The following is a 57671-nucleotide window of genomic DNA, read 5'->3' as shown; positions in this document are numbered from 1 at the left end:
TTCAATATCGCCCTGACGGCGTGCGCGCACGAGAAGCGTTCCAGGTTCGTCGGATGCATCAACAATGCTCAAAAACGATTCAGAAAGGCAAATCCACATGAGAAACCCCATGGTGTGTTTGTCCCCGGCGATGCATCGAAGCCTCGCCCCGAGACGCAAGAATTAGATTGGTGTCTTGGGAGATCGGCGCTTACGCGCCCAAATCGTCCAAGACCGACATCGCGAGGTTGACCCCGAGTTGAGCCAGTTCGGCGACATCGGTATCGCCAAGCTCAACGATCCCAAGAAGCAGACTTTTCGCGGTGCGGTGCGCGGAAACCGCACGCGAGAGGCAATCAAGGACGCCGATCACGTTTTCTGAACGCGCATGCTCGCGGCACTCGGCAAGCGCGTCACAGAGGGTTCTGCACCCCAAACGCGCAAGGTCCGCCACGTCGTCGGCCGCATCCACGAGTGCTTCAATTCGAGAGAAATGAATCGATAACAGGTCTGCGCTGACCATGGCAGTCTGCAACGAGCTGTCGCTCCCGAGCAGGATGCGCGTGACGATTGAATCTTGATTGAGGGATTGCGCTGCGTGCATTGCTTGCTCCGGGTTGGTTTGGTGCTGCGATGGAATGAATTTTTGCACCCCATTAAATACGGAGTCAAGTTATTTTTTGCACCCCATTTAATCGTGCTAAAATTTCACCCCATGACGACGAAACCGAAACCACCCCCTCCGAGAGGACGCGGGCGACCCGTGGTCGATCCCGACTCCGCTCTCGTATCCAGCTCCCTACGGCTTACCCGTTTGGACTGGGATACGTTCAAGTCGCTCGGCGGCGCAAAATGGTTGCGCGAATTCTTGAGCCAGCATCGCGCCAAGCAACAGCGGCGCAGCAGCATTGAAGAGTAATAGAGTGGCGCGCCATGCGCCGAGCAGAAACACGAAGGGCCGCCAGTAACATCGGCGGCCCTTTCTCTTTGGCAATTCATCTACCCGGCGATCCGAGCATGTTGCCGTTACTGCACTGCAGGATGGCCGCGTGTACGTCGGGGCTTCAACCAACGTTGGAAATCGCTGGGTGCAGCACAGGACTACGGGGCGCTACGGACGGCATCACAATCCAGCCCTTCAGGAATCGTTCAACCGTCATGGCATCGACGCGCACCGCTTCGAAGTCGTTGAGCGGCTTGAACGCGACTCCGGGCGGCATGCACACGCCCATCCGCAAGAGCGGTCAGCCCGCCGGCCGCAACGTGATCGTGAAGCTCCTCGGCGTTTTGCCGTCTGTATCGCGCGGCATTGGGTCCGCACTCTGAACGGCCTTGAGCGCGGAAGCGTCCCATTGGGAATTGCCGCTGCTGCGCTGGACCCTCGAGGAAAGCAAAGTGCCGTCAGGTCCGCAGTTGACCACGATCACCGTTTCGAGCCCCTGTGAGTCTCCGTCCCATTCGATGTACGGGCGCACGCGTTGATGAACCTTATCCGAGTAGTTCGAGCTTGCTGAATCTTGCTCGCTGTTCGGCGATGGCGTGGAGCGCACAATTGGCGGCTCAGGTTGCGTCGGCGCGGATTGGGCAGCTTGCGCAGGAGTAGCGCTCTCACCACCATACTTTGCTTCGTCGGCGCTTGCGGTGTCCTGCGGCGCTTGTACCGAAGCCATGCAGGCGGACTTTTGGCGATAAAAGGTGATCTGCATATTCTCAGCCGGAACCTGCATTTCGGTCCTCATGATGTCGCCGTGCTCGTCAGTGGAGTCCTGCGTGGTGTATTGGTCTCTGTTGTAGGAGACCAGCTTAATCACTTGCGCAGGGCTGCTTTCATCGATACAGTCATTCGCGCCGTTTTCGGCGGCCCACCATCCGGAGTTCTTCGAGTCTGTTTCGGCCAGCTTGCCGGTTGCGACGATTGGCGCAACAGCTTGCGGCTGCGAAGTGCCCTGCGCTCCCGCATAACCTGAAGACTGGTTGCAGCCAGCAAGCGCAACTGCTGCGGAGATTGCCGCTACTGCTGTGAGAATAATCTTTTTCATGGTCTACCGTTGTTATCGGAGAGTTGTATTTTTCGATCCCATGCGCCGCGGACAGCATAGTCTCATGGAATTTCTAGAAGGTGCTATTGGACGGTCCCCGGCGCGGGATGCACATAGCCATGATTAGCGGCGACACGGTGCGCCAGACGGCTTGCTTCCGTCACCTTGATGCCGAAGCTGCGGGCGCGGTTCGCGTGACGCTGGAGGCCCTCATACGCCTCGCAGATTTCTCGCTCTGCCTCATGCTTAGTCAGAAACATCGGCGTCGTTGCGAGGAGCCCGGCGAATTTCAATGGTCCGAAGTTGTACTCGCCACCGAAAGGGTGCTCATACCCCAAGCCAACCATCTGCTCAAATGAGAGGTTGCGGCCGGCGTCCGCGCGATGGCCCCAGCCAAGGATGTCCAGCTTCTGCTTCGTAGTCAGGGTCGCATCCACTTCGGCGCAGACCTTAAAAAAATCTTCAGCAGCAGCCAAAATCGATTCGCGGGCGCGGTAACGGCGCGCAACGATGCAATGAAAAGCCTCAACGAGAAACGCCGTGTTGACCGGGAATCCAGCGGCGGCCACTTCCTGCGGGTGGCGTTCCTGCTTGCGTACTTCACGCTCGTCGCGGGCGCACTCAGAAATCACAGAGATCGCGGTGTCGATCTGGCGGCGGGCGTCGAAAAGACGGCGGACGATGGATTTTTGCTGCATGTCAAATTCCTTGTTTTCGTGAGGACTGGGGAGCCCGAAACAAGGGGCGACGCTTAGAACGGGATCGAATCCGAGTCTTCGTCAGGGGCCTGCAGAGATTCCACAACCAGCCGGGCGAACCGGACTATTTTTTGGCGTGTGACGAGTCCGTCATGCGCATGAACAGCGCCAACGCATCAAAGCACAGCGGGACGTGCTTCGCTTCAATTTCAGCCTTGGCGCGCAAGGCGAGCGCAAGTTCTTCGTCGCTCATGGGGACTGCCGTAGTCTCTTCGACGGCATCAATCGCGCGCCGCATCATTTCCGCCTCGGAAGAACTCGCCACATAACCAATGCGCACCATTGAGAGGAAGATCGACACGGCGACCGGGCGCGGGCTAGGCGCTTGCGATTCGGCCGATTTCTTGCGCCAGGCGTTCATCACCGCCGCCGTCTGTTCCGGCGTCAGGTAGTCGGCCATCGACTTGAATGCGCTGCTGCTGCGGAATTTCAGTTCATGGCTTGCAAGCGAGAGCGCATTGACGCGTCCCATGCGCTCGGCATGCTCAGAAAGGATTTCGCGATCCTCCTCGGCGCTCGAACTTAAGTTGAGCAGAACCTTGCGCGCGAACGTCTTGATCTTGCGGTGCGGAAGTCCCGTGAGGGCTGCGATCTCAATGGTATTTAGGCGCACGCGGTCGCCCTCCGCGTTGTATACATCGTCGTGATGCCAGAACGCCTCTTTGTCGCGCTTTGAAAACAGTTTGTGGAATGTGTCTTTCGATTCGTATTTGCTCACGCTTACCGTCCTATACCTTTAGTTATGCGAAACTTATTAGTGTTGCGACCGGACCCTGTAGATCGCTGGTTATTGCTGTGCCTGTTCAGGCTTAGCGGCTTCGACCTTGACGCCGTGCTTCGCGAGAATGCCGGCCACGGCCTCGCGAATCAGAATCGAAACGGGCGTTCCGATTTGCGCCGAGACAACGCGCAGCCTGGTATGTGTCGCCTTGTCCAAGCGAACCATCAATGTCCTTTTCATCGAGTGACTCATGCTTACCTACCTTGTATTGATGTGTGTACGGCCCGAATAGTAGCGAAGATTCGCTTGCGTATATCCTGACATCACCATTGAATTTCACAATCACTTTTGAGTCTGCATGATAGGCAGAATACGCATTGCTTACGACTGGGGAGCCATCGCCGATTAGTCGGCGGTGAAGTGGTCGCGGTATTCCTTGGCGTGCTTCTCGTTCTCCGACTTCGACCACTCCGGAACATACTTGCCGCTCGCAATAAGAGCCTCGTAGCGCGGCGCAATCAGTTTCATGAGGGCATTGAACCGCGATGCGTAGAACAGCATCGTGAAATCGCGGTTATAGCTTTTCGGGTTCGGCTCCTCGTAGCAGAAGCGCATGCCCTCAGTGGTCGGACGCCAGCAGCGTTTCATTACCGTGGCACCGTCCGTCTTGCGCGTCTTCGAAGACGGGCGCGAGTGGCGCGTAATCAAGCCCTCCTCATGCAGCAGCTTGAAGAACTTCGTGACCGGCAGGCAGCTACCGCGCAACTTTAGGTAATGCGTTGCCGTGCCCTCACCGACGTACGTGTCATTGGTCGGAGCGGGCAGCATGTCAGTCGGGACGTCGTTCGCGCGCAGCAGCTTGTGGATGCCGTTGCGGTGCTCCTCCTGCGTCAGGCCGTATGACTTCGAGCCAGCGAGCATGTCAAGCACGATGATTGCCTTCGACACGCGGGCAACCGTCTTGTCTTCGATTGACTTAGGCTCGGGCGTCGGCGCGGGAGCGGGCAGCGAGCGCGCGGCAAGCTCTTTTTCCAACTCATGGAGGCGTGCGATGCAGGCGTGGCGCAGCTTCGTGCTATAGCCGTACACCAACGTTTCGGCGTGGTGCTTGTCCAGCATGAACCCGGCAAGGCGCCCCTGAGTGTCGCGCGACCATGAAAACGCAGAGCCGATAAGCTGAACCAACGTTGGTTTAGCTTTTACGTTTTGCTCCGAGAACAGCTCTTCGAAAATCCTGTCTGCGTTTGCCGACTTGTAGCGACCGGGGCACTTCTCTGGAAGGATGCCCTTGAGTTCCTGTTCGAAATACAGGTCCATCAGGGTCACCTTGATATCGCGCATCACGTGCTGGTGCGACTTGCTCACACCAATCGACTCGGCGACCTCCACGATTTGCGCGCTGGTCATCATCAGCGGCTTGGTCAATTCATTCGACGCGCCGACGCGCGCCACGGCATTACCAGGTACAACAGACATACGAAACTCCATAAACGTCAGTCAAAAAATCTTTGGCCGAGCCGTATTTGAAGTTTCCTCAAGTGGTCGCCCGCGGAATGCGATGCGTTAGCGACACTGTATATCGGTCTTTGGGTAGACACAACACCAAAACGCCGAAAACCTACGACGGGCGGGGATCTCAGCGATTCTATCCAACCACTTTCCTATATCGAACCGTGCTTTTTGATAGACTAAATAAAGTTGAAAATAAACTCGGGTCGTTGTGTTTTTCGACCGATCTTTGGCACTCTTCTCCCGTCAGTACCTGGCAAGCTCAAAGTCCGGAACACGTCACCGTGAACCGGGCTTCTTTTTTGTCTACTGATCTTAGTTTTGCTAATCTCGCAGAAAAGAGATCGGCGCGGCGCTGCGTCATGACGCTTACGCCAGCCATTGCAGCGCGATCTGCGGTAGCAGTGAGCAAGCTGTTCACCTGAACACCTTCCTCTTTTTTCCGTACTGGTTTGACCCATTGCCGTGCGCCGGATGCGACATCGACCAATCCTGTGCGCTCGCCACGATAGCGGCCGGCTAGAACTGCTCTGCGCCCTTCTCGCGGATGCGGACCTCGCCTTCGTTGAGCATCGCGGCGAGCGTCTCCTGCACGTCCGGATGTGCCCACAACGCGGAGAATGCGTCCACGCGATACCGGATCGTCGGCTCAGGCGACATCGAATTTTCCTCTTCGACGGCGAACTGCTTACCTAGGTCGGTCAGTGCCCAGTAGGACTTAGGCGGGCGTCCCGGCTTACCGCTCTCGCGCCAGCGCTTGGCGATCACGCCAGCGGCGGACAGCACCTTGTTTGCGGCGGCAGCGGTCAGGCCGACGCCATGGAGTGCCAGCGCGTCGGTCAGGCTGCATGTCTGTGCGTTCGTGTTGCTCATGTGCTTTTACTCCAATCGTGATTTGCGGTCCTATGCCGACCCGGTTGTTTCTGGCTATGCCGAGATACTAGGCGATGCTCGCCAGCGGCACAGCCACCAGCGTGACGAGCGCGTAGGCGGTTAATCGAATCCGCGTGCAGCGGTGCGGACTGGCAAACGCGCCAACATTTCGAGAATATCTTCCTTCGTGACGATCAATTCGCACAGCTTGCTAGGCGGCTTGCCGTCATCGACGTTTTGCGTCATTACATCGACGTGGACGTAAGTGCCATCGCTGAACTTGGTTGCGCTATAGGGGAACTGAAGCCAGCGACCCGAAACCTAGCACGCGACTTTGCGATCAAATAGGTTAGTGAGGCGGTAATACTCGGGCGACTGAGGTACGTGCTTCGGGGCCGCTTTGTTCGTGCTCACACTCTTTCTCCTGTTTGGTTGTCGGCGGCCACGTGGGCCGCCGTAGATGAAATTTATTCGTGGTAGCCGTTCGAACTTGCGTGGTTCTCGAACTTGCTGAATTTTCCGTGCCATGTCAGGCGAACCGTGTCAATCGGGCCGTTACGCTGCTTCAGGCAAATGATTTCCGCCGTGCCCTTATCCGGGGAATCTTGCACATAAACCTCGTCGCGATAGATAGCCAGGATCACGTCCGCATCCTGTTCGATGGCCCCGGACTCGCGCAAGTCGCTCATGATGGGACGCTTGTTCGGGCGCTGCTCCAGGCCGCGATTCAACTGCGACAATGCGATCACCGGAACATCGAGTTCCTTCGCCAGACTCTTAAGCGAGCGTGAGATTTCCGAGATTTCGGTTGCACGGTTCTCGCCGCCCGTACCGCTCATCAATTGCAGGTAGTCGATAATGATGGCCCCCAACTTGCCGTGCTGGCGTTGCAGGCGACGCGCACGCGAACGCAGTTCCATCGAGTTCAAGCCGCCCGTTTCGTCAATGAAGATTTGCGCCTCATTCAGCTTTTGCGTCGCGTGCATAACCTTCACCCAGTCCTCGTCAATTAGGCGCCCCGTACGCAGGCGCTGCTGATCCAGGCGACCAATCGATCCGAGCATGCGGCTCATCAGTTGTTCACCGGGCATTTCCATGGAGAACACTGCGACCGGCAATCCCTGGTCTACGGCGATATGCTCGCCGATGTTCATGGAGAAGGCTGTTTTACCCATCGAAGGACGACCGGCAACGATAATCAACTCGCCGCCGTGAAGGCCGGTGAGCATGCGGTCAAGGTCAACGAAGCCCGTCGGCGTACCAGTAATGTCGCTCTGATTCGGGTTGTGGTAAAGATCATCCACGCGCTGAAGAACATTCGCGAGATACACCACACCCTCAACGAAACCCTGCGTGCCGCGCGCACCAGCCTCGCCGAGCGCGAAGAACTTCGCCTCTGCCTCATCGCGAATCTGCGAGACCTCTTTGCCGCCCGTTTTGAAAATCTGCTCTGTGATTTCGTCGCATGCCGTCACCATGCGGCGCAGCACGGCACGGTCGCGCACGATCTCCGCATAGCGAACGATGTTGGCTGCGCTCGGCATGTTCTGAGCAATCGAATTCAGGTACGCAAGGCCGCCGACCTCATCAGCCTTTCCGGATGCGGTCAGGAACTCATAGACCGTGATAACGTCAGCGGGCTTGTTGGCTGCAATCAGCTTGGTAACGTGCCCGTAAATGATGCGATGGTCATATCGGTATAGATCACCCTCAACGAGTGTTCCCGCGATCTTATCGAACGCTGAATTGTCCAGGAGCAAGCCGCCAAGCACCGATTGCTCGGCCTCTACAGAGTGCGGTGGAACCTTGTTCGAATCGTTTTTCATATCAGTATTTGCCACGGCACGACTCCCAATCAAAAATCACGCGCTTACCCACCTCGCGCAAGCGGTCTGCAATACGATCACCAAGCACAGCATCCAGATTCGGTTTGTTGTAGTTGGTCGCGAGAATGGTCGGCATGTGGTTGCTGTAGCGAGCGTTCAGAATGTCGGTCATGATCGTCTGTTCGAACTCGGTCCCGCGCTGCACTCCAATCTCGTCAATCACCAGTAGCCCTACCGTCGTCAGGTTGCGGACCACGTCTGACTCGCTTTCACTCGAATCGCGACGCCACGTGGCGCTAACCCTTTGTACGATCCTCGGAACCTCCATGTACATCGGCGAGTGCTTTTCGATCACCGCGTTGATGGCGGCCACGCACAGGTGCGATTTGCCAGTCCCTACCTTGCCGTGCATCGCCAGCCAGAACGGCTCTTTACTGCTCGGGTCAAGGCGCGAATCGAGCGCCTCAACGAAATTGCGTACCGCCGTCAATGCAGCGCGCTTTCCTTCGGTATCCGTCACGTAGTTGTCGAACGTGCAGCCGTCAAAGCGCGACGGGATGCACGCGTAACTGCGGCGCTGCTTCGCCATGCGAGCACTCACCTCAGCCCTCTCCGACTCCTCCCGCGCCCATACTTCCTGTGCGCGCTCCTCGGCGCATGTCGGGCAGCCCGTCCAATGCACGAAACTCGACAACGCAATGCCTTCCGACCCAAACTCGCCGTGCTTGATGCACACGGCGATCTTCTTTTGACTCATATTACGCAGTCCTTTATATTCAATGTGGACCCATCCCGTGGTCCGCTGCTTCTTGCTACGCCTTCACTTCGCCGGCCGCGTCGATCTTCTTCATGTGCTCGGTCAAAATCTCGCGCACGTAATCGTAAATCGATTTGTCAGCCATCGCGGCGCGGACGCGGATGCCGCGGACCGCGCTCTTCGGCAGCGTGATTTGAGACTTTACGAAGGCGCCGCCTACCATGGCCTTGCCGCCAACAGGCGACCAGTTAAAACAGCCATCACCCATGTTTTCCGCGATCAGCGCGCGTTCGATCGAGTCGATTTCATCCGCCCCTGCGAGGACATGAACGCGGAACACGAATGCCGATTCTTCGAACTCATTCCAATCGGCTTGCAGCCTTTTGTTATGGTGTGAGCCGCGCTTAAGCATATTCATGTGACCCGCGAAGCGGTTTGCCAGGCAAACAGTCTTACCGACGTAAATGCGTCCGTTTGCCGTGTTCTCGATCACGTACACGCCGGGCGCGCTCGGAAATGGAATCTCTTTCATTGCTATGCCTTCGCTTCACCGACAGCAGCGGCATGCTTCGCCAAAAACTCAGCGACGGCTTGGCGCAGAACATTGGCGGCAGACATACCAAGGTTCGCTCCGAGCACGCGCACCTGGCGCACAGTTTCCTTCGGCACATCAACCTGCAAACGCTGCAAATCCCCTTCCATGTGAACTCCTGTTTATCCATTTAATGAAGTGGAGCGGATCGTAGCGAGCGACGAACCACACGCCAAATCGGAAATTCCAATCGCAAAAAAATCTGAATGAGGGGAAGAATGCAAACTCAGCGATTTAAGCCGTCGACACCCCTCATGGCTACTACCCCCTTGGCTAACCAGCTATAGGCCGTTCCGCGCATGCGGCGCAGCCTGACAACACTATCCGCGCCCGTCAGACTCGCGCTCCTATTCCATCGAGTAGTCCTGCTCGGCCAGGTTGTTGTAGCGGCTCGGCTTGGCAGTCGTCACCGGCACGCGCTCACCCTTCAAGCGCTGGCATGTCGCCTTTAGGTACGCCTTCGGGTCGGCGGGCTGCTCGGATACACCGGCCTGCACAGCCTGCAGCACGATAGCCTCATCGTATTGGGCGACCAACTTGCCGATGAATGGCCCGGCTTGCGCCTTGTCCGTGCCAGCAGCCATCAGCAACGACCTACCCCCGTGCCAGATTTGTTCCTTCGTGGTCGGCATGCGTCCGTCGGTCGGCTGAGAATCACCTTTGCCAAACAGATCCTGCGACGCGCCAGCGTCCGTTACGTCAGTAACGGAATTAATACCCGAAGGAGAAGAAGAAGATGAACGTCCGCGCGCACAGGGACCAAAGCCCTCACCAATGTCTTCACCAAAGGGGGGGTTAGGTGATGGCTTTGATGCGCCCTTTGATGCGCCCTTTGATGCTGCACCTTCGCCGTCACCAATGCCCGCAGCAGACCCGCGAACGATGCGGACATATTCGTCACGCACGAGGCGGGACGAGTACCACAGCGGGCCATCCTGCTCTTCGATCAGCGTCACTGGGTCGCCATCCTTGCGGCCCGAGCGCGGCACGTACACGAACGCTTCGACGTTCTCGCTAGCGTCAGCGCCCTTCAGAACGCCCTTCTGAACGAGGCTTTTCAGCATCTTGACTGTGGTGTTTGCAGCCTGCGCGAGTTCCTTCAGCGTCCAGCGAACGAAGCCATATTCATCCTGATCGTGGAGCACGCACAGCACGCGGACCCACACGCCCTGTTCGGCGTCCGTGCAGCGGCGCAAATTGCCGTTTGAAAGCCAGTCGCCGGGATAAAACTGAAACGAGGGGCGCTTCATTACAGAGCCTCGGCGGTCGTCACGGTCGCGGCCTTCGGCTGCGGGGCAGCGGTTCCGTGCAGCTCGATGAAAGCCACGCGCGCTGCGTGGGCCTCTGCAGGCGTGTTGTACAGACCCGGGACGTGCTTGCGCTTGCCGATGGCGAGCATTACCTGCGCGAGCCAGCGACCGTCAGCCGCAGGATAGACGCCGACGAAGCCGCTGGCGCTCGGGCGTGTCGCGCTGGGTTTGCGTTTGTGGTTGGATACTGCGAGGTTCGTGTTAGTCACGATGCCTTCCCATAGATTCCGGAAGGCCGAGAGGGGCCGCGCGATGGTATTCCTATTGACTCATAGGCAGAAAATAACTACCATCCGTGCAGAGATAGATACATGACTCCCTAGCCATTATCGTCCCTGTTTTGCCCCACCCGGCCCTACCGAGTGGTTAATGCGCCCCGGGCTCCTGCAAGAGTTTCGGGGCGTTCTCATTTCTGGGCCCCATTATGCAGTGGATGGCTCCTACTATGCAATATCAAAATCGCTGAAAGCCCCGCCCAGTAAGGCTTTCTCTGACTTTCCGGCAGAATTAATTGGCGCATCCGCAAGCAGATTCCCTTATCGAACGAGACTTTTAGGTGGGCATGATTTTCTGTAAGATTTATAATTTACATAATTAATAGGGTTTACACCTATCGTGATTACCACGATTAATTCTGCGCATTACGCAGAATAAGGATTGGTATTGCGCGATAGGCAGATTGATCGCACAATTGAGGATCGGAAGGGCAGAGGCCGCGCGTGCGGTTATCTGCCCTTTTTCGTTAACTCGGATCGAACACATGAGCGAAAACCCAATTTTTTCAGCCTTTTTTGAAGACTTCAAGCCAGCCCGCCAGCGCGAGCGTGCAGCCCTAACCATCTATCGCGCGCTGGAAGCCCGCAACGAGGCCGCAATGCAGGATGTTGGCGGCGGCAGCGCCAGCACTCAGGCGGCACCGCGCGCACCACGTCGCGCACCGGTACGCAAGCCCGCAAAATCAGGAGACGAGGACGGCGACGGCGATGGTCCTGCGCGGCGGCGCGTTCAACCGCTGTTTTACGATCTTAATGACGTTGCCGATGCGCTGTCACTTTCGACGCGCGGCGTGCAGCGGCTAGTTCAAGAGGGAAACTTCCCGAAGCCCCGGGCGCTCAGTACGCGCCGTATTGCATGGCTTGTGCGGGATGTCGAGGCGTGGGCGGAATCGCGTGAGGTCGCAGACATGCTGCCACCGGCTAACGCGGGCCAGCGTCGCGCTGCATAGCTGGCGATAGCCGGGGTGCCCTACTCAGGATTCACAGCCAAGCCTTTAAGGTGCACCTCGACAAGCCGTTCGAGTTCAGCGTCTAGCTTACCGAGCCACTCCACTCGCTCGGCGTCGAACTTGTATAGCTGGTAAATCCCACTCACGCCGGGCAGCATATGCCCGATGATCGCCTCGCCAATTTCATGCGGACAGCCTAGTTGCGCGAGCAACGTGCGCGCCGACCGCCTAAGATCGTGAGGCCCCCAATGCGTGACCGTCAGCCTGGTGCGCGTCCAGTTGTCCCGTATCTTGCAGTACGGTTGCCGGAAGAAAACCGACTCGCTCACCATCTTTTGCTGCGTATGGCCGGAACCCTTCTCAGACGGGAAAAGAAACCCCTTGCCGTGCGCGGCCATCCTCCTCCTGACGATCTTCTCGGCGCGACCAATGAGCGGCACGCGCAGGTCCATAGCGTTCGCGTGGCGGGCGTTCTTCGTCTTCGATTTCGGGATAGTCCACACGAGTCCTATGGGTGTGTCTGCTACCTCTGCGCCGGTCATTGCCATGATCTCGGCACCACGGCATCCCGTCCACAGGTAGAGGGTCAACGAGTCTTCGACTAGCCGACTGAAGTTCGGCAGCCACGTCACCAATTCGCCCAACTCGCTCCCGCTCAAAACGCGCTTTGCGGTCCCGATCTTCTCGCCTGCGATTTTCTTACCCTGACTTTTGAGTTTGCCCCGTAGGATATCTCTCCAGTGATTTGGAGTCGTATCGGGCAGGCGGCCAGCGTCGAGTGCCATGCTCCAAGCCGCCCCGATTTCGGCCTTCAGCTTGGCCGCCTGCACGGGTATGTCCGAGTGGCTGCTTATCAGGTCGAAAGCATCGCGGCGCGTCAGCGATGCCGCATCCTTAGCCGAAAACTTCCCGGGGATCATCTTCGCGAACATGCGACGCACTTCAGCCGCGCCCTTCGCCGCGCGATTCACATTGATATGTCCATGCACGTAGTCGCGCAGCACGTCGGCGACCGTCGGCGAGCCCTTGAGCTTGGCTGCGTCATCCGAGGCCGCCACGCGTGCCGTACGTCGTTCGGCGGCTGGGTCCGCGCCACCGTCCCGAGCCGCGCGCAGCTTCTCCCATGCGGCCACCGCGGCAGCGACGCTCATGGCAGGCCACTCGCCGATCTTCGTCTGGCCGAGTCGCCCGTCGGGGGTGCGGTAGCGATACGTCCAAGTCTTGCGACTGGCGCTCGCGATAAGCCGCAGGCCAGGCGATCCATCAATTAGAATGTGCTGCCCGGCAGGCAACAATTTTGCCGTTCGTGGGTCGAAGCCTTTCATGATTTTGGTATAGGTTTTCCCGGCGAAGCCCCATGCCGAGCCGGTATAGGTTTACGATACCACGGTCGAAATTCCCATACTGGGAAGTGGAATGTACTGGCGCGCTGTGTCACTTTCTGACGCGAACAAAACCCAATGCAGAACCGCCAGAACCAATAGGAGTAAGGCATTGCAGGTAGCAACCCCAAGCCCAGCACGGGATAGCGAGACCACCCATACTCCCATGATGCAACAGTATTTGCGCATCAAGGCCGAGCACCCGAACACGCTGCTGTTCTACCGGATGGGCGACTTCTACGAGCTGTTCTACGAAGACGCCGTCAAGGCGGCACGCCTGCTCGACGTGACGCTGACCCAGCGCGGCGCATCGAACGGGGTGCCGATCAAGATGGCGGGCGTGCCCTACCATGCGGTCGAGCAATATCTCGCCAAGCTCGTGAAGCTCGGCGAATCGGCCGCGATTTGTGAACAGATCGGCGATCCGGCCACCTCGAAGGGACCCGTCGAGCGCAAGGTCGTGCGCGTCGTCACGCCGGGGACGCTGACCGATGCCGCGCTGCTTTCAGACAAGGCGGATAACTATCTGCTCGCAGTCTGCGGGACGGCTGCAAGCACCCCGGCGAAACGCGGCCAGACGCCGAAGCTCGGGCTCGCGTGGGTCAATCTGGCGAGCGGCGCCCTGCGCCTGACCGAAGCGTCGCCGGGGGAACTCTCGGGGCTGCTCGAACGGATCCGCCCGGCTGAAACGCTGCTCGCCGACGCGGGCACCGAGGATGGGCTGAGCCTTCCCGCCAGCGCGGGCGCGGTGACTCGCGTGCCGCTCTGGCATTTCGATACGGCATCGGGACGCGAGCGGCTGTGCAAGCAGATGGAGGTGGCGAGCCTCGACGGCTTCTCGGCGCAAACACTGTCGGTCGCCTGCGGCGCGGCCGGTGCGCTGCTGTTGTATGCGGCCGCTACCCAGGGTCAGCAGCTGCGCCATATTCGTAGTCTCAAGGTCGAATACGAATCGGAATATATCGGGCTCGACCCCGCCACACGCCGCAACCTCGAACTGACCGAAACGCTGCGAGGCACCGACTCGCCCACGCTCGGTTCATTGCTCGACACTTGCCGCACGACCATGGGCACGCGGCTGCTGCGCTACTGGCTGCACCATGCGCCGCGCGACTCCGCCGTTCCGCGGGCACGGCACCAGGCGATCGGCACCCTGCTCGACGGCGATCTCGACGGCCTGCGCCAGGCACTCGGTGCGATCGCCGACGTCGAACGGATCACCGGCCGCCTCGCCCTGCTTTCCGCTCGCCCCCGCGACCTCGCGAGCCTGCGCGACACGCTCGCCTCGCTCCCCGCCCTGCGCGAGCGCCTCGCCCCGCTGTCGGCCCAGGCGCCCCTGCTCGCCAGCCTCGACGGCATGCTCGAGCCGCCGCCCGACGCCGCCGACCTGCTCACACGCGCGATCGCTCCCGAGCCCGCTGTCATGATCCGCGATGGTGGCGTGATCGCCCGCGGCTACGATGCGGATCTCGATGAACTCCGCGATATCTCCGAGAACTGCGGACAGTTTCTGATCGATCTTGAGACACGTGAGCGCACACGCACGGGCATCGGCAACCTCCGCGTGGAATACAACAAGGTTCACGGCTTCTATATCGAAGTCACCCGCGGGCAGACTGACAAAGTACCCGACGACTATCGCCGCCGTCAGACGCTCAAGAACGCCGAACGCTACATCACGCCCGAACTCAAGGCCTTCGAAGACAAGGCCCTCTCGGCGCAGGAACGCGCGCTCGCTCGCGAGAAGTCACTGTACGACGCGTTGCTCCAGCACATGCTCGAACACCTCACGGTCTGCCAGGCAGTTGCCTCCGCGCTTGCCCAGATCGATGTGCTCGCGGCCCTGGCCGAACGTGCACGCACACTCGGTTGGGTCGCGCCGGAGTTCGTCACGGATGAATGCATCGACATCGAACAGGGGCGTCACCCGGTCGTCGAGGCCCAGGTCGAGCGATTTATTCCGAACGACTGCCGCCTCTCCGACGCGCGCAAGCTGTTGCTGATCACAGGCCCGAACATGGGGGGCAAGTCGACCTTCATGCGCCAGACCGCGCTCGTCGCGCTGCTTGCCTACATCGGCAGCTACGTGCCGGCGCAACGTGCGCACTTCGGCCCGATCGATCGCATCTTCACGCGCATCGGCGCGGCCGACGACCTTGCTGGCGGCCGCTCGACCTTCATGGTCGAGATGACCGAGGCCGCCGCGATTCTCAACGACGCAAGCGAACGCAGTCTCGTCCTGATGGACGAGATCGGCCGCGGCACCTCGACCTTCGACGGGCTTGCGCTGGCCTGGGCGATCGCACGGCATCTGCTCACGCATACGCGCTGCTACACCTTGTTCGCCACCCACTATTTCGAGCTGACTCAGTTGCCTGAAGAGTTTGCGCATGCGGCAAACGTCCATCTGTCGGCGGTCGAACATGGCAAGGGCATCGTCTTCCTGCACGCAGTCGACGAGGGACCGGCGAGCCAAAGCTACGGGCTCCAGGTCGCCCAGCTTGCGGGCGTGCCCGCCGCGGTGATCCGGGCGGCACGCAAGCACCTCGCGGTGCTCGAGCAGCAATCGCTCGCCCATGCGACGCCGCAATTCGATCTGTTCGCTCCGCCGCACGAAATTGTCGAGGAGAGGCTCGCTGCCGAACCCGCAATGCCCCTCGCCGAACATCCCGCGATTGCCAGGCTGCGCGATATCAACCCCGACGACCTGCGGCCACGCGAGGCGATGGACCTGCTCTATGAATTGCGCTCGCTCGCGCTGGGCCGGCCGCACCAGGACTGAAGAACAGCTCCCCTAGACGGAAAACAACGGAAAAGGCGCGATGATGAGACAGATGCTGGCCAAGCTTGCACTGCTGTCGCTCGGACTCGCGGGAACCCACGCGCACGCGGCGAGCCCGCCTTTCAGTTTCGCGGTCATCGGCAATGGCCCCTTCAGCAGCGCGGAAGAGCCGACTGCGCGGCGGCTGCTCGATGCGATCGGCAAGAGCCGCGACGTGCCGCGCTTTATCATCAACACCGGCAACCTCAAGGCCCCCGCCGAAGCGTGTGATGACACGCTGCTGCTGGGCCGGCTCGCGCTGCTCGACAGCTCGCCGCTGCCCTTGTTCTATGTGCCCGGCGAAAACGAATGGATGGCCTGCCAGTTCGGCCCGAACGGCGGCTATGACCCGCGCGAGCGGCTCGACTTCATCCGCGATCACTTCTACGGCGACGACCAGTCGCTCGGCGTGAACCGTCTGCCGCTCGCGCGGCAGAGCGCCAGCCCGCGTTTTCGGCAGTACCGCGAAAACATGCGCTGGCAGTCGGCCGATGTCGTGTTCATCACGCTCAACGTGCCGGGGGACAACAATCACTTCCTGAATCAGGGGGGGCGTAACGGCGAGTTCGAAGAGCGCTCGGTTGCGAATATCGAATGGATCGAGCGCGCGGGCGCCTATGCGCGCCGCACGCACGCGCGTGCCATCGTGATTGCGTTCGAGGGCGATCCGCAATTCGAGGCCGGCCCGCGCCGCGACCCGCTGTTCGGATGGTTGCGCTTCGACCGGCAGGCCGCGCGCGACGGATATGCGGAACTCAAGCAGGCGCTGCTCAAGCTCACGCAACATTTCGAAGGTCCGGTGCTGCTGATCGACGGCGGCATCAGTCCGCTCGCGGCCGGTTACCGGATCGATGAGCCGCTGCGGGACGAACACGGCGCACGCGTGGCGAACTTCGCCCGACTCGAAGTCTCGGGATCACCGCATCTGATGCAATGGATCCGCGTAAGCGTCGAACCCGAACGCAAGGAACTGTTTCGGATCAGCGTACAGAAAGTGCGTGCGAGCGGGCCCGCTCCTTCCGCACCCTCCGCGCAGCCACCCGCCGTCATGCCCGACTCGCAGGGCCAGTCCGGTATGCCCGGAATGCCGGCCGCATCGAGCCCGCCGCTCACGCCGGGTACATCCGGCATCGAGGCGCCCAGGATGCTGCCCCTTCCCCCGGTCGATCACACGCCTTCGGATTGAGCTCCTACCCTGACTGAAGGCCGAGGCTTCTCGCGGACACTGATGAACGAACGGCCCGGCGGTCGCCCGCCGGGCCGTTCAGCCGTACTGCGTCATCAGGCCGTTCTACACACGCTTGCCCTCAATGCAGGATGCGTGGCGGCTCGTCGCCATCGTCTTCGTCATCCTCGTCGTCGACCACATGCAAGCCGTCGACGCCATGCGCATGTTCGTGCTCGAGTTCATCGGCGGTCGCTTCGCGCACCTCGGTGACCTTGAGCGCGAACCGCAAGGCCATGCCGGCGAGCGGATGATTGCCATCGAGCACGACCTTGTCTTCGGCGAGTTCGGTGACCGTATAGATCAGTGAATCGAGCTCGTCGTCGCTCTCCTCGGGCGTGCCTTCAAACTGCATGCCGATTTCGAGTGGCTCGGGAAAGCGGCCGCGCTCCTCGATTTTCACAAGCTCGGGATCGTACTCGCCGAATGCATCGTCGGGCTCGAGCTGGATCTGCGTTTCATAGCCGGTCTCATGGCCGTCCAGCACTTCCTCGATCTTGGGGAACGTGCCATCATAACCGCCGTGCAAATAGACCATCGGCTCGTCGCTCTGTTCGATCAGATTGCCCTGTGCATCCGATAACGTGTAAGAGACTGATACGACGGTGTTCTTGACGATCTTCATTCGTTCCTCCGGAAACCTTTTCCTATTATACGATGCCAGTGCGGCCCTCCGACACGTCAATACCTCCTGTGCAGCCGCCTTTGGGCAGCCTCGACGCCGCCGAATTCATGCGCCGCTACTGGCAGCGCAAACCCCTGCTGATCCGTCAGGCCGTACCTGATGCGGGCGCGCTGATTGGCCGCGACACCCTGTTCGACATCGCCGCGCGCGACGATGTCGACAGCCGGCTCATCATGCAGCGCCGCGGCAAATGGTCGCTCGATCACGGGCCGTTCGAGCGCGACGCCCTACCTTCATTGCGCAGCAAGCAATGGTCCCTGCTCGTGCAAGGCGTCAATCTCCATCATGACGCCACGCATGCGCTGATGAACCGGTTTCGCTTCATACCCGACGCTCGGCTCGACGACGCGATGTTCAGCTACGCGAGCGACGGGGGAGGCGTCGGTCCGCATTTCGACTCGTATGACGTGTTCCTGTTGCAGACGCACGGCAGGCGCCGCTGGCGCGTCAGCGCCCAGCGCGATCTGAGCCTGCGCGACGGGCTGCCGCTCAAGATTCTAGACCGCTTCGAGGCGACCGACGAATGGGTGCTCGAGCCCGGCGACATGTTGTACCTGCCGCCGCATATCGCGCACGACGGCGTCGCGCTCGGCGAATGCATGACCTGTTCGATCGGCTTTCGCGCGCCGCTCGCGGGCGAGATGATCGGGCAGTTTTTCTACGATCTCGCCGAACGATCGGGCGAAATGCGGGGGGCGGCACGCCGTTTGCGGGACCCCGGTCGTAAGCCGACACTCCATCCGGCACGTCTACCGGAAGACATGGTCGAGACAACGGAAAACTGGCTCAATTCGGTCAGCTGGAACCGCGAAGACATCGCCCGATTCGTAGGGCGCTATCTGAGCGAGCCCAAGCCGACCGTGGTGTTCGACGGACCGGCACGGCTTCTCGATGAGGCCGCCTTCCTGGCCCGTGCACGGCGCAGTGGCGTGACCGTCGACCCGCGCACCTTGCTGCTTTACGACAGCCGTTGTTTTTACATCAACGGAGAGGCTGGCAAGCTCGCGCGCGACACGCGCGAAACCCTTGTGGGGCTTGCCGATCAGCGGATTTTGATAGGGAAAGACTTTGTAACACTCTCGGAGACCTCATCGGTGACATTACTGCTTTACGAATGGTATTGTGCAGGTTGGATCCGAGTAGGCTGAGCGTAGGCTCATGGTGAGCTAAGAGTAGGCCTGATGCTTCAGGTGAATCTCACGGTAATCGCAGGCATTTCTTAAAAAAGCAAATGATGCCGTAGAGGAAGGCTGTCCAGTGGCAAGATTTATCGACTCTGGATACGAAAATGCATATAATTTCGGGCCAAGCCGTGGGTAAGTGGGGCACATAGGCGTGCCCCGATGCCGACGGCCAAGGTCAGTGTTGGGCACATAAACATTACCGGTAACATTCGCGCTGTTGCTTACCTTTATCCATAAAAGGACGTGATCATGAAGAAATCCCTCCTCCTCGCTTCCCTGATGGCTGCACTGGCTCTGGCTGCTTGCGGCAAGTCGAGCGATCAGAGCGCCGCTCCGGCAAGCGACGCGGCTGCTGCATCCGCACCGGCTGCCGACGCAGCTTCGGCTCCGGCTGCTGCTGCTTCGGATGCCGCACCGGCTGCTGCTGACGCAGGCTCGGCACCGGCTGCTGCTTCGGATGCGGGCGCTGCTGCTTCCGATGCCGCTTCGGCTGCTGCTCCCGCTTCGGCTGCCAGCAACTAAGCTCTCGAGCTTGAAAAAAAACCGGCCTCCGGGCCGGTTTTTTTTCGTCTGCGTTTCCGTATGTATTTTACAGACAGCATTCTTGATGGAATTGCTTGTCTAATACGCTCATCATTGCACGGTCGGGTTTCCAGGTTTTCGGCTTTGCAGGCGTTCTTTTCGCTGTCCCTTTACCTGTGATTCCCGGGGACGGCTCGCCGACGCCCTACATTGCTTAGCAATTTATAACCATTGCTTTTATCAAAATAAGTCGCGTGACTTCTACAACGCGCCGATCATCCTTACACGCCCATCCCTGCATTTGGACCTGCCGCGCTGTCTGGCGCCCTCCTATAACACCCGCCAGCCGAAACCCTCCGCCTGCGTCGCGACACCGATCTCGTCGGGCACGCAACCGGCCACGGCCGCAAGCGCGGCCTGCGCAAGCACGGCAGTGTTGTTTTGCTGACTGAGATGGGCGGCGATCAGATGCTTGAGGTGCGAGCGTTCGATTTGCCCTAGCAAGGCCGCTGCAGCGTCATTGGCCAAGTGGCCAAGGTCACCGGCAATGCGCGCCTTCAGGGATGCCGGATAACGGCTTGCCGCAAGCATCTGGCGATCGTGATTGCATTCGAGGATCAGTGCGTCGCAACCGCCCAGCACGGCCGTGATGTGAGGGGTCGCGCAGCCCGTGTCGGTCAATACGCCGAGCCGGCGGTCACCATCGGAAAATACAAACTGGAGCGGCTCACGCGCATCGTGCGGAACCGTATAGGGATGGACTTCGATATCTCCGAGCGCAAGCGCCTCACCGCCCCAGAGGATGCGCAGATCGACCCGGCCGTCGTCGGCGCCGCTCGCCAGTGCGGTGCCCCAGCTCATGAAGACCGGCAGATTCGCCTTCTTTGCCAGCACCAATGAACTGCCGACATGGTCGGTGTGTTCGTGCGTCACGATCAGCGCGTCGAGATCGGCGAATTCAAGCCCGACCCGAAGCAGGCGGCGCTGCAGTTCACGCACGGAGAAGCCGCAGTCGAGCAGCACACGTGTCGTACTCGCGCCTTCGGATACCTCGACTACAAGCGCGTTGCCTTCACTGCCGCTGCCCAGGCTCGTAAAACGCATCGGATCGGTCCGACGGCGCACGATCGGATGTCGCGCGCCGTGCTCAAATCATGCTCAGTTGAGTGCCGCGCCCAACGTGGAAACCAGGCGCTTGGCGTCGGCGGAGGTATCGATGTTGCCGCTCGCATCGACGACGCTGACCTGGGTCTGACTGTCGCTCTTCGGACGCACATTGACCACGAGCTTCTTCGGCGGAGCCGAACTCGTCAGAAGCTTGCCGAACAAACCTTCCTTCTTGACGTCCTGCGTGTCGTCGATATACCGCACGTAGTAAAGGCCCTTGCTCTTGTCGCTGTTGTCTACCGCGAAACTGCTGCGGTCGAGTGCGACGCCGATGCGCAGCCAAGCGCGATCGAAGGGCTCGGAAAGATCAAGCGCGGGCGCGCCGTCGGCAACCGTCGCCACCTTTGCATCGCCGACACGCGCATTGGCCTGGAGCATCATGGCCTGCGTATTCGACAAGCCGAACTTCTGAATCATTCGATTCAGAAACGCCTGCTCGAGGTTCGGATCACGCGGGCGCGACACCCAGCGCGAGGTCTCCTTCTGCTGCCCGATCATCACTTCCTCGAGCGCACTATGCGAGATCGTGATTTCGGTCGAACCGTCCGAGCCATGTTCGACGACGGTCCGGAACTTGTCGAGCGTGCCCGACGAATAGATGCCGTCGAACAGCTTGCCGATTGAACTGCGGAACCAGTCGTTACCAATCTTTGCACGGTTCTCGGCCCAGTTGGTTTCCATCAGACCCTGGGCAGGCTGGTCGGTCTGCAGGACGAAGCCATTTTCCTGCCAGAACGCCTTGAGTTCGGGCCAGAGTTCTTCAGGCGTACGGCCATCGACGACCAGGCGGCGAATATCGCCATCCCGTTCGATATGCATGCCGAGCGGATCCTGCGCGGTCGGCACGCCGAGCGTCGCCGAACCGTTCGCCGTCTGCGTAAACATCGGCGCGCCGCCGAGTCCGATCGAGGTCGCGGGCACCGAGAAATGATCGTCAAGGTGGGCCTTGGAGAGATCCGAAGGTACCGTCAGCGTCGGTGCGCTCGTCGCGCTCTTGTAGTCGACCTTGTCGGGCGCGAGCCACTCGCTGAGCGTGTCGCAACCAGCGAGGGAACCCAGCACAAGTACGGTGGCAACCGTGCGCAGGGCAATGGTGGAACTGGCAGACTGTGTCATGAGGTCCTTCGAATATCGAATAGCGCGGCCATCGCGACAGAAGCCGAGGGGCGCGCGCGCGTTCATTGCGCCGCTCTTACAGGCCGGCCCCGCGCATGGCCACTCGCACCACGTCGTGGAACGGCGGGGCCAGCGGCGTCAGCGGCAAGCGAATGCCGCCTTCGATCTTACCCATCTGCTGCAGGACCCATTTCGTCGGGATAGGATTCGATTCGACGAACAATTGGCGATGCAGTCCAAGCAGTCGCAGATGGATATCGCGTGCGGTATGAGCATCGCCCGCAAGCGCGGCCCGGCACAACTCGGCCATCGCGCGCGGCGCGACGTTGGCCGTGACGGAGATATTGCCGTGCCCTCCCATCAACATCAGTGCGATCGCCGTCGGATCGTCACCGCTGTAGATCGAAAAACCCGCGGGCGCATCCTTGATCAGATGAATCCCACGGTCCAGGTTTCCGGTCGCGTCCTTGACACCGACGATGTTGGGCACTTCCGCCAGACGCAGAATCGTATCGTTGCTCATGTCCGCCACCGTGCGGCCCGGCACGTTGTACAGGATCAGCGGTAGGCCGCCTTCTTCGGCAATTGCCGAAAAATGGCGGAACATGCCTTCCTGCGTCGGCTTGTTGTAGTACGGTACGACCTGTAACGATGCATCGGCGCCGACTTCGCGAGCATACCGCGTGAGCGCGATCGCCTCGGCCGTCGAGTTGCCACCCGAACCGGCGATCACCGGAATGCGGCCCGCCACGTGATCGACCGCTGCCTTGATCAGCAGACGGTGCTCGTCCACGGTCACGGTTGCCGATTCACCGCTCGTGCCCACGATCACGAGGGAATCCGTCCCTTCGGCAATATGCCAGTCGATCAGTTTGCGCAGGGCGGGCAGATCGAGCGAGCCATCCTCACGCATCGGGGTGACAATCGCGACAATGCTGCCACGGATGGTTGCGCCACGCGCGGCCGAGTCAGTTGCGGTAATCATGCAAAACGCCAATAAATTCGGTAATTAGGAATTGTAGCGGATAAGCGAACCGCTACCTCAGTTATACGCCAGCCCCATTGCCTCTCGGACATCACGCATCGTTTCCTGCGCGTATTTGCGGGCCTTGTCGCAGCCGTCGGCGGCGATCGCCCGCAGCAGCGAAGGATCGTCCATATACTTCTGTGCACGTTCGAGCATCGGCTGCTGTTCGCGAAGAATGCCGTCGATGACGGGCTGCTTGCATTCAAGACAACCAATGCCCGCGGTGCGGCAGCCATTGGCCGCCCATTCGCGCGTCGCATCGTCGGAATACACTTGATGCAGTTCCCAGACCGGGCATTTGTCGGGGTCGCCCGGATCGGTCCGACGCACGCGCGCGGGGTCGGTCGGCATGGTCCTGACTTTCTTCGTGATCGATTCGCGATCCTCGCGCAGGCCGATCGTATTGCCATACGATTTCGACATTTTCTGGCCGTCGAGACCCGGCATTTTCGATGCCTCGGTCAACATCGCCTGCGGCTCGACCAGGATGATCTTGCGTGCACCTTCGAGATAGCCGAACAGCCGCTCGCGGTCGCTGAGCGACAGACTTTGCGATTCCTGCAGCAGCGCCCTCGCCTGCTCGAGCGCTTCGTCGATTCCTTCCTGCTGGTAGGTGTTGCGCAACTCGAGATAGAGCTTGGCACGCTTGCCGCCGAGTTTCTTCGCGGCCTCGAGCGCCTTCTCCTCGAAATCGAGCTCACGTCCATACAGATAGTTGAAACGCCGCGCGATTTCACGCGTCATCTCGACGTGCGGCACCTGGTCTTCTCCGACCGGCACCAGCGAGCCGCGATACAGCAGAATGTCAGCCGCCATCAGCACCGGATAGCCAAGAAAGCCATAGGTATGCAGATCGCGCTCCTTGATCTTCTCGATCTGCTCCTTGTAGGTCGGCACACGCTCGAGCCAGCCGAGCGGCGTGCTCATGCCCAGCAGCAGCGCGAGTTCCGCATGCTCGGGAACGCGGCTCTGGATAAACAGGGTCGCCTGCGCGGGGTCGATGCCCGAGGCAAGCCAGTCGATCAGCACTTCCCAAACGTTCTTTTCAATCACTTCCGGCGTTTCGTAGTGCGTCGTCAGCGCGTGCCAGTCGACCACGCTGAAAAAGCATGGATACTCGGATTGCAGCCGGACCCAGTTCTTCAGCACACCGTGATAGTGGCCCAGGTGCAGCGAGCCGGTCGGGCGCATGCCGGAAAAAATACGAGCGGGGAACATGAATATTAGGTAACGAGAGCGAACAAGGGATTGAGGAGGGCTTGGATCACGCTCACACCGACATGAGTGAGGGGACGCAGCCAGAACGTCGAAAGCAGGCCCGTCGCAACCAACGCCATGACAATGAAAAATCCGTACGGCTCGACGCGCGACAGCGCATAGCCCTGCTTCGGGGGGAGCAGCGAGGTCAGCACGCGCCCCCCGTCGAGCGGCGGCAGCGGAAACAGGTTCAGCGCGCACAGTACGAGATTGACCCAGATACCGGCGGCGGCCATCTTCACGAAGAACGGCTCGGTGACCTGCATCATCTGCAGGGTCAGCGCGACCACGCCCCACAACAGCGCCTGGACGAAATTGCATCCTGGCCCCGCGATCGAGACGAGCAGGCTGTCCCAGCGCGGATTGCGCAGCGCGCCGAAGTTGACCGGCACCGGCTTCGCATAGCCGAACAGAAACGCGCCGTTCGTCAGGAAATACAGGACGAGCGGCATCGCGATCGTACCCACGGGATCGATGTGACGCGCGGGGTTCACCGACACCCGGCCCAGCATGTAGGCGGTGTTGTCGCCGCGCAGGCGCGCGACATAGCCGTGAGCAGCCTCGTGCAACGTGATCGCGAACAACACGGGAAGCGCGTTGACGGCAATATTTTGAATCAGAGTGTCATCCATGGCGCGCTATTGTAACAAGCAGGAAAGCCGTGCCCAGTCGGCCGGATGGCCGATCGAAAACAGCGGGACACGGGCAGTCGTCGAACAGGGTGGGAAGTCAAGCGGTCGCACCCAGTCCGAACGGTTCGAGCGAGCCGCGACCGGCGCGGATCAATTCGGGTTCGGTGCCCGTCAGATCGATCACGGTCGACGGTTCGCGCGGACAGGCGCCCCCGTCGATCACAAGATCGATCTGCTTTTCGAGACGCGAGCGTATTTCCTCGGGATCGTTGAGCGGGTCGACGTCGGGCGGCAGGATCAACGTCGAGGCGATCACTGGCTGACCGAGTTCCGCAAGTAACGTGCGCACGATCTCGTGGTCGGGCACACGCAGGCCGATCGTCTTGCGCGAGGGATGCGAAAGTCGTCGGGGCACTTCCTTGGTCGCGACCAGTACGAATACATAAGGTCCGGGCGTGACCGAGCGGATCATGCGGAACTGTCGGTTGTCGACAATCGCGAAATTCGCGAGCTCGGACAGATCGCGCACGAGCAGAGACAGATGCTGACGCTCGTCGATTCCGCGAATCCGACGCAGCCGGTCGACCGCATCGCGATCGTCGAGATGGCAGGCGAGCGCATAGCTCGAGTCCGTCGGCAGCGCGATCACACCGCCGCCCGACAGCACCTGCGCGGCCTGCTTGATGAGGCGTGACTGCGGGTTATCGGGATGGATGCGAAAGTACTGGGACATTCACTGCCAATCTTGCCAGACAGGCGTCAGGTCTTCCGGCAGCATGGGCAGCGAGCCCAGCTCGGTACGACCCTCGCCGGGCGCATGGAAATCGGAGCCCCGCGAGGCGCGAAAACCATAGCGGCGCGCGACGTCGGCGTATTCGCGATATTGATCGGGCGTGTGACTACCGGTCACGACCTCGATCGCGCGGCCGCCCAGATCGCGAAACGCGCTGAACAGTTCGTCAAATTCGAGCGAAGTGTATTTGTACCGTCCGGGATGGGCGAGGACCGCGACGCCTCCCGCGCCGTGGATCCACGATACCGCCTGGTCCAGCGCCGCCCAGCGGTGGGGCACATAACCGGGCCGGCCTTCGGCGAGATAGCGGGCGAACACGTCGGAGGTCGATTCCGCATAGCCGTTCTCGACGAGATAGCGTGCGAAGTGCGTCCGCGAAAGCAGTGCCGGATTGCTTGCATACTTGAGCGCGCCTTCATAGGCGCCCGGCACGCCAATTTCGGCGAGACGCTCGGCAATCAGCCTGCCGCGGCCGTCGCGGCCGCCGCGTGTGGCCGCCAGCCCCGATGCCAGAGCGGCATTCTCGGGATCGATGGCCAGGCCGACCATGTGCACCGTGCGATTGGCCCACGTCACCGAGATCTCGACACCCGCGACGTAACGCAGCCCCAGCGCCTCGGCGGCGGTGCGCGCCTCGCCCTGCCCGCCCAGTTCATCGTGGTCGGTCATCGCCCACAGCGCGACGCCGCCCGCCTTCGCACGAAGAGCGACTTCGGCCGGCGCCAGCACGCCGTCAGAGAAATTCGAATGGCAATGAAGGTCTGCATTGATCATAGATCGATTTTAACGCGGCGCTTCCGATCGCGTTGCCTTTTACGTTTTCTTTTACGGCGAGGGCATGCTTTTTGACGCGGCGTTCATTGCGTTGCTTTCAAACTCGTTTTGCCCGCAAAACGCCGCGATTAGCGCCGCGACCCGCTCGGGCTGATCATGGTGGAGCATATGCCCCGCCTCGTCGACGATCGCCTCCTGCCAGTCCGGAAAGGCGCTGAAGCGGTGCCGGAACTCATCGAGCGGAACATCGCCGCGAATCGACGCAAGCGTCGGTGAATCTTTCGCCTCGACGTGGAGGACCGGTGCGCTCACTTTCGACCAGATGCCCATGACTTCGTCGACCAGATAGGGCAAGGGGCCGCGCAGCTTGTGAGCCGGATCGGCCAGCAGTTCATGGCGGCCGGCCGCCGTCGGGCGCGACCAGTTCGCGGCAAGAAAGGCAGCGCGATCCGCGCGCAGGCGCGGATTGGTCTTGGCCAGCCGCGCCGCGACCGCCTCCAGGCTCGCATAGTCGCGCAACGTCGGCGGCGTCTGAATGTCGTCGAGCCACTGCGCATAGCGTGCGGCCGCCCGGCCCGGAGCCGAATGCCGCAGGCCGAACCCTTCGAGATCGACGACCCGGCGCACCCGGCCCGGCCGCACACCCGCATAGATGCACACGATGTTGGCCCCCATGCTGTGGCCCACCAGATTCACCTGTTCGCCGGGCGCATAGTGGTCGAGCAAGGCCTCGAGGTCGACGAGATAGTCGGGGAACCAGTAGTTGCCGCCGCCCGCTGCCTGGACCGGCCAGTCGGTCAGGCCGAAGCCGCGCGCGTCGGGCGCGAATATCTGCCAGTCGTCGGCGAGTTCGTCGGCGATGAACTGGAACGAAGCACCGACATCCATCCAACCGTGCAGCATGAACAACTTGGGAGCATCCGGCCGGCCCCAGCGGCGCACGTGAACGCGCAGGCCGCGCAGCGAAACGAATTCGGAGGTAGAAGCAATCATGGCGGACACGTCAAAAAAGAATGACCGTTCGATTATAAACCGAGTGCCGCGAGTTCAGATTCGTCGAACCCTGCCGCCCGTCGTGCCTCGAAATTGAACGGCCCCTTGAGCTTCGGTGCGCGGTAACGCTCGACCAGCGAGGGATAGATCGCATTGGGGTCCAGCTGGCGCTGTGCGCACAAATACCGGTACCAACGATTGCCGACCGCGACGTGGCCGATCTCGTCGCGCAGGATGATATCGAGGATGGCCGCCGCCGCCTCGTCGCCGGCCTGCGCGAGCCGTGCACGCATCGGGGGTGCGGCGTCCAGACCGCGCGCTTCGAGCGTACGCGGCACGAGTGCCATTCTCGCGAGCACATCGCCGCGCGTTTTCTCGACCATTTCCCAAAGTCCGTCGTGCGCGGGAAAATCACCATACCGATGACCGAGCGTCGCCAGATGCGCTGTCAGCAGGCTGTAGTGATAGGCCTCCTCCGCCGCGACCCTCAGCCATTCGTGATAGTAGGCGGCAGGCATCCCCTCGAAGCGCCAGACGGCGTCGAGCGCGAGATTGATCGCATTGAACTCGATATGCGCAAGCGCGTGCAGGAGCACGACCCGGCCGATCACGGTATGAACCGATCGCTTGACCAGATGCTTCGGTGCAACCAGCACGGGAGCGTCGGGGCGCCCCGGCAAATCCGGCGGCTCCACGATCGATCGCAAGGGATCGATGTGCGGCCCGCCGGTCCGGGATCTCTCGAGCGCAAGATCGCCCTCTTCCCCGACCGCTTGTCGAAGTGCCAGCGTCGCCGCGACCTTGCGCTCGGGATCGCGCTCGAGCAAGGCGGCAAGCGCGAGTGAACGCGCGCAATCCGGATCGGATGCAGTAGTAAAAATGAATTTCATGGGGTCGAGCATACAATAACGGCTTTCGAGCGCGAGCCGGCCTGACGGTCAGATTCGCGCATGTCGCGGCGCCCCTCGGCAAACGGGAGAAAAAGTGGCAATTTACAAGCTTGGCGAACATGCGCCCACCATCGACGAGACGGCCTTTGTCGCGGATACGGCGACCGTGATCGGCAAGGCAGTGCTCGCGAAGAACACGAGTGTCTGGTTCGGTGCCGTGATTCGCGGCGACAACGAGATGATCACTGTCGGCGAGAACAGCAATGTCCAGGAAGGCGCGGTCCTGCATACCGACCCGGGCTTTCCCCTGGCCATAGAAGAGAACGTGACGATCGGGCATCAGGCGATGCTGCACGGCTGTACCGTGCGTGCGGGCGCGCTGATCGGTATTCAGGCCGTGGTCCTGAATGGCGCGGTAATCGGCCGCAACTGTCTGGTCGGCGCGGGGGCGATCGTCACGGAAAACAAGATTTTTCCGGACAATTCGCTGATTCTCGGCGCCCCGGCCAAAGTCGTGCGCACGCTGAGCGAAGATGACGTCGCACGGCTGCGACGCAATGCGAGCGCGTACGTCGAACGGCGCCAACTCTTCAAGACGGCACTCACGCGCATCGGGTGAAGCGGCGCTTCCCCTGCCCGGCGTACCGGCACACTGGATAGACAAAGGTAAATGTGGTGAACGACCAGCTTCAGAAATTCATGTTCAACGCGGCGCCCGTGCGCGGCGAGATCGTCCTGTTGCAGAACACGTGGCAAGAGGTGCTCACGCGTCGCAAATATCCGGCGCCGATTCGTGCAGTGCTCGGCGAAATGATGGCGGCCGCGGCCCTGCTTTCCGCGAACCTGAAGTTCGATGGCGCACTGGTCATGCAGATCATGGGCGACGGTCCCGTGCGGATGCTGGTCGTCGAGTGCAATTCGGACCTCACGTTGCGTGCGACCGCGAAGTTCGATGGCACGATCGATGCCGATGCGACACTGGCCTCGCTCGTCAACGGCAAGGGGCGCGGTCGCTGTGCGATCACGCTCGATCCGCATGAGAAAAAGCCGGGCCAGCAACCCTACCAGGGCGTGGTGCCGCTCAACGACGACCACGGCAACCCCCTGAGCTCGATTGCCGACGTGCTCGAACAATACATGCGCGACTCCGAACAGCTCGAGACGCGCATGTGGCTTGCCGCCGACGATGCGAAGGCGGCCGGCATGCTGCTCCAGAAGCTCCCCGGCGACGGCGGCATCGTCCCACATCCAGGCGAACACGATGCGGACACCTGGGACCGTGTCTGCCATCTCGGCTCGACGCTCACGCAGGACGAACTGCTCCATGCCGATGCCGAGACGCTGATGAAACGCCTGTTCTGGCAGGAAAACCTGCGCCGCTTCGAGCCGGCCCGCGCGCGATTCCGCTGCAGCTGCTCGCGCGAGAAAGTCGGCCGGATGCTGCGCATGCTGGGCCATGAGGAAGTCGAAGGCATCCTCGAGGAACGCGGCCATGTGGAGATACACTGCGAGTTCTGCAATCAGCGATACGAGTTCGATCCGGTCGACGCCGCGCAACTTTTCCTGGCAGGACCACTCTCAGAGACAATGAACCCCGGATCGGGCCGCACGCACTGAGCACGCCGTATCTTGCAAGACGGGAGCGCCCCGGCCCAGCGCATGGCATCCTGCGCGCCGTGTCTTGTGCGTTACGTCTTGTGCGTTACGTCTGCGCTTGATATTGCGTGCGTTGTTTCAGTACCTGGATCGAGTTGCCCAGCATGATGCGTATTTCCTCTTTCCGTCCGGCGTTCCTAGCGGGCTTCGGCGCATGGGTGCTCGCCGGCTGTGCCGTGCCACCGACGCCGAGCGCGGACCAGACGAGCATCGTCAGTCGACTGCCGAGCGACTATGCGTACACGGTGCCCGTACAGGCTGCACCGCCTCCAGCGGTCATTCAAACCCCGGCCCCGACGCCAGCGCTCACCGAACAGGAACGCCAGCGTTACGCCGAAATCGACAAGCAGGTGCAGCGCGAGCAGGTCCAGTCGATGGCGGCCTATGAGGCAGCCCGCTACGCCTACTACTATCCTCAACCCCTCTACTACGCACCGCCGGTCGTGGTCGGCGGGTACTACGGTGGCTACTATGGCGGCTACGGCCGATATGGCTATCCCGGCTGCTGCTGGGGAGGGGGACCACGCTGGAGCGTCGGCATCGGCTACAGCACAGGATGGGGCTGGTAGCGAGGGAGGGGCATCGGTTAGTGCCTGTTCAGGCGCAAGCGGACGCGTCGATCGCCGGTTGGGTTCGCCGGCCTATTTCGCCGCCGACGCCTTGGCCGGCCTCGCGGTCTTGCCTTTGGCGGCCTTCTCCGCGCGCTTGCGCTCGTTGAGCATCTGCCGTGACGGCGGATCGGGCACGACACGCACGGGCGCGGCGGCCATCACGCCACGCGTCGATGTCGCGGGCCCGGCGATCGCGTTCGGTGTGAGCACGATCGGCTCGTTCGGCGAGACGAACTGGACGAACACCTCGTTGTCCCGAATCATCCCGAGTTCATAACGCGCGCGCTCTTCGAGCGCGGCGGTGCCGTTCTGCAGATCCTGCACTTCGCCGGCGAGGCGATCGTTGCGCTGCTTGAGATCGGCGTTCTTCTTTTCCTGGTCGGCCACTTGTGTCTCGAGTTCATGCACGCGCAACCAACCACCGCGGCCATACCAGAGCGGGTATTGAATCGACACCAGCAGAGCAATCAAAACAACCGTAACAAGCCGCATAGACTGGATAAGTCAATGCCGCCGGCGCGAACGCGCGGCGGCATATCGGGATGAATGTGCGGCACGGGGCCACACGTCCTATGCGAATAAACGCAAGTCAAATCATGCAAGCCAGCTCAGGCGGGCCCGCGCTGTCCTGCCTCTTGCCAGCCCGTTATCGCAGATTGTAGAAAGCCGAACGACCCGGGTACGACGCGATATCACCCAGATCTTCCTCGATCCGCAACAACTGGTTGTACTTCGAAATCCGGTCGCTGCGCGAGAGCGAACCCGTCTTGATCTGGCCGGCGTTGAGGCCGACGGCGATATCGGCAATCGTCGAATCCTCGGTCTCGCCCGAACGGTGCGACACGACAGCAGTATAGCCAGCGCGCTTGGCCATCTCGATCGCCGCGAAGGTTTCGGTCAGCGTGCCGATCTGGTTGATCTTGATCAGGATCGAGTTCGCAATGCCCTTCTCGATGCCTTCCTTCAGGATCTTCGTGTTGGTCACGAACAGATCGTCGCCGACGAGCTGGAGCTTGTCGCCGAGCTTGTCGGTCAGCGTCTTCCAGCCTTCCCAGTCGTTCTCGGCCATGCCGTCCTCGATCGATACGATCGGGAACTTGTCGGCCAGCGTCGCGAGGTAGTCGGTGAATTCGCTCGAAGACAGTTGCAGGCCTTCACCCGACAGCACGTACTTGCCGTCCTTGTAGAACTCGGTAGCCGCGCAATCGAGCGCGAGCAGCACGTCCTCACCGGCACGGTAGCCGGCCTTCTCGATTGCCTGGATCACGGTCGACAGGCATTCGTCGTTGCTGCTGAAGTTCGGTGCAAAACCGCCTTCGTCACCCACCGCCGTGCTCATGCCCTTGTCCGCGAGAATCTTCTTGAGCGAGTGGAACACCTCGGCACCGCAGCGCAACGCTTCGCGGAAGCTCGATTGACCGACCGGCACGATCATGAATTCCTGAATGTCCAGGCTGTTGTTCGCGTGCGCACCGCCATTGACGATGTTCATCATCGGTACGGGCATCTGCATCGCGCCCGAGCCACCGAAGTAGCGATACAGCGGCAGGCCGGCTTCATCGGCCGCGGCCTTCGCGACGGCCATCGAAACGGCCAGCATCGCATTCGCGCCGAGGCGCGACTTGTTTTCGGTGCCGTCGAGCTCGAGCAGGGTCTTGTCGAGGAACGCCTGTTCCGACGCATCGAGACCCATGATCGCTTCCGAGATCTCAGTGTTGATATGTTCGACCGCCTTCAGCACGCCCTTGCCGCCGTAGCGGCCGACTTCGCCGTCGCGCAGTTCAATGGCTTCGCGCGAACCGGTCGATGCGCCCGACGGCACGGCCGCGCGGCCCATCGTGCCCGATTCCAGCAGCACATCGCATTCGACGGTGGGGTTGCCCCGCGAGTCCAGAATCTCGCGGCCGATGATGTCGACAATTGCACTCATAGCGTCCTCAGAAGATATCGCTCAGTTTTCGTTATTTCGCCACGCCGGACTCACCGGCGCAGTGATCGCCCTGCAATCTAACGCAGGCCTGTGACGGCCTGCCGTCTTTACTCCGCCAAAGACGAATTCGTCGAGACGGTCTCAACTGAATGCCGCTCAGTTGAAATCCTCTTCGAGGAAGCGACCGCGCTTGACCACGTCGTCCAGCGAGGTCAGTGTCAGCAGCAGTTCACCCATGCGCTTGAGCGGCACGGCGTTCGGACCGTCCGACAAAGCCTTCGACGGATCGGGATGGGTTTCCATGAAGATACCGGCCACGCCGGATGCCACCGCCGCACGCGCGAGCACCGGCACGTGTTCGCGCTGGCCGCCCGAGCTCGTGCCCTGCCCGCCGGGCAACTGGACCGAGTGCGTCGCATCGAACACGACCGGCGCGCCGGTCTCGCGCATGATCGCGAGCGAGCGCATATCCGAAACGAGGTTGTTGTAGCCAAACGAGACGCCGCGTTCACAGGCGAGGAAGCTGTCTTCGGACAGCCCCGCCTCACGCGCCGCCTCACGCGCCTTGTCGATCACATTGCGCATATCGTGGGGCGCAAGGAACTGGCCCTTCTTGATATTGACCGGCTTGCCCGAGCGTGCGCACGCGTGGATGAAATCGGTCTGCCGGCACAGGAACGCCGGCGTCTGCAGCACGTCGACGACGGCCGCGACCTCCGGTATTTCCTCGATCGTATGCACGTCGGTCAACACGGGCACATGGAGCTGCTGCTTGACCGCTTCGAGAATCCGCAGGCCCTTGTCCATCCCCAGGCCGCGGAACGACTTGCCGGAGCTGCGATTGGCCTTGTCATAGGACGACTTGTAGATGAACGGCATATTCATGCCCTCGCAGAGCTCCTTGAGCTTGCCCGCGACGTCGATGGTCATCTGTTCCGACTCAACCACGCAGGTGCCCGCGATCAGGAACAGAGGATAGTCGAGGCCGACATTGAATCCGCAGAGTTTCATGTCAGGCTCCGGTTGTCTGCTTGAGCGCTTCCTGCTTGCGCGACGTCTTGTACTTGCGTGCCGCCTCGACATAAGCCTTGAACAGCGGATGGCCGTCGCGCGGCGTCGAGGTGAACTCGGGGTGGAACTGGACGCCGACGAACCATGGATGGATGTCTTCGCGCAGCTCCATCATCTCTGGCAGGTCTTCGGTCGGCGTACGCGCGCTGATGGCCATGCCGCCCGCTTCGAGCTGAGGCACGAAGCGGTTGTTGACTTCATAGCGGTGGCGATGGCGCTCGTTGACGTCAGCACCGTAAATCGTCGCCGCCTTCGTGCCCGGCTTGACCGGGCAGCGCTGCGCGCCCAGGCGCATCGTGCCGCCGAGGTCCGAGCTCTCGGTGCGCTTCTCGACCTTGCCGTCGCGATCGAACCATTCGGTGATCAGCGCAACGACCGGATGCTGGGTGTCGGGGTCGAACTCGGTGCTGTTCGCTCCCGCGAGACCCGCGACATCGCGCGCGAATTCGATCACGGCGAGCTGCATGCCGAGGCAGATGCCCAGATACGGGATCAACGATTCGCGCGCGTGGCGGATCGCGGCAATCTTGCCCTCGGTGCCGCGCCGCCCGAAACCGCCGGGCACGAGCACCGCGTCGAGATGCGCGAGCGCCGCGGGGCCATCGGCTTCGATGACCTCGGAGTCGATGTATTCGATATTGACCTTCGTGCCCGTATGAATCGACGCGTGCTTGAGCGCCTCGATCAGCGACTTGTACGACTCGGTCAGGTCGACGTACTTGCCGACCATGCCGATCGTGACTTCCTCGCTCGGATTTTCGAGCCGCTCGACGAGGTCGGTCCACATCGACAGGTCAGCCGGCTGCGCCTGGAGCTTGAGCTCGTCGACGATGATCGTGTCGAGCCCCTGGTCGTGCAGCATCTGAGGGATCTTGTAGATGCTGTCGACGTCCCATACGGAGATGACCGCATCGTTGGGCACGTTCGAGAACATCGAGATCTTCGCGCGCTCGTCGTCGGGTATCGGTCGATCGGCGCGGCACAGCAAGGCATGCGGCAGGATCCCGATCTCGCGAAGCTTTTGCACGCTATGCTGAGTCGGCTTGGTCTTGAGCTCGCCCGCCGTATGGATGAACGGCACGAGTGTCAGATGGACGAAGCAGCAGTGATTGCGGCCCATGCGCAGACTCATCTGGCGCGCGGCTTCGAGGTAGGGCAGCGATTCGATGTCGCCGACCGTTCCGCCGATCTCGACGATCGCGACATCCGGCTCGCCGGAGGTCGCCGACTTGGCGCCGCGTTCGACGAATGCCTGGATTTCGTTTGTGATATGGGGAATGACCTGCACGGTCTTGCCCAGATATTCGCCGCGGCGTTCCTTGCGGATCACCGATTCGTAGATCTGGCCGGTCGTGAAGTTGTTGGCCTTGCGCATCTTCGTGCTGATGAAGCGCTCGTAGTGGCCGAGATCGAGGTCGGTTTCTGCGCCGTCCTCGGTGACGAAGACCTCTCCATGCTGGAAAGGACTCATCGTGCCGGGGTCGACGTTAATATAGGGATCGAGCTTGAGAAGAGTGACTTTGAGGCCGCGCGATTCGAGAATCGCGGCAAGTGACGCGGCGGCAATCCCTTTACCTAGGGACGAAACGACGCCGCCGGTGACGAATACATATTTGGTCATCGCTGGAGTGCTCGCGGGAAAGCGGAATTATACCCATGTTGCCCCGCCTGAGCGATTTTCCGATCGGATTTCCCTCGCGTAATCCCTAGGCGCCTGCCCGATGCCGTGTGCCCCGGGACATCCGGATGGAACGCCGGCAAGGGGGCGATTCAGGCGACTGACTCACTCACCCCACTTAAGCCGCCCCCTCACCGCACCTACCCAAGCTGCCCCCTCAGGCGACCTTCTCAAGCCGCCATATCGAGCCGGCCGAGACGCGCGAGCATGCTCTGGATCGCGCGCGCCGTTTCGATCGGCCGCTCCATGGGAAACAGATGGGAACCTTCGATCCATTCGAGGTGGTCGCCGACAAGGCGGCGCGTCGCATCGACACCGATATGGCGCACTTCGCGCGACACCGTACCTGCAAGAAAACCGACAGGCACCGACGCACCGTGCAGGACACGCGCGCCGATCGTATGCGGAATGGTCCGATAGATACGATATTCAGTACCGCGGTCGAACACCAGTTCGCGTGTGCCAGTCACGTCGACGCGCGCCGTGCCGAAATCGATATAGTCGGCAAGCATGCGTTCGTCCCAGAGCGCAAAGGCGGGCTTCGAGTGGAAGTGGCGCCACGCTTCGTCGCGGCTAGCCCAGCGGGTGCGGCGTGCCTTGGTCGCGGCGGCCGGCGAAAGTCGCTCGTCGAAACCCGTCCATTGCGAGATGCGCAGGACGTTGCTGCGCCAGCCGCTGATGATCGGCGAATCGAGCATGATCACGCCGCGGACCCGATGGGGGCGCCGCAGACTCGCGAGCAGGCTCAGATAGCCGCCGAGCGAATGACCGATCAGCCAGACCGGCGACGGCGTTTCACCCGGGCGCGAGGCCGCATCGACCGAGGCGAGCAGTTCGTCGACCAGATGCGGCCAGTCGCGCGTGATGGCGAAACGCGGATCGTGGCCGATCGTCTCGATCGCGCGCACTTCGTACTGGTCTTCGAGTTCCGCGAAGATCGTCCGGTAGACCGAGGCCGGAAAACCATTCGCGTGCGAGAAATGGATGATTTCCTTCAAGCTCACCGCCCTCCATGGCCGGTCGTGCACAGCCGCGCCTCGGTCCGTGCGTGGGTACCGCGCCCGTTACCGCCCTGCCGACAAGAGGCAGAAGTACCGGAAAGTGCCATGATCTATCCGTACCCTTGTTCTCAATGGTTGAACGAAGCATCAATCGGTCAACGCCCCATCCAGTAGCGACGGTGCAATTCGCGACAGCGCTCGATCACAAAGCGATCGTGCCGGCTGCTTGCGCGAATCGCCCCATCGCGGTCGCTGCGGTGCAGGTGCGTGCCGCGTGCGGCGTAACGCGCGGCGACCGCCGGGTGCGGATGTCCGAAACGGTTGCGATAGCCTACCTGAAATACTGCGTCGCGCGGCGCGACGGCGTCGAGGAACGGTTCGGTTGACGAAGTGCGGCTGCCGTGGTGCGGTGCCAACAGGAGGTCGGCACGCAGTGCGACGGGACTTGTCTCGACAAGCGCACGCTCCTGCGCGGCTTCGATATCACCCGGCAGCAGCGCCGCGACCCGGCCGTTCGAGATATGCAGCACGCAGCTTGCGGAATTGCGCGCCTCACCCCGGCCGACGGTTGCCGCATCGGGCCAAAGCATCGCGAAGCGTATGCCGTCCCATTCCCAGGACTCGCCTGCGCGGCACCGTCGGGCGTCGGCGGCATCGATGCCCACCGGGCCCGGGCTGCCGTGCCAGAGGGGATCGTCGTCAGCCAGCGAAGCGCGCAGGCTATCGATGCGGATCGCTTTCGCGAGCGAAGCCGCACCGCCCGCATGATCCGCGTCGGCGTGACTGACGACCAGCCGGTCGAGCCGGCCAATCGCAGCAGCCGCGAGCGCGGGCAATACGATCGCTCGGCCTGCGTCCGCATCGGCGCTATAACGGGGTCCGGTGTCAAACAGTAGCCGGTGCGCATACGTCTCGACCAGAACCGCCGTGCCCTGCCCGACATCGAACATCGTCAGACGGAACTCGCCGGACTCGGGCCGGGCGTCATCGGGTGCGAACAGGGGCAGCCAAAGGATCCACGCCATGGCACGCAGAGGCCAGCCGGGTGGCGTCAGCCACCAGAGCGCACCGACCGTGGCAAGCATCAGCGTCAACAGATCCGGTGCGCGCAGCGGCAATACCGCCCAGGCCGGCGCGCTCAGCCAGCCGATCACCTGCATCAGGACGACAAGCGCCTGATGTGCGACATACCATGCCCAGGCATCGAGCGGTGCGGGCATGACCACACCGGCAAGCGTCAACGGCGTGACGATCAGGCTGGCCCAGGGGATCGCAATCGCATTCGCAAGCGGCCCGACCAGGGGAATCTGCGCGAACCAGAACAGCGTCAGGGGCACGAGCGCGATCGTCACGGCCCATTGTGTGCGGGATGCGGTTCGGCATGTCGAGCGCAGGCCGCTCAGCCAGCGCAGGACGCCCGAACCTGGCGGACTCGCCTCACGCCCCGATACGCCCTCTTTCCGATCTCGCGCGTCGAAACGCCCACTCGTCGCGAGCAGGATCGCCGCAACCGCGCCGAACGACAACCAGAACCCTGCCGAAAGCACGGCCCATGGATCAACGAGCACCACCACCGCAAGCGCCCAGGCGAGGACAGTCGATGCGGCGAGCTGTCGACCTGCGACGGTTGCCACTGCCGTGGTGGCGAGCATCGTAAATGCACGCAGCGCCGGGACGCCGAAGCCCGCCAACCCGGCATAGGCAAGTGCGGCTCCCGCACCGGCAACGGCGCTTGCACGAGGGGTCGCCCACCAGAGCGGTGCGCGCCCGGCCAGTCCCGGCAAGCGCCGCCATGCAAGCGACATCAGGCTTGCGAGTGCGCCCGCGACCAGTGAGACATGCAGGCCCGAAACCGCAATCAGATGACCCGTGCCGGTACGGACGAAACGCTGCCGGTCGGCATCGCTGATCAAACTCTGGTCGCCGATTGCGAGGGCGACGACGATGCCGAGGTGCGGCGCGGCAGCCAGTGCGGCGTTGATTCGCTCCCGTACCGCGAAGCGCAGCGCCTCGAGCCCTACGCCCCAGTATCGCGCGGCGCACCGCAGGGCGGGCCGCGACGGCTCCAGCCGCGCGGGTACAGGCCGCTCGCGCACGTAGCCGGTCGCGCGAAAGCCACGTTCGAGCATGGAGGCCTCGACAAGCGGCGCATGGAAATTGACCGCGCGATGCACGCGCCGCAAACGGACCGCAAAGCGCCACGACTCGCCGGGCCGCACGGACGCGACACCCGTGCGCGCATGGAGATGAAGCAGGACCCGGCGCGGAAACCGGCCGCTCTGTGGCATCCCGCGTGCAATTTCAAACGCGACGCGCAGGCCGTCGTCCGTGCTCACGGGCAGACCTACCACGCACCCCTCGATACGCAAGTCCCGGCCTTCGAAGGCAAGGGGCAATTCGATCGACAGCCGGCGCTCGGCACGCCACGCAGCCCATGCAAAACCTGCACAGACGCTCAATGACAGAACGGCCAGCCAACGGACCCATGTGAGTGCACGCGATGCTCGCAGCGATATCCTGTCCGCCGGTTTTACGCGGGACATGTTCGCCGGAGACTCTGCTCCGCGCGGCACCGGAGTCAGGTTTGATCCGATCCACGACGCCGCCCTCCCATCGCACCCCGCTCGCATCGCTATCACGAGCACCAGGCCGGTCAACAGTACACCGGATGCGAGCCCATACCAATGCTCACGGGCCGGCAAAGTCGCACAGTGCTGCAACCATCCGGCCCCCACCGCAAAACCGCATGAAACTCGACGCACCCCGGCCTCTCTCGCGCTCATCGCAGCGCAGAGACCATCATCGACGACTTTCAGCGCCGCGCGAACCCGATTGGCCGGATGTTATCCAAACGGCCCGGTCGAGACCTCACACGGATGGCGTCGAAATCAGCCAGCGTCGGTGGCATTCGTGACCCGCACCCAGGCCCAATTTCCGCCATCTGCCGCGACCTGGTGAACTTCCTCGAGTTGCACGTGACGCCGCCGCGTGAGCCGTCCGATCAAGGACTGGAGGTCTTCGCGCGGACTGGTCTCGCTACCGCTCCCTGCACCCGACCCACCGCCGGTCCCACGTTCGCCCGCAGGCGGTGGCCCCATTCTCTGCGCCCCGCCGGGCTGCCCGCCGACTCCGCCCGGCGCGTCCTCCCCTGCCCGCGCGCTACCCTCGCCCTCGATCCCCGGCCCCTCGTCGATCCTGGGCCCTTCTTCCATCCTCGACCCTTCATCGATCCCAGGCCCTGCGTCAATCCCCGGTCCTCCTGCGCCTCCGGCTGCACCCGTCGCCGCTCCCGCTGCCCGCCCATGACCTGCTTCGCTCGCCACGCTGCCGCCCTCCGGATGCCCTTGCGAGCTGCCCTGCTGCTCCTCCCCCCCCACCACGACAAATTCGATGCCCCAGGCTTCAGGCTCCTGCTCCTCGACAATGCCCGCCTCGCCGCCCGGCACCGGTTGCGCGACTTCCATACCTTCCTCGGAGGGCCGCCGCGCCGTGCGCAAGAACGGCCACGAATCCGCCAGGTCGCGCACCGTCAGAGAGCCATATACCCGGACCCGGCTCAACCGCTCGGGGTCGACGCGAAAGATGTCGACACCGGGGTCGCCACCCTGCACACGCTCCCGATAGAAAGGGGTCGTGCCCGCTCGCTCAAGCGTATGTTGGAAATCGCGCAGGCTATCGAATTCGAGCAGGCCATAATCCGGCTCGTAGAACAGGATGCGCGGTCGGCGCACCGGACCCGACGGAATTTCAATATGCACAGCCAGCGCATGCTCCGCCGTTCCAATCAGATGATCGGCGTGACCGGAGAACGCCTGTTCATAGAGAAAATCAGCCACGCCGGACCAGTTCATCCAGTTGGCGACCTGAGTCAGCTCACCACCCGTCATCGCTTCGGGCGCGCGTGGCTGACGCAGCGAGAGCTCCGCGAGCGCGGCGAGCACATTGCGCGACTCGACGCTGAGCACAAAACGTTCGACGGGCTCTCCGCCCGGCGGCGTGGGTGCCCGCAGAACCTCGAACGCACGAATGCGTTCGACGAAGGCCCGGACCGCTCCCGTCCCGCGATGCATTGCCACGCTCATGGTGGCGGCAAACGCATAACACTGTCCGTCGAGCAGCCCTTTGAGCATCGACGGAATGATCGACTGCGAAAATACGGTCCGCGACGTGGTCACTGCATGGCGATAAATCTGTGTCATGACGAGGTGTTCCGTCACGACAGCGTCGTTCTCTTCTTCGAGCCTTGCAATGCGGCGCGCAATCTGACCGCGCGCATGCGCGCTGTACATATCGTTGCGAAACAGATCGAGCGTGTCGTCGATGGACCTGGCCGCTGCGAGAAAGGGGGGAGTCTCCTCTCCCGGATTCAGATACCCGTCGATATAGTCGGCCAGTCGCGGCTCGCGAAATATCCGGCGCCGGATCGCGCCGACATGTTCGGTGCGAAGCGTGCCCATCACCTCGAGCGCACGCGCATACAGCGCGCCAACCTGCTCCGGGGTCGTAGCCGGCAGTTCCATCTGTACCGCGATATCCTCGAGGGAGGGCGTCTGCGGCAATCCGGCGATTTCGACTTGCTCCGGATGGCTCCGCCCCCGTTGCACGCTTGCCGCGTCTGCCCCGGCGGAGCGGACTGCTACCCGACGCTCGATGCGATCGAGCATCGACTGGTCAAGAAAGCGGCGGTATAGCGCGCCCTGCTGCGCAGGTGTGACGCTTTCTCCATGAAAGGCCACACCGACTTCGATCGATGTGCCCATCCCCCCCCAAGGCAACTCGATGTCTGCCGGCGCATTGAACCCGCGGCCGAATTCGTCGCGGTCCGATTCCATGCGCGTCATGGTCTGAAGGACATCTTCCAGCATGTCGCGCGTTTCGATCTCCTGTAACTGCACGTACCGCCATGCAGCACCGAGCTGAGCCGTCGTGGGCAGATGCATGGCGATCTCGATGGCCGGGAGAAGTTCGGTGCGGCTGTCCACCCCGCCGGCATCGATCGACTCGAAGTCCTCGTAGCCGCGCCGAAACTCCAACCCGCTCCCCTGAGTCTCGTCAGCCCTGGCGGCCATGACCCGAAGCCGCAACGCCTCAAGCGGAGCCACCACCCGTTCGGCCTGCGCCTTGATCAACGGTAGCAGCGCGCCACGCTGAGTGTCGGTCAAGTCGCCTTGCAGGAAGTGGTATAGCAATGCCTCGTGGGACGCGTCACGGCTGATACGGGGAATCGATATCTGCTCCGAACGCAGCTCGCCCATGAAAAGCCGGTCGGGTGCCCGCCTGATCGAATCGGCGACGTTGTGCATCTCATCGACCACGCGCCTCTCAATCACACGACCCAGCGCCGCACCGCGTTCGAACGGGCTGAGATTGCCGCCCGCCGCGAGCTCCATGAGCTGGTGCACATCCATACCTTGCTCGAAACCGGGAATCCGCACGCTTGCGGGGAGCACCAGCCCGCGCATATAGGCAAGCCCTGCGTCCGGCATGGCGAACGCTCGCGCGATACCCTCTTGTACGAGCTCGAGCAGATCGACGTCGCGCCGTGACTGGATGTACTGATGCAACTGGCCAAGCTCGCCTGGAGAGCCGGATGACTCTGCGAACTCGAGCATCAATTCCGGGACCTCTCGATCGCCATAGAGCTCTGCACTTTGCTCGGGGTCGTATTCCTCGATATGCGCATCGCGATAGACCTCGCTCTCGGGTCCTGCGAGCAGGGATTGATGGCGCGTCTCGACGCGTTCGTTCAAGGGTGGCGGATCGCCCGCGCCCAGCAAGGTGACGGTCTCCCACCGCCGCTCGCCGACCACGGGCCTGATCGCGATCTGCACGCCATGTGCATCATCGGGCGGAACAATGCGCCAGCGAGTCGTGGCGAGATCTCTCTGTGCCTCATACGTCTTGCCATCGATTCGCACATAGCCGAAGCGTGACGAGATACGCACGAGCTGATCCGGCGAGTTCGCGAAGTCCGCGTCGCTGATCTCGATGTTCGATCGATACGCATCGGGTGTTTCAATGAGTTCCCACCCGAGCGGTGTACGTGCGACTGGCAGAGCCGGCATGCGAACCACACCGGTTTCCGAAGCTCGATCGTCAGACACCAGGCCACGGTCTGGCGTCGACGCCTCCAGACACTGAAGCTTGCCTTGCATCCAGATCCTCGTACTGCGACCCAACTGGACAACACCATCCGGGCCCGGCTTATGCCGGGCGAGCCACGTCAGCTGTTCGTGCGACGGAAGCTCGGGCAGTTCCCCGCTCACGAGTTTGCGAAGCACGTGGATCGCATAGCCTGCCGCCGCGAGAGCCGAGCCTATCGGTGCGAAACTGTACGCGAGATCGCGGGCCGCTGCGGCTGCGCGCAAGCCCTTCTCCTGGTTCGCCGAATAGTTCGTCTGTCCGATTTCCGCCTGGACCCCCGATCCACATGGCGACATCAGGATTTTGTCGAGCTGGCACCACAGGTTAAAAAAGGCACCTCTCGTTTCCCCCGGTCTTCCCGCCCCCAGATTGATGGACCCCAGGTCCATCGCACCCGCGTTCACGAAACGCGTCGTCCTGATTGGCGGCGGCAGCGATGCAGGCGTGTGACCGGCCAACCCAGCCAGGGGATCGCGAACAGAAGCCGTCACGACAGGTGGCCGCCCAAGTTGCCGAGCCACCATCAACCGCAGTTCGATACCCGTCTCGTTAGCTGCCTTGAGGAATGCGCGGCTGCTGACATTGCCGGTGCGGTCGAGAATCACCTCGCAGGGCGGCAGCAGAAATACCGATGCGATTTTCTGGCCGATCGACCAGACAGCGCCACGCGCAAAATGTCCGATCTGTGCAATTGCCTGACAGCGTTGCCGGGTCCATGTGAACATGACGCGCTCACCGATGCTGGCTGGCTCGTCCGACGGCGATACTCGCCATATCCCGTCCACTGCCAGCGATGCCTCATGACCCTCCACGTGCCGCATCAACGCTTCCATGGCATCTTCGTGCGCGCTCCGATGCAAACGGGCGCCGTGTGCCGGGCTCGACAGACCAGGCTCAGACCGCACAAAAAAGCGCACCAACGCGTCAGCCACCTGTCCGGTACGATTCAACGACGACGGCCAACCTCGCGAGGCGCGCTCGGGGAAATCGAGACGCACGGGCGTGAATTCCCGAATGCGTCCCTGCAGCGCGACCTCCGCGACCCATTCCGCCTCCTCGCGTGCCCGACGCACGGCCGCCATGCGTTCGAGAGCGGCAGGCTCATCGCGCGCCTGGCGCTGGCGGCGAGTCAGTACCGGGCCGCGCTGCCCCGGTCGGGAGGCCGTCCCGCGGCGCATCGGATCAAACGGATCGGGGTACGTCGCACGCCGATGCGACGTACCCGTCGAGCTGGTAGGAACACTGATTTTCATGTCCAATCTCCCACGTAGGTGTGTAGGAAGCTTGTGCCCGGGACATGAAACGGTCTATCAAAAAAAGCCCATCACCGCGCCTCGCGGCGGGCATGACAAGACTTCGGTGGGCAAGGTTTCGGCGGACAATGTCAAGCCGACACGGGCGCCTCGTTCCCGCCCAGGCCCGGCCGAAAAGCCGGGCCGCGGCGCATGGGGTCGAGGGGTTCAGGATGAAGGGTTCGCGTGCGCGGCGTTGCGCTTGCCTGGTTCAAAGTGGTGATTCTCACGGCCATCTCCATCAATCTTGTTGGAGTCAGCGTGAGCGTGAAGCCCGAATGGAGCTATCAAAAAAAGACATCCGTGCCCGCATGGCTGTCAGGCCGCACCCGGTGCATTGCTCGCCTGTACCCGGACCTTCGCGGCGGGATGGGCGAGGCGCGGCAACGCTTCCATGGTATTCGCCGACGTTTGCGCTGCGCATTGCAACATGTCGATGCCGCGCAGATCGGCCAGGATCGCGCCGATGCGCGCAACCTGGTCCGGCGTGTTGCGTTCCTTGTATCGCCACGCGGGTGCGATATCGGGTGCATCGGTTTCGAGCACGATCGTTTCGAGCGGCAGTTGCATGGCGAGCCGCCGTATCTGCCTGGCCCGATCGAATGTGAGGTTGCCGCCGAAGCCCAGTTTGAAGCCCTGTGCGATGAATGCATCGGCCTGCTGGAAGCTGCCGTTGAACGCATGCGCAATGCCACGCCGGATGCCGAAGCGGCGCAGGCCCTTGAGCACCTTGTCCTGGGACTTGCGGACGTGACAGATCGCCGGCAGATCGAATGCATGCGCAAGCTTGAGCTGCTCGTCATAGAAGTATTGCTGACGGGCATCGTCGAGGCCAGGCACGAAATAGTCGAGGCCGATCTCCCCTACTCCGACGAACAAGGGATCGTCGAGCGAAGCCTCGATCTGTTGCCTGAGTGCCTCGAGATCCGCATCGCTCGCCTGTGGCGTGAACAACGGATGAATGCCGAGCGCATAGGCACCGCCGGGTACACGATGAGCAAGCGAGCACACCGTATCGAAGTTGACCCGTCCGATACTCGGGATCACGATGCGCGAAACGTTCGCGGCCCGCGCATCGGCCGCAACCGCTTCGCGATCGGCGTCGAATTCCGATGCATCGAGATGACAGTGCGAATCGATCCACATGGAACGCGGCTCCGTAATGAGGATCGCCTGGAAGGATCACCCCAGCGTTCACCCGAAGAAAGCGCCGGAGAAGTCACCCCGAGCGCGCTTTCCTGACCAAGCTTACCCGAGCTTGCCTGCCAAGGCCGCCTAGACCGGCACCGACGGCTCCTCGACCAGCACGCCGTCGCGCAGCCGCAGCATGCGGTCGCAACGCCCGGCAAGCTCGATGTCATGGGTCACGATGATGAAACTCGTCTTGAGCGTAGCGGACAGTTCGAGCATGAGCTTGAACACCGATTCGGCCGTACCGTGATCGAGGTTGCCGGTCGGCTCATCGGCCAGCACGCAGGCCGGCTCTGTCACCAGCGCACGCGCGAGCGCGACGCGCTGTCGTTCGCCGCCCGACAGTTCGCCAGGCCGGTGCGGCGCGCGATGCGAGAGACCGACACGCTCGAGCATCGCCGCCGCGATGCGCCGCGCGACTTCGCGATCCTGCCGCCGGATCCAGAGCGGCATCGCGACATTGTCGAGCGCGGAAAACTCGGCGAGCAGATGATGAAACTGATAGACGAAACCGAGCGAACGATTGCGCTGTTGGGTCCGCTCGCGATCGGACAAGGAAGTGAACGGCCGGCCGAGCAACGCGACACTGCCGGCCGACGGATCGTCAAGGCCGCCGAGCACGTGAAGCAAGGTGCTCTTGCCCGAGCCCGAGGCCCCGACGATCGCGACCTTCTCGCCCGCATACACGGTGATCGATGCGCTGCGCAGGACCTCGACAGGCATGCGGCCCTGCATGAAGGCCTTTGCGACACCGCGCGCTTCAAGGACGACCGGCGGCTCCTGGGTCGAGGGGTTATTCATAGCGCAATGCCTCCGCGGGGCGCACGCGCGAACCTCGCCAGCTCGGATAGAGCGTCGCGAGCGCGGACAACACGAACGCCATCAGGCCGATGCGCGTCACGTCGCCCAATTCGAGATCGGAAGGCAGTTCATTGATGAAGTAGATCGACGGCGGCAGGAACTGCACACCCAATGCATGTTCGATGATCGGCACGACCGTCGGAATGCTCGCGGCCAGCGCACTGCCGAGCGCCACGCCGATCGCGGTGCCGATGAAGCCGATCGTCACGCCCTGCACGAAGAAGATCTTCATGATCGAGCGCTGCTGCGCGCCGAGCGTGCGCAGGATCGCGATATCGGGCTGCTTGTCGGTCACGGTCATCACAAGGGACGACACGAGGTTGAATGCCGCGACCGCGATGATCAGCGTCAGGATGATGAACATCATGCGCTTCTCGATCTGCACAGCCGAGAACCAGGTCTCGTTCTGCTTGGTCCAGTCGCGGATATAGAGGTCGCCCGACAAGGAACGGGCGAGCTGGTGCGAGACCTCGGGCGCCTTCTGCATGTCGTGCAGCCGCAGCCGCACGCCGGTCGGCGCGGGCAGCCGGAACAGCGCCTCCGCGTCAGCGATGTGGATCATCGCGAGCGAGCTGTCGAATTCATAGTGGCCTGACTCGAACACCCCGACGACGGTGAATTGCTTGAGCCGCGGCAGCATGCCGGCCGGCGTCACACTTCCCTCCGGGGCGACGAGCGTGACCTTGTCGCCGACCGTGACCGCAAGGTTCGCGGCCAGTTGGCTGCCAAGCACGATGCCGAACTCACCCGGCTTCAGGTCGGAAAGGCTGCCGACCGTGGTCTCCTTCGCGAGATCGGAAACGTGGCCCTCGAGGCTCGGATCGACACCTCGCAGACTGACACCGTTGACCGAGTCCTGACGCGTCAGCAAGGCCTGCGCATCGACATAGGGCGCCCCTGCGACGACCTGGGGATTGCGCATGGCCTCGTTCAGGGTCTTCTGCCAGTCGGGCATCGAACCGGTGGGCGAGAAGATTTCGACGTGGGCGAGCACGGAAAGCATCCGGTCGCGCACGTCGCGCTGGAAGCCGTTCATGACGGACAGCACGACGATCAGTGCAGCGACGCCGAGCGCAATGCCGCTCATCGAGACCAAGGCGATAAACGAAATAAAACCATTACCCGAGCTCTTCTTTCCAGCGCGTGTATAGCGCCAACCTATCTGCCATTCGAATGGGAGTTTCAAGCGTTTCCTTACTGAGTTTCCGGGCCGGACCCGCGATTCGATCGAGCTGCCCCCAAAATCGCTGGTCCAGGGGCTGACTTCGACCGGTAAGTTTGCCATACAATTGCGCGCAAATGCCCTCCGAACCTTTGCATCTCCTCATCCCGTTCGCGCTGGTGCCGACGCTCGACGCGCAGATCGCGCTGTCCCGGCTTGCGCTGCCGGACCCCGCCCGCCCTTCGCAAGTCCCGTACGCGGCGCTCGGCACCCTGCTTGCGCGCGCGACCCAGCTCGAACGCGCGGCCGGCGAGGACTTCCAGCGCACCTTGCCGCATGAGCGCTGGCTCGCGGATCGCTTCGGGCTGCTCGAATATCGCACGGGCGCGGGCGCGACCGACGATGCGCCGCTCGCACCCTATATGTTGCTCGCCGACGGCGGCGAACCGGGGACCGCGCGCTGGGCCTGCGTCGAGCCCGCCCATATCCAGATCGCCCGCGACCATCTCGTGCTGATCGATCCCGATACCCTCGGGCTCACCGACGACGAGGCCGCGACCCTGCTCGAGGCCGCGCGCCCTTCCTTCGACGCAATGGGCATCCGGGTCGAGGCGCCGACCCCACGCCGCTGGTATGTCTCGGGAGACGCGCTCGGCGAACTGGTCGCCGCGCCCCCCTTGCGCGCTGCGGGCCGCAGCATCGAGATCTGGCTCCCGCATGATATCGGTACGGGCGAGCGCTCGCGTGCATGGATGAAGCTTCAGAATGAAGTGCAGATGTGCTGGTTCGAACATCCGCTCAACGACAGGCGCGAGTCTCAAGGCCTGCCGGCCGTCAACGGACTGTGGCTCTACTCGCAGGGCACGAAGGCCGCTTCGCTGAACCAGCCGTTCGCACGCGTGCTGTCGAAGTCGGTCGCGACACGCGGGCTCGGTCTCGCATCCGGAGCGACGGTCGGTGCGCCGGTCGAATCCTTCGCCCAACTCATCAGGACGACAGATGAGGCGGGTACGACCGTACGAACGGCCGTCACCGCCTCCCCATCCGCTGGCCCTCAGTCCGCCGCCACGCTCGTCGAACTCGATGCCTTGAACGTTCCCTTCATTCAGCAGAACTGGTACGACTGGCACGATGCGCTCGCGCGCCTCGAACGCGACTGGTTCGCACCCGCGCTCGCGGCCTTGCGCGACGGCAGCCTGCCCGAGCTGACGCTGACCCTCACCGGCGACACCGGCATGGTCAGCTACGCCGTCACGCGAGGCGCACTGCGCAAATTCTGGCGCCGCCGCCCCCTCGCCGGGGCCATCACCGAATGACTCAAATCGCCGTTCGTTCCTGCTCCCCCGTCGACGCCGAGATGCTCACGCGCGCGGGCATCCATCCGGTCCTCGCACGGCTATTCGCCTCGCGCGGCGTCACCTCGCCGCGCGATATCGAGACCGCGCTTGCGCAATTGCACGCGCCCACCGAACTCAAAGGCATCGGCGAGGGCGCGATCCTGCTCGCCGATTCGATCGTCGCGCAACGTTCGATGCTCGTCGTCGCCGACTATGATTGCGACGGCGCGACGGCCTGTGCCGTCGCCGTGCGCGGCTTGCGCATGCTCGGCGGCAAGGTCGACTACCTGGTGCCCAACCGCTTCGAATACGGCTATGGCCTGACGCCCGAGATCGTCGCCCTTGCCGCGCGGGGGAAAGCCGGCAAGCCGGACTTGCTGATCACCGTCGACAACGGCATCGCGAGCGTCGACGGCGTCGCGGCCGCCCGTGCGCTCGGTATCGACGTCCTCGTGACCGATCACCACCTGCCCGGCGACACGCTGCCCGAGGCTCGCGCGATCATCAATCCGAACCAGCCCGGTTGCACATTCCCGAGCAAGCACCTAGCCGGCGTCGGGGTGATGTTCTATGTACTGCTCGCGGTGCGCGCCGAACTGCGCCGACGGGGGCTGTTCGACGAAAAGAACCAGCCGCGCCTCGACGGCCTGCTCGACCTTGTCGCGCTCGGCACAGTCGCCGATGTCGTGCGGCTCGATGCGAACAATCGTGTGCTTGTCGCGCAAGGACTCTCGCGCATTCGCAGCGGCCGCATGCAGCCGGGCATCGCCGCGCTGTTCCGGGTCGCCGCGCGCGATGCGCGCTCGGCCGCGGGCTTCGACCTCGGCTTCGCGCTCGGGCCGCGGCTCAACGCGGCCGGACGTCTCGCCGACATGTCGCTTGGCATCGAGTGCCTGCTCACGGACGACCCGGGCCGCGCGTGGGCACTCGCCCAGCAGCTCGATGGCATGAACCGCGAACGCCGCGAGATCGAGGCCGGCATGCAGCAGGAAGCGCTTGCCGACCTGTCGGGTGTCGACGCAGCGGGCCGCGCGACCCTGACCTTGTTCAATGCCGGCTGGCACCAGGGCGTCATCGGCATCGTCGCGTCGCGGCTCAAGGAGAAATTCTACCGACCTTCGTTCACCTTCGCACCGGCCGACGATGAAGGCCTGCTTGCCAAGGGATCCGGGCGCTCGATTCCCGGTTTTCATCTGCGCGATGCGCTCGACCTCGTCTCGAAACGTCATCCGGGCCTGCTGCTGAAGTTCGGCGGCCATGCGATGGCCGCCGGCCTGACTCTGCGCAGCGGCGATCTGCCGCTGTTCACCGACGCTTTCGAACAAGTCGGCCGTGAATGGTTGACGGACGACACACTGGCGCGCGTGATCGAAACCGATGGCGAACTCGAGGACGCCTATTTCAATCCGGCGTTCGTCGAACTGCTCGACGCAGCAGTCTGGGGCCAGGGCTTTCCCCCGCCGGTCTTCTCGGGCCAGTTCGAGATCGCGACGCAGTCGCTCGTCAAGGACAAGCACCTCAAACTGCAGCTCGTGCGCGGCCGCAGCCGCTTCAATGCGATCTGGTTCAATCGCACCGATATGCTGCCCGCGCGCGCCGAGGTGGCCTATCGTCTCACGCGCGACGTTTACAACGGCGTCGCCCGCGTGCAGCTGATCGTCGAGCATGCGGCGTAAGCCGGATTTCAGAAGAATCTCGGCCGGCACTACCCTGTTCGCCTGAAAAGTGTTCGCGCTAACGTGGCAAACCGCACGGTCAGACCTGACCGTGCGGGCGATGATGCGTCTTCGTGACGGCCTGCCCGGCTGCACGGCTTTCGACGACGCAATCATGCTTTCTCTTTCCAGCGCCCTTGCGCGCGGCAAGAACAACTTCGACCTGATTCGCCTGCTCGCGGCGCTCGCCGTGATGTTCGGTCATTCCTACGTGCTTCAGTTGCCGGGCGGGCAGCATGACCCGGTCGCGCAGCTGTTCGGCCGCGAATCGTGCGGCAGCCTCGCTGTCTTTGCGTTCTTCCTGATGAGCGGCATCCTGATCAGCGCGAGCTTCGACCGGCAGCGCTCAGTGCCGCGCTTTCTCGCATTGCGTGTCGCGCGGATCTGGCCGGCGCTCGCGGGCTGCTCGCTGTTCGCCGTCTTCATCGTCGGGCCGCTGTTCAGCACCTGGGCGACGCGCGATTATTTCGCATCGCCGGACACGTGGTACTTCCTCGGCCATATGCTGACGATCGTGCACGGACTCGGCTGGCTCCTGCCCGGCGTGTTCGCGAACAACCCTTTCGTCGGCGCGATCAATGCCGCGGTCTGGACACTGCCGCTCGAACTCAAATGCTATCTCGTCGTGCTCGCCGCCGGCGCGGTGGGACTGACGGGCACGCGACGCCGCATGACGCTCGCGGTGACACTCGCGTTCGTCGGCTTCGGGCTGCTGCTGCGCCATCCGCCTTCGAACGTGTTGCTCGGCGACCTGACCGTGCTGCAGGCCGGGTATTCGTTCTGGCCGGTGCCGTTCTTCCTGGCCGGCATGCTGCTGTACGGCTGGCGCGAACAGATCGTGCTGCACTGGGGCATCGCCTTCGTGTTCGCGGGCGCGTATCTCGCACTGCGCGATGCGGCGGCCGGCGCGCTCGCGTTCTACCTTGCATTCGGCTATGGCGTGCTCTGGATCGGCACGCTGCCCGCCTTGCAGCGTTTCGCCCCACGCCATGACTATTCGTATGGCATCTATGTCTATGGTTTCATGATTCAGCAATGTATCGCGAGCATCGCGCCGGGGCTCGCTCACCTGCGGGCCTTCCTGGTCGCGCTGCCGATCGTGTTCGCCTGCGCGGCCTTCTCATGGCACGTGATCGAATCCCCCGCGCTGCGGCTCCGCCGCCACCTTATCGAGCGCCGCACTGCGGCCTCGAAAAAGTTCGCATCGCAATCGACGTGAACTCGGTGCCGGCGTCGCCTGAGTAAGCGGCCCGGTGGCCCGGGACCTGGCTGCACCGGACATCACGCCCCCCCAGACGTGATTGCCCTTGGGTCTCGCTCGATCCCAGGCTCGCTCAATCGTCGAGAAGCCGCGCGATCCGGCCGGTCAGCTGCGCGATATCGAAGATCATCATCGCCATGGTCGGGCCACCAGCGGTCGCGGCCGATTGCGGGACCTCGACGATTTCCTTGAGATCGCCGCGCAGGCTCTTTTGCGATGCATCGATCAACATCGAAGGCACCGGCAGCTTGTCGCTCGCATAGACATGCACGATGTTCTCGACCGAATCGACGATCAGCCCATAGGCATCGGCGCCTCGCTCGACGATCAGGATCTTCGTGAGTGCCGCCTCGGCGGCCGAGTCGCCGCGCGGCTCGAGCTGGTACAAAGTGCGCAGGTCGACGATGCTCACCAGACGGCGCCGCAGGTTGAGCATGCCGCAGATCGCCGGCGGCAGGCCCGGCGGCGTGAGCATGTCGCCGCTGGGGCGGATGATCTCGCGGATGTCACCGATCGGCAGCGCCATCAGGTGGTCGAGTTTGAACGTGATGAAGACCTGCCGCTCGCCACGCTCACGCCGCCGGCCATCCCCGCCTCTGCCCTCGTCCTTCCCCTGCGCATAAAGGCGGCTGTGTCCCTGGGTCAGATCAGTCAGTTCAGTATGCGAGAGCAGCGCGGCGTGCTTGAGCAGCACGATGTCGTCGCTGTCCTCGCGGCTGATCCAGCCGGCGAACATCGCCGTGCGCCGCGCACCGACGGCCGGGATGGGTAACAGTTCATCCGGGACGAAGCCGACGATCGAATCGACGCGATCGACGAGCAGGCCCACAGGCTGGTCGCCCAGCTCCATGATGATCACCCGTCTTTCGTCGGCCATGCCAGTCGCGCCGAGTTCGCCCCCTGTCGGCCTCATGCCGAGCAGCACGCCGAAGTCGACCAGGGGCATGACGTCGCCGCGCAGCGTGAACATGCCCGCGCAATAGTCACTCCGGAGCACGGATTCCTGGATCTCCGGCACGCGGATGATCTCGTGGATCGCCTCGATCTCGAAGGCGAGCGCGGTGCGGCCGAGCCGGAACGATACGCACTGGCGCCGTTGCTGCAGTGCGCCGCGCCGATGAAGCCCATCGCTGCGCTGCTTGTCGAGGATCTGCGGGACCTGCTCGATCATCAGCAGCGCGCGCGGGTCGAGCACCTGCACGATGCGCTCGCCACCCGCGAGCTTCAGCGCGCCCTTGATGACGTGATGAGGATCGTCGTCGGCATAGTGGAACGCATGCATGTCGGCTGCCTGCACCCGCAGCATCTCACCTGTTTCGTCGAAGACGAGACCGACGCGTGTGCCGTCGAAATCGACGATCGCGATCTTGCGGTTTTCGATGGCGGTCTGATCGGGAAGGCTGAGCAGGCTTCTCAACTCGATCACCGGCACGATCGTGCCGCGCAGGTTGAACACGCCGATCAGGAACGGCGGCGCCAGCGGGATCGCAGTCACGCGCGCCGGGAACACCACCACTTCCTGGATCGCGCCGACGGGCAGGGCGAATTCGGTAGATGCAAGGAAAAACGAGCCGTACAAGCTCGAGGCCGGTGCCGCGACGGCCGCCTGTGGAGCGCACGGTGAGGCAGGCGCGTCCTGGATGCAATCGGCCAGCGGGTCAGCGAGTTCGACCATGTCCATACGAGGCCTCGTCGGGTGAAGTCATACGATCGTGGGGAACCGCGATCTCGCGGGCGCTGTAGAGCATTTGCGCCGCATCGAGCATGATTTGCCAGCCGCGCACACCGCCGGTTTGTTCGAGCACGATACGGATTCCCGCCTCCGCCAGCCGTGCACGCGCGGCTTCGACGTTGTGCTGGCCGATCTGCCCCGCTGCGCCGCGGCCGAGCTTCGCGAGGCTCGCGCCACCGACCAGCACCGCTTCGAGTTCGCCATGCGCGCCGCGTTCGATTTCAAGCAGACGGAACAACACGGGTAGAGCATGTTCGACATAGCGTGCGCCGAACGCCGACAGCGGGCCGCCAGACGGTGGTGCGTCGGGCAACAGGCAATGCGCGAGCGCGCACCGCCCGCGCGAGCGCCATAGCAGGCCGATGCCGACGCAGGATCCCAAGGTGGCCTTGAGCACGCCATTGGAGGCGCGCTTCGCTTCGCCGATCCGTACGATCGCCTCGGGCTCGGGCTCGGGCCTGGGCTCGGGTTGCGGCGCACCTCGCGTCAACCTGAACCGCCTCGCTTGCTCAGACATGCGCATCGCCAGTCACCTTCCGATAGAACAGGGGTTGCTCGAATCGCAGGCCCGTATCGAATCGCTGCAGCGACTCGGACTCGCCGAGCACCAGCAGCGCGCCGGGTTTCATCGCCGCGCAGATGTTCGAGACGATCTGCTGCTGCGATGGCCCGTCGAAATAGATCAGTACATTACGCAGGAACACGATGTCGAACCGGCGCGCGCGGCTCGCCAGCCGCAGCGAGGACAACGGCCGCATCAGGTTGTGCCGCTCGAACTGCACGCGCGCGCGCAGTTCCGGTGCCGCACGCCAGGCCTCGCCTTCAGCACTGAAATAGCGTGCCGCGACATCGGGCCGGCTCGTGCGCAACGAGTCCATCGAGCGGCCCTCATAGCGCCCCATGCGCGCGGTCTCGACCACGCTCGAGCAGATGTCGGTGCCGAACACCCGGTAGTCGAACGGCGGCTGCGACAGGCGCATCGCATCGGCCAGCATTGCGATCGAATACGCCTCCTCCCCCGAGGACGAGGCGGCCGACCAGACCTCGAGCGTCTCGCGCGGATGCGCCCGCTGCCACTCGGGTAGAAAGTGCTCGGCGAAATAGGCCCAGACGCGCGGCGTACGGAAGAAGGAAGTCTCGTTGGTCGTCACGAGATCGATGAAATGCGTGACCTCCGCCGGCTGGGATTCGACGCGGCAGAGGTAGTCCGCATAGCTCGTCAAGGACAATGCGCGCATGCGCCGTCGCAGACGCCCCTGGAGGAGGCTGCGCTTCCTCTCCGACATCGCGATGCCGGTGTGTTCGCGCACCATGGCCAGCAGCTTGCGCAGTTCCGGGCCGCTCAGATCGCCGTCGCCCTGAGCGAGTGCTGTATCAATCTCCATGTCAGACCACGAAGCGTGCGACGGTCGTATTGAGATCGCCCGCGCTGACGCTGAGCTGGCCGGTTTCGCGCGCAATGCTGTCACACGAGGTCGCGGACTTCTCGGTCTCTTCGGCAATGTGCTGGATCGCGGCGCTCACTTCTCGTGCGGCGATCAGTTGCTCGTCAGCCGCGTAGGCGATCTCGGAAATCGCCTGCGTGGTCCGTTCGACGCCGTTGACGATTTTCTCGAACGCATCGGCGGCCTGCCGCGAAATATCGCTGCCCGCGGCGACGCGCTTGACCGACTCGTTGATCAGCTTGGAGATCTCCTTGGTCGCCTGCGACGAGCGTTCGGCGAGCTTGCGCACTTCGTCCGCGACGACCGAAAAACCGAGTCCGTGTTCGCCGGCACGCGCCGCCTCGATCGCCGCATTGAACGCGAGCAGGTTGGTCTGGCTCGCGATCTCGCCGATCACTTTGATGATCTCGCTGATGTCCTCGGACGACTTGTTGATGAGTTCCATCGCCTCGATGGACTTCGCCACGGCCTTCGCACCCAGCAGGGCTTCCTGCTGGGTCGACTTGGCCACGCCGTCGGCACCGCGGCCGTTCTCGGCGATCGCATTGATCGATGCGGTCAGTTCCTCGATCGAGGCATTCATCTGCTCGACCGTGGCACCGAGGCTCTGCGCGCCCACGGCCACGCTGCTCGACATATCCGCGATGTGCTGCGACGAACCCGAGAACGAACTGGCCGCCTGCACGACCTTGCCGATCACGCCGCGCAGGTCGCCGATCATCGCGCGGATGCCTTCGGCAAGCAGGTCGACCGGTTCCTGACCCTGGACTTCGATCTGCGCGCTCAGATCGCCCTGCGCGGCGCGCTGGACCGCATCGAGCAGATGCGCCACCTTGGCGCCGTCGCTTTCCGCCCTGCGCTTGATCTCGGCTTCGAGCTCGACCTGGGCGGTCACGTCGGTCGCGAACTTCACGACCTTCTGCGGCTGGCCTTTCGCATCGAAAATCGGGTTGTACGTCGCCTGGATCCAGAGGGTCTTGCCGTCCTTGCCGACGCGCATATAGCGGTTGGCATCGAACTCGCCGCGATTGAGCTTCTGCCAGAAACGCCGGTATTCGAGACTCTGCGCGTATTCCGGCGTGCAGAACATGCGATGGTGCTCGCCCGCGATCTCGTCGAGTTCATAGCCGATCACATCGAGGAAGTTCCGGTTCGCGGTCAGCACCGTCCCGTCGAGATTGAATTCGATCACGGCCTGGGCCTTGTCGATCGCGCTGACCTTGCCCTCGTACTCGGCACTGCGGCGCTTGAGCTCGGTGACGTCGGTGGCGAACTTGATGATCCTGCTGGGCTGCCCGGCGGCATCGAACACGGGGTTGTACGAGGCCTGGATCCAGACTTCACGGCCGTTCTTGCCGATCCGGGGATACTCACCGCGGTCGAACTCGCCGCGCTTGAGCTTCGCCCAGAAAGCCGGATAAGCCGAGCTGGCCACATAGGCGGGATCGCAAAAAATCCCGTGATGCTGGCCGACCACCTCGCCGAGCTGGTAGCCGAGGACGTTCAGGAAATTCTCATTGGCGTCGAGGATGATCCCGTTCATATCGAATTCGATCACCGCCTGCACACGCTGGAGGGCCGCGTAGATCGCGTTCAACTCCTCGCTGCTGCGTTGCCCACCCAGATCCGCTGTTTCCATCATCGCTCCCGAAATGAAAGGTCTGTTACCGTCGAGTCGACAATGCGATACGACACTGAATGTTTCGAAACATCGATTCCACCTGCCCGCACCAATAAAATCCCGGCATAACTGGGCGGTTTCGCCCGGCGAAATTCACGCTCGGCGCCATTGTTTAGTTAAAGACAATCGGTTCCCGCGACAACTTCTGGTAATCGCCCAATTTTTTTCTTGCCTCCCTTTCCCACAAGCTTCGAGGAATCGGGATGCCATGCGCCTTCGCTCAAACGTGTCGACACCCGGATTAACGGACGTAATAAGCATAGCTTTAGCGTTCGAAGGTTTATTTCGAGCGAAACGAAAGGATTATCGACTCAGGTTCCGCCCTTCGACAAATTCACTTACGGTTAAAAACCTCGCACGAGAGCAATTAATTTCAGCGATGAAAGATTTGCATTGCGCGGACAAAGAAGCCATCTGCGCAGGTGAGCGAGGATCGCGCGAGGGAACCTTCAATAACATTCACGAGTAAGTACAAACCCTGAGCGCGCCGTTGTGAGCGACGCATGCGCGGGTGCTGCGCTACACTCCCGGCAACTGGGGTGGACGACCGGACGTGCCGACCATGTATCCAGACATGGGTGCACCCTCTGGTCACAGGCAATCTAGATAAACGAGGAGATGTTGATGAATTGGACTCGCGAGCAGATACACGTGACGATCGCGGCGTATCTTGGATGGACACTGGACGCCTTCGACTTCTTCCTGATGGTGTTCATTCTGAAGGACATCGCGAGCGAATTCAGTGTGGGCATTCCCGCAGTCGCGTTCGCGATCACGCTGACGCTCATCATGCGGCCACTCGGCGCGCTGATTTTCGGGCGGCTGGCGGACCGGTTCGGGCGGCGTCCGACGCTGATGGTCAATATCGTCGCGTATTCGGTTCTCGAGCTGCTCTCGGGCTTTTCGCCGAATCTTGCGACGCTGCTCGTATTGCGTGCGCTATTCGGCCTGGCAATGGGCGGGGAATGGGGCGTGGGCTCGGCGCTGACGATGGAGAGCATTCCGCCGAAATCGCGCGGCCTCGTCTCGGGGATCCTGCAAGCCGGTTATCCGAGCGGGTATCTGCTCGCCTCGATCGTGTTCGGCCAGTTCTATACCCATATCGGCTGGCGCGGCATGTTCTTTGTCGGCGTGATTCCGGCTCTGCTCGTGCTCTACGTGCGCTCACACGTGCCGGAGTCGCCCGCCTGGAAGATCATGGAGAAACGCGAACGGCCGAGTCTGCTCGCCACGCTCGCGAAAAACTGGAAGCTGTCGGTCTTTTCGATCGTGCTGATGACCTGCTTCAATTTCTTCAGCCACGGCTCGCAGGACTTGTATCCGACTTTCCTGCGTGAACAGCATCATTTCGATCCGCATACCGTCGCGTTCATCACGATCGTCCTGAATGTCGGTGCGATCGTCGGCGGCCTGACCTTCGGCCGGATCTCGGAAATAATCGGCCGGCGCCGCGCGATCTTCGTCGCGGCTCTGCTCGCGCTGCCGTTCCTGTATCTGTGGGCTTTCTCGACCACCGTCGCCATGCTCGCGCTGGGCGCCTTCCTGATGCAGATCTCGGTGCAGGGCGCATGGGGCGTGATCCCGGTCTATCTGAACGAAATCTCGCCGGATGAAGTTCGCGCGACGTTCCCGGGTCTCGTCTATCAGCTCGGCAATCTGTTGGCCTCGGTGAACGCGGTCTGGCAGGCGAAGATCGCCGTGGCGAATGGCGGCAACTATTCGATGGCGCTTGTCATCGTGGCCGGTACCGTCGGGGTCGTCATCGCGGCCATCATCCTGTTCGGACCCGAGCGGCGCGGCATTGACATGACGCAGTCCGCGCGGACGGTGACCGAAGGCAGGGGCA

General features: G+C 62.5%; 50 protein-coding genes and 1 pseudogene (2 of these 51 cut by a window edge). 12 read left to right on the top strand and 39 right to left on the bottom strand.

All coding sequences use genetic code 11. The annotated features are described in order from the left end of the window. The 14 genes from HV670_RS08065 to HV670_RS07995 all read right to left on the bottom strand — a co-directional run. On the bottom strand, positions 1-72 hold the 5' portion of the coding sequence (locus tag HV670_RS08065; RefSeq protein WP_175104230.1) for a hypothetical protein. 279 nt of this gene lie to the left of the window's left edge; 72 of the gene's 351 nt are visible here — the first part of the coding sequence; the start codon lies at positions 70-72; its stop codon lies beyond the left edge, outside the window. 118 nt (positions 73-190) lie between these two features. After that, a complete protein-coding gene (locus HV670_RS08060; protein WP_175104229.1) occupies positions 191-631 on the bottom strand; it encodes a hypothetical protein in 441 nt (146 codons plus the stop codon). A 592-nt stretch (positions 632-1223) separates the two neighbouring features. Then, complete coding sequence (gene tolA, locus HV670_RS32205; RefSeq protein WP_175104227.1) at positions 1224-2018, bottom strand: cell envelope integrity protein TolA; 795 nt, start codon at positions 2016-2018, stop codon at positions 1224-1226. An 83-nt stretch (positions 2019-2101) separates the two neighbouring features. Further along, positions 2102-2716 carry a hypothetical protein gene (locus HV670_RS08045; RefSeq protein WP_175104226.1) on the bottom strand — a complete coding sequence of 205 codons (615 nt, stop codon included), beginning with the start codon at positions 2714-2716 and terminating at the stop codon, positions 2102-2104. 124 nt (positions 2717-2840) lie between these two features. Beyond that, positions 2841-3494 carry a hypothetical protein gene (locus HV670_RS08040; RefSeq protein ID WP_175104225.1) on the bottom strand — a complete coding sequence of 218 codons (654 nt, stop codon included), beginning with the start codon at positions 3492-3494 and terminating at the stop codon, positions 2841-2843. Positions 3495-3563: 69 nt separating this feature from the next. After that, a complete protein-coding gene (locus HV670_RS08035; protein WP_175104224.1) occupies positions 3564-3737 on the bottom strand; it encodes a ribbon-helix-helix domain-containing protein in 174 nt (57 codons plus the stop codon). Positions 3738-3902: 165 nt separating this feature from the next. Then, positions 3903-4922 (bottom strand): hypothetical protein, encoded by a 1020-nt coding sequence (locus tag HV670_RS08030; protein ID WP_175104223.1) that lies wholly within the window; start codon positions 4920-4922, stop codon positions 3903-3905. Positions 4923-5525: 603 nt separating this feature from the next. Further along, positions 5526-5879, bottom strand: coding sequence for a hypothetical protein (locus HV670_RS08025; RefSeq protein ID WP_175104222.1), 354 nt, complete (start codon positions 5877-5879; stop codon positions 5526-5528). A 467-nt stretch (positions 5880-6346) separates the two neighbouring features. Beyond that, positions 6347-7705 (bottom strand): replicative DNA helicase, encoded by a 1359-nt coding sequence (gene dnaB, locus HV670_RS08020; protein WP_175104327.1) that lies wholly within the window; start codon positions 7703-7705, stop codon positions 6347-6349. A gap of 1 nt (position 7706) precedes the next feature. After that, positions 7707-8462, bottom strand: a complete 756-nt coding sequence (locus tag HV670_RS08015) for an ATP-binding protein (protein ID WP_175104221.1) — start codon at positions 8460-8462, stop codon at positions 7707-7709. A gap of 55 nt (positions 8463-8517) precedes the next feature. After that, complete coding sequence (locus HV670_RS08010) at positions 8518-8994, bottom strand: GIY-YIG nuclease family protein (RefSeq protein WP_217478386.1); 477 nt, start codon at positions 8992-8994, stop codon at positions 8518-8520. 2 nt (positions 8995-8996) lie between these two features. Continuing rightward, on the bottom strand, positions 8997-9164 hold the full coding sequence (locus HV670_RS08005) for a hypothetical protein (protein WP_175104219.1): 168 nt from the start codon (positions 9162-9164) through the stop codon (positions 8997-8999). 237 nt (positions 9165-9401) lie between these two features. Beyond that, positions 9402-10304 (bottom strand): hypothetical protein, encoded by a 903-nt coding sequence (locus HV670_RS08000; RefSeq protein ID WP_175104218.1) that lies wholly within the window; start codon positions 10302-10304, stop codon positions 9402-9404. Further along, positions 10304-10573, bottom strand: a complete 270-nt coding sequence (locus HV670_RS07995) for an AP2/ERF family transcription factor (protein WP_175104217.1) — start codon at positions 10571-10573, stop codon at positions 10304-10306. The genes HV670_RS08000 and HV670_RS07995 overlap by 1 nt, the downstream gene beginning before the upstream one ends. A 551-nt stretch (positions 10574-11124) precedes the next feature. On the opposite strand from HV670_RS07995, the gene HV670_RS07990 reads away from it, so the two are divergent. Beyond that, positions 11125-11589 (top strand): helix-turn-helix transcriptional regulator, encoded by a 465-nt coding sequence (locus tag HV670_RS07990; protein WP_246257135.1) that lies wholly within the window; start codon positions 11125-11127, stop codon positions 11587-11589. Positions 11590-11609: 20 nt separating this feature from the next. Here the strand turns inward: HV670_RS07990 and HV670_RS07985 are convergent, their stop codons facing one another. Further along, on the bottom strand, positions 11610-12914 hold the full coding sequence (locus HV670_RS07985) for a tyrosine-type recombinase/integrase (RefSeq protein WP_175104216.1): 1305 nt from the start codon (positions 12912-12914) through the stop codon (positions 11610-11612). A 223-nt stretch (positions 12915-13137) separates the two neighbouring features. Here HV670_RS07985 and mutS point away from each other — a divergent pair, with 223 nt between their 5' ends. Then, the gene (gene mutS / locus HV670_RS07980; protein ID WP_246257134.1) at positions 13138-15753 is read left to right on the top strand and encodes a DNA mismatch repair protein MutS; all 2616 of its coding nucleotides are present in this window, start codon (positions 13138-13140) and stop codon (positions 15751-15753) included. A 40-nt stretch (positions 15754-15793) separates the two neighbouring features. Further along, positions 15794-16978 carry a hypothetical protein gene (locus HV670_RS07975; RefSeq protein WP_175104214.1) on the top strand — a complete coding sequence of 395 codons (1185 nt, stop codon included), beginning with the start codon at positions 15794-15796 and terminating at the stop codon, positions 16976-16978. A 121-nt stretch (positions 16979-17099) separates the two neighbouring features. Here HV670_RS07975 and HV670_RS07970 read toward each other — a convergent pair whose 3' ends face one another. Next, positions 17100-17642: an FKBP-type peptidyl-prolyl cis-trans isomerase gene (locus tag HV670_RS07970; RefSeq protein ID WP_175104213.1), complete on the bottom strand. Its 543-nt coding sequence runs from the start codon at positions 17640-17642 to the stop codon at positions 17100-17102. Positions 17643-17674: 32 nt separating this feature from the next. On the opposite strand from HV670_RS07970, the gene HV670_RS07965 reads away from it, so the two are divergent. After that, positions 17675-18850, top strand: coding sequence for a JmjC domain-containing protein (locus HV670_RS07965; protein ID WP_246257129.1), 1176 nt, complete (start codon positions 17675-17677; stop codon positions 18848-18850). Positions 18851-19135: 285 nt separating this feature from the next. Next, positions 19136-19408 (top strand): hypothetical protein, encoded by a 273-nt coding sequence (locus HV670_RS07960; RefSeq protein ID WP_175104212.1) that lies wholly within the window; start codon positions 19136-19138, stop codon positions 19406-19408. 330 nt (positions 19409-19738) lie between these two features. On the opposite strand, the gene HV670_RS07955 is transcribed toward HV670_RS07960, so the two are convergent. The 9 genes and pseudogenes from HV670_RS07955 to HV670_RS07915 form a co-directional block, all read right to left on the bottom strand. After that, positions 19739-20512 (bottom strand): MBL fold metallo-hydrolase, encoded by a 774-nt coding sequence (locus HV670_RS07955; RefSeq protein WP_175104211.1) that lies wholly within the window; start codon positions 20510-20512, stop codon positions 19739-19741. Between the two features lie 54 nt (positions 20513-20566). Beyond that, positions 20567-21691, bottom strand: coding sequence for an outer membrane protein assembly factor BamC (bamC, locus tag HV670_RS07950; protein ID WP_175104210.1), 1125 nt, complete (start codon positions 21689-21691; stop codon positions 20567-20569). 76 nt (positions 21692-21767) lie between these two features. Then, positions 21768-22676 (bottom strand): 4-hydroxy-tetrahydrodipicolinate synthase, encoded by a 909-nt coding sequence (gene dapA, locus HV670_RS07945; RefSeq protein ID WP_175104209.1) that lies wholly within the window; start codon positions 22674-22676, stop codon positions 21768-21770. Positions 22677-22733: 57 nt separating this feature from the next. Beyond that, positions 22734-23936, bottom strand: a complete 1203-nt coding sequence (locus tag HV670_RS07940) for a tryptophan--tRNA ligase (protein ID WP_175104208.1) — start codon at positions 23934-23936, stop codon at positions 22734-22736. A gap of 5 nt (positions 23937-23941) precedes the next feature. Beyond that, positions 23942-24607 carry a site-2 protease family protein gene (locus tag HV670_RS07935; protein ID WP_175104207.1) on the bottom strand — a complete coding sequence of 222 codons (666 nt, stop codon included), beginning with the start codon at positions 24605-24607 and terminating at the stop codon, positions 23942-23944. 97 nt (positions 24608-24704) lie between these two features. Continuing rightward, positions 24705-25340 carry an L-threonylcarbamoyladenylate synthase gene (locus HV670_RS07930; RefSeq protein ID WP_175104206.1) on the bottom strand — a complete coding sequence of 212 codons (636 nt, stop codon included), beginning with the start codon at positions 25338-25340 and terminating at the stop codon, positions 24705-24707. Beyond that, positions 25341-26171, bottom strand: coding sequence for a 3',5'-nucleoside bisphosphate phosphatase (locus HV670_RS07925; RefSeq protein WP_175104324.1), 831 nt, complete (start codon positions 26169-26171; stop codon positions 25341-25343). It lies immediately after the preceding gene. A gap of 117 nt (positions 26172-26288) precedes the next feature. Beyond that, positions 26289-27167 (bottom strand): annotated as a pseudogene (locus HV670_RS07920) (alpha/beta fold hydrolase); the annotation flags it as partial. A gap of 32 nt (positions 27168-27199) precedes the next feature. Next, positions 27200-28057, bottom strand: a complete 858-nt coding sequence (locus HV670_RS07915; protein WP_246257126.1) for a ferritin-like domain-containing protein — start codon at positions 28055-28057, stop codon at positions 27200-27202. 94 nt (positions 28058-28151) lie between these two features. Between HV670_RS07915 and HV670_RS07910 the strand changes: the two genes are divergently transcribed. The 3 genes from HV670_RS07910 (at position 28152) to HV670_RS07900 (ending at position 30282) form a co-directional block, all read left to right on the top strand. Further along, positions 28152-28676: a gamma carbonic anhydrase family protein gene (locus tag HV670_RS07910; RefSeq protein ID WP_175104203.1), complete on the top strand. Its 525-nt coding sequence runs from the start codon at positions 28152-28154 to the stop codon at positions 28674-28676. Between the two features lie 56 nt (positions 28677-28732). After that, the gene (hslO, locus tag HV670_RS07905) at positions 28733-29674 is read left to right on the top strand and encodes an Hsp33 family molecular chaperone HslO (RefSeq protein WP_175104202.1); all 942 of its coding nucleotides are present in this window, start codon (positions 28733-28735) and stop codon (positions 29672-29674) included. Between the two features lie 143 nt (positions 29675-29817). Next, the gene (locus HV670_RS07900) at positions 29818-30282 is read left to right on the top strand and encodes a hypothetical protein (protein ID WP_175104201.1); all 465 of its coding nucleotides are present in this window, start codon (positions 29818-29820) and stop codon (positions 30280-30282) included. A gap of 72 nt (positions 30283-30354) precedes the next feature. Here the strand turns inward: HV670_RS07900 and ftsB are convergent, their stop codons facing one another. From ftsB to HV670_RS07850, 10 genes are all read right to left on the bottom strand, one after another. After that, positions 30355-30816 (bottom strand): cell division protein FtsB, encoded by a 462-nt coding sequence (gene ftsB, locus HV670_RS07895; RefSeq protein WP_175104200.1) that lies wholly within the window; start codon positions 30814-30816, stop codon positions 30355-30357. A 154-nt stretch (positions 30817-30970) separates the two neighbouring features. Then, positions 30971-32254: a phosphopyruvate hydratase gene (gene eno, locus HV670_RS07890; protein WP_175104199.1), complete on the bottom strand. Its 1284-nt coding sequence runs from the start codon at positions 32252-32254 to the stop codon at positions 30971-30973. 156 nt (positions 32255-32410) lie between these two features. Beyond that, positions 32411-33265 carry a 3-deoxy-8-phosphooctulonate synthase gene (gene kdsA, locus HV670_RS07885; RefSeq protein ID WP_175104198.1) on the bottom strand — a complete coding sequence of 285 codons (855 nt, stop codon included), beginning with the start codon at positions 33263-33265 and terminating at the stop codon, positions 32411-32413. A 1-nt stretch (position 33266) separates the two neighbouring features. Then, positions 33267-34946: a CTP synthase gene (gene pyrG / locus HV670_RS07880; protein WP_175104197.1), complete on the bottom strand. Its 1680-nt coding sequence runs from the start codon at positions 34944-34946 to the stop codon at positions 33267-33269. Positions 34947-35173: 227 nt separating this feature from the next. Then, positions 35174-36001 (bottom strand): alpha/beta fold hydrolase, encoded by an 828-nt coding sequence (locus HV670_RS07875; RefSeq protein WP_175104196.1) that lies wholly within the window; start codon positions 35999-36001, stop codon positions 35174-35176. 158 nt (positions 36002-36159) lie between these two features. Continuing rightward, positions 36160-38547, bottom strand: coding sequence for a DNA internalization-related competence protein ComEC/Rec2 (locus tag HV670_RS07870; RefSeq protein ID WP_175104195.1), 2388 nt, complete (start codon positions 38545-38547; stop codon positions 36160-36162). 345 nt (positions 38548-38892) lie between these two features. Next, complete coding sequence (locus HV670_RS07865; protein WP_175104194.1) at positions 38893-43401, bottom strand: hypothetical protein; 4509 nt, start codon at positions 43399-43401, stop codon at positions 38893-38895. Positions 43402-43758: 357 nt separating this feature from the next. After that, positions 43759-44586 carry a TatD family hydrolase gene (locus HV670_RS07860; RefSeq protein ID WP_175104193.1) on the bottom strand — a complete coding sequence of 276 codons (828 nt, stop codon included), beginning with the start codon at positions 44584-44586 and terminating at the stop codon, positions 43759-43761. 129 nt (positions 44587-44715) lie between these two features. After that, complete coding sequence (lolD, locus tag HV670_RS07855) at positions 44716-45432, bottom strand: lipoprotein-releasing ABC transporter ATP-binding protein LolD (protein WP_175104192.1); 717 nt, start codon at positions 45430-45432, stop codon at positions 44716-44718. Then, positions 45425-46678, bottom strand: a complete 1254-nt coding sequence (locus HV670_RS07850; protein WP_175104191.1) for a lipoprotein-releasing ABC transporter permease subunit — start codon at positions 46676-46678, stop codon at positions 45425-45427. Before HV670_RS07850 ends, lolD begins: the two co-directional genes overlap by 8 nt. A 113-nt stretch (positions 46679-46791) precedes the next feature. Between HV670_RS07850 and HV670_RS07845 the strand changes: the two genes are divergently transcribed. The 3 genes from HV670_RS07845 (at position 46792) to HV670_RS07835 (ending at position 50925) form a co-directional block, all read left to right on the top strand. Then, positions 46792-47970 carry a regulator gene (locus HV670_RS07845; RefSeq protein ID WP_175104190.1) on the top strand — a complete coding sequence of 393 codons (1179 nt, stop codon included), beginning with the start codon at positions 46792-46794 and terminating at the stop codon, positions 47968-47970. Then, positions 47967-49667, top strand: a complete 1701-nt coding sequence (gene recJ, locus HV670_RS07840) for a single-stranded-DNA-specific exonuclease RecJ (RefSeq protein ID WP_175104189.1) — start codon at positions 47967-47969, stop codon at positions 49665-49667. Before HV670_RS07845 ends, recJ begins: the two co-directional genes overlap by 4 nt. Before the next feature lie 100 nt (positions 49668-49767). Next, positions 49768-50925 carry an acyltransferase family protein gene (locus HV670_RS07835; protein WP_246257125.1) on the top strand — a complete coding sequence of 386 codons (1158 nt, stop codon included), beginning with the start codon at positions 49768-49770 and terminating at the stop codon, positions 50923-50925. A gap of 115 nt (positions 50926-51040) precedes the next feature. Here the strand turns inward: HV670_RS07835 and HV670_RS07830 are convergent, their stop codons facing one another. From HV670_RS07830 to HV670_RS07815, 4 genes are read right to left on the bottom strand one after another with little or no spacing between them, the layout of a single operon-like run. Beyond that, a complete protein-coding gene (locus HV670_RS07830; protein WP_175104188.1) occupies positions 51041-52648 on the bottom strand; it encodes a chemotaxis protein CheW in 1608 nt (535 codons plus the stop codon). Next, positions 52626-53216, bottom strand: coding sequence for a chemotaxis protein CheD (locus HV670_RS07825; protein WP_175104187.1), 591 nt, complete (start codon positions 53214-53216; stop codon positions 52626-52628). Before HV670_RS07825 ends, HV670_RS07830 begins: the two co-directional genes overlap by 23 nt. After that, positions 53209-54084, bottom strand: coding sequence for a CheR family methyltransferase (locus HV670_RS07820; RefSeq protein ID WP_175104186.1), 876 nt, complete (start codon positions 54082-54084; stop codon positions 53209-53211). Before HV670_RS07820 ends, HV670_RS07825 begins: the two co-directional genes overlap by 8 nt. Position 54085: 1 nt before the next feature. Further along, a complete protein-coding gene (locus HV670_RS07815) occupies positions 54086-55786 on the bottom strand; it encodes a methyl-accepting chemotaxis protein (protein ID WP_246257123.1) in 1701 nt (566 codons plus the stop codon). Between the two features lie 663 nt (positions 55787-56449). Between HV670_RS07815 and HV670_RS07810 the strand changes: the two genes are divergently transcribed. Continuing rightward, positions 56450-57671 carry the 5' portion of an MFS transporter gene (locus HV670_RS07810; RefSeq protein ID WP_175104185.1) on the top strand. The gene runs 11 nt beyond the window's last position, so 1222 of the gene's 1233 nt are visible here — the first part of the coding sequence; it begins with the start codon at positions 56450-56452; its stop codon lies beyond the right edge, outside the window.

Source organism: Pararobbsia alpina, from assembly GCF_902859895.1.
Taxonomy (GTDB): domain Bacteria; phylum Pseudomonadota; class Gammaproteobacteria; order Burkholderiales; family Burkholderiaceae; genus Pararobbsia; species Pararobbsia alpina.
The sequence above is the reverse complement of the archived record's forward strand: the minus strand, read 5'-3'. Positions and strand labels throughout refer to the sequence as shown.

Bases quoted from the DNA above. Each gene is read 5' to 3' on its own strand.
- lolD (WP_175104192.1), bottom strand. From the start codon at position 45,432: ATGAATAACCCCTCGACCCAGGAGCCGCCGGTCGTCCTTGAAGCGCGC.
- dapA (WP_175104209.1), bottom strand. From the start codon at position 22,676: ATGATTACCGCAACTGACTCGGCCGCGCGTGGCGCAACCATCCGTGGC.
- kdsA (WP_175104198.1), bottom strand. From the start codon at position 33,265: ATGAAACTCTGCGGATTCAATGTCGGCCTCGACTATCCTCTGTTCCTG.
- HV670_RS07900 (WP_175104201.1), top strand. From the start codon at position 29,818: ATGATGCGTATTTCCTCTTTCCGTCCGGCGTTCCTAGCGGGCTTCGGC.
- HV670_RS07815 (WP_246257123.1), bottom strand. From the start codon at position 55,786: ATGATGGAAACAGCGGATCTGGGTGGGCAACGCAGCAGCGAGGAGTTG.
- HV670_RS07930 (WP_175104206.1), bottom strand. From the start codon at position 25,340: ATGTCCCAGTACTTTCGCATCCATCCCGATAACCCGCAGTCACGCCTC.
- HV670_RS07845 (WP_175104190.1), top strand. From the start codon at position 46,792: ATGCCCTCCGAACCTTTGCATCTCCTCATCCCGTTCGCGCTGGTGCCG.
- HV670_RS08000 (WP_175104218.1), bottom strand. From the start codon at position 10,304: ATGAAGCGCCCCTCGTTTCAGTTTTATCCCGGCGACTGGCTTTCAAAC.
- HV670_RS07970 (WP_175104213.1), bottom strand. From the start codon at position 17,642: ATGAAGATCGTCAAGAACACCGTCGTATCAGTCTCTTACACGTTATCG.
- tolA (WP_175104227.1), bottom strand. From the start codon at position 2,018: ATGAAAAAGATTATTCTCACAGCAGTAGCGGCAATCTCCGCAGCAGTT.
- HV670_RS08025 (WP_175104222.1), bottom strand. From the start codon at position 5,879: ATGAGCAACACGAACGCACAGACATGCAGCCTGACCGACGCGCTGGCA.
- HV670_RS08045 (WP_175104226.1), bottom strand. From the start codon at position 2,716: ATGCAGCAAAAATCCATCGTCCGCCGTCTTTTCGACGCCCGCCGCCAG.
- HV670_RS07955 (WP_175104211.1), bottom strand. From the start codon at position 20,512: ATGCGTTTTACGAGCCTGGGCAGCGGCAGTGAAGGCAACGCGCTTGTA.
- HV670_RS07985 (WP_175104216.1), bottom strand. From the start codon at position 12,914: ATGAAAGGCTTCGACCCACGAACGGCAAAATTGTTGCCTGCCGGGCAG.
- mutS (WP_246257134.1), top strand. From the start codon at position 13,138: ATGATGCAACAGTATTTGCGCATCAAGGCCGAGCACCCGAACACGCTG.
- HV670_RS08035 (WP_175104224.1), bottom strand. From the start codon at position 3,737: ATGAAAAGGACATTGATGGTTCGCTTGGACAAGGCGACACATACCAGG.
- HV670_RS07870 (WP_175104195.1), bottom strand. From the start codon at position 38,547: ATGTCCCGCGTAAAACCGGCGGACAGGATATCGCTGCGAGCATCGCGT.
- pyrG (WP_175104197.1), bottom strand. From the start codon at position 34,946: ATGACCAAATATGTATTCGTCACCGGCGGCGTCGTTTCGTCCCTAGGT.
- bamC (WP_175104210.1), bottom strand. From the start codon at position 21,691: ATGACACAGTCTGCCAGTTCCACCATTGCCCTGCGCACGGTTGCCACC.
- HV670_RS07825 (WP_175104187.1), bottom strand. From the start codon at position 53,216: ATGTCTGAGCAAGCGAGGCGGTTCAGGTTGACGCGAGGTGCGCCGCAA.
- HV670_RS08010 (WP_217478386.1), bottom strand. From the start codon at position 8,994: ATGAAAGAGATTCCATTTCCGAGCGCGCCCGGCGTGTACGTGATCGAG.
- HV670_RS07990 (WP_246257135.1), top strand. From the start codon at position 11,125: ATGAGCGAAAACCCAATTTTTTCAGCCTTTTTTGAAGACTTCAAGCCA.
- HV670_RS07975 (WP_175104214.1), top strand. From the start codon at position 15,794: ATGATGAGACAGATGCTGGCCAAGCTTGCACTGCTGTCGCTCGGACTC.
- HV670_RS07830 (WP_175104188.1), bottom strand. From the start codon at position 52,648: ATGGACATGGTCGAACTCGCTGACCCGCTGGCCGATTGCATCCAGGAC.
- dnaB (WP_175104327.1), bottom strand. From the start codon at position 7,705: ATGAAAAACGATTCGAACAAGGTTCCACCGCACTCTGTAGAGGCCGAG.
- HV670_RS07940 (WP_175104208.1), bottom strand. From the start codon at position 23,936: ATGTTCCCCGCTCGTATTTTTTCCGGCATGCGCCCGACCGGCTCGCTG.
- ftsB (WP_175104200.1), bottom strand. From the start codon at position 30,816: ATGCGGCTTGTTACGGTTGTTTTGATTGCTCTGCTGGTGTCGATTCAA.
- HV670_RS08015 (WP_175104221.1), bottom strand. From the start codon at position 8,462: ATGAGTCAAAAGAAGATCGCCGTGTGCATCAAGCACGGCGAGTTTGGG.
- HV670_RS07835 (WP_246257125.1), top strand. From the start codon at position 49,768: ATGATGCGTCTTCGTGACGGCCTGCCCGGCTGCACGGCTTTCGACGAC.
- eno (WP_175104199.1), bottom strand. From the start codon at position 32,254: ATGAGTGCAATTGTCGACATCATCGGCCGCGAGATTCTGGACTCGCGG.
- recJ (WP_175104189.1), top strand. From the start codon at position 47,967: ATGACTCAAATCGCCGTTCGTTCCTGCTCCCCCGTCGACGCCGAGATG.
- HV670_RS07860 (WP_175104193.1), bottom strand. From the start codon at position 44,586: ATGTGGATCGATTCGCACTGTCATCTCGATGCATCGGAATTCGACGCC.
- HV670_RS07960 (WP_175104212.1), top strand. From the start codon at position 19,136: ATGAAGAAATCCCTCCTCCTCGCTTCCCTGATGGCTGCACTGGCTCTG.
- HV670_RS07915 (WP_246257126.1), bottom strand. From the start codon at position 28,057: ATGAAATTCATTTTTACTACTGCATCCGATCCGGATTGCGCGCGTTCA.
- HV670_RS07965 (WP_246257129.1), top strand. From the start codon at position 17,675: ATGCCAGTGCGGCCCTCCGACACGTCAATACCTCCTGTGCAGCCGCCT.
- HV670_RS08005 (WP_175104219.1), bottom strand. From the start codon at position 9,164: ATGGAAGGGGATTTGCAGCGTTTGCAGGTTGATGTGCCGAAGGAAACT.
- HV670_RS07935 (WP_175104207.1), bottom strand. From the start codon at position 24,607: ATGGATGACACTCTGATTCAAAATATTGCCGTCAACGCGCTTCCCGTG.
- HV670_RS07820 (WP_175104186.1), bottom strand. From the start codon at position 54,084: ATGGAGATTGATACAGCACTCGCTCAGGGCGACGGCGATCTGAGCGGC.
- HV670_RS07865 (WP_175104194.1), bottom strand. From the start codon at position 43,401: ATGAAAATCAGTGTTCCTACCAGCTCGACGGGTACGTCGCATCGGCGT.